Source organism: Alteromonas sp. ABE4_545, assembly GCF_056161325.1.
On record NZ_JBSWYY010000007.1, the window covers coordinates 57,463 to 115,133 of the forward strand.

The window sequence follows — 57,671 nt, forward strand, 5'->3', positions numbered from 1 at the left end:
GTTACCTCGAAATTTAATATAGAGCTGTGGCGCAGAGGATGGACGCCCTTTATAAGAATAAGCACCTCGGGTACCGGAAAAATCACTCAACACAAACCCCATGTTGTTACCCGACACCCAATCACCTCGGTCAACTATTGTTTGCACTATGGTGCTGAGGTCGGGGGTTGTGTATTCTCTGTTGCGGCGGAAATCCGGCATTGACCAATACACTGTACCAGTCTTTGCGATGTCTCGAAGCATATTACGGCTATGAGGATCAAAGTCAGGCGCATCAGCCATGTTAATGGCCGCAATATTCATCGACGCTGAATCCCAGCGGTCGGTATCGTAGGCCTTAAACGTAAGATAAGCAGACTCTATCACCGCCCCTTGTGGCACATTCACCGTTTTGAACTGCAAACCAATATAGTTATTAGAACTACTGAGAAATGTTAACTCGTTGCCTGTAGAATCGTACCCATTGCGGGTTTCCTCCACATTTGCGTTGTTCGCATCCACTTGATAATAAAGTTCATCGGCAACACACCCCGTGGCCGTAGACGCATCGTAAGCAATCACTAATTCGGGAGAATTTCCGGTCCCGTCGTCATAAGACTTAGCAATACGACTGCTGGCAGTACTGGTACTGACCCCTTCGATCAGCAAGCTCATGGCGTTACCACCGCACCAATCAGTGTGATCAATAACCTCTTGTACAACACTGCTGATATCGGGTGATGTCACCTTTTCACCATCCACGGGAAACTCGTTATCCGTGCTCCACTCGACAAATTCAGCTGTGGTTACTCGTGCGCTGAGGTCACTACTTGAGGAAGAAAACGCCGGTGAGTGCCCAATACTCTCTGCCCGGATGGTGAGCGTGGTGTCTGCCACATTGTATTGAGAAGAAACCAAGCGCAAATATGCTCCAGTGATCACAGCACCATTGGGGATCATAATATTGCTGAAGCGCAGCCCCGACGTCACCGTATTAGTCGATTGACTTAATACCAAGTAGCTACTCGAGGTGTTAACACTGCCGCTTACCTCGTAGGCGTCACTGGCACTGCCTGACGTGGAGGTGACAAGCTCGGCACCAATGGTGGTATCAATATTGGTAATGGGATAAAGCACTGGCCCACCATAGTCGGAAAATCGCATTAACCCCGCGTTGATGTTGGTGGCGTCGGATAAGGCGTCTTTTAGCGCATTCTGTACTCGCAGCATTCTCGACTCAGTCCCTGAATCTTTGTTGGTCATACTGCCAGAAGTATCCATGATAAAAAGTACATTGGGGTTATAGGTTTTCTGAGAGGTCGATGTACCTAAATAGATATCGAGGTCATCTGCAACGGCAGACACCCCAATAAGAAAACTCAATAAACACGACACAGAACCGATAACAACACGCTTCATCATGCGCTCCTAATTTGACGACGGCCCAAAAACAGACACTGACAACGTATTGGCCGTCACCGTTGACTTGCCAACAACCTGACCACACCCTCTGATAACAAATACGTGACAACTGAGATTGCTCCCCCCAACCACATTACTCGACCCTCTACACGCTTGTTCTCTTAAAAAAGCCGTACGTGACCAACTATTAACCGCAGGCTTTGCCTGATAATTCCCGTTTAGAGTTTGCTGTGCCCCTCGAGTTAACCCCGAAGAGGTAACTTGTCGGTTGGTCCAATTGTCGGCATCGGCGCACACGAGGCTATTAACCGTTGGGTCATACTGCAAGCCTTGCCGCGCCTCTGATAACGGGTCGTCAATATCATCATCAGACAACACCACTTCATCCTCTGATTCAAAAACAACGCCCGCAATAGCGGCTTCTGCCGCATCAAAAGACAAACCGTTTTGCTGCAGCGCAACGGCCATTTTGTTTTGAAGTAAACTCGAAGACACCGCAGTAACACCTAACAAGGTAACGCAAAGCAATATCAGTAACGCAAACACAAGCACAGCACCCTGTTGCTTCCCGCTCATCAGAAAAGTGGAGTGTGGCATTACTTGGTACTCCCCACTAGATTGATCCCATTTCGCAGCGCTATGGCATGAGAAAACACCTGATAATAGTGATTGTCGTTAACGTCGATTGGCGCTTCACCTAATAAAGCGCGTTGAGTGATCGCGGTCTCAATGACTAACTCCTGCCGGCTCTTCAGCAACAAGGCAAACTTCACCGACACCACTATCTGCCCATTTGCTCTTGCATTAGCTAGTTGATCTGCGGTGATATATTGAATCACGCTGCCATCACTTTGTTGAATTTCGTCACTCACACCGTATTCGAGTTGAAAACGCTCTACATTGTCGAGCAAAGTGATAGCACTACCGCTGGAGATTTGATTTTTTAAACCGCGAAGCACACGGCCATCATAGCCACTGCACTTGAGTGCATTGTCAGTCACGTAGTAATAATTCACAGTGTGAAAAAGCGCACCGTTAACATAATCAAAAGTGTTGCCAGTGCAGTCTTTGGCAGCCAATAAATTAAGTACAATTGCATCATTAGCGCCGCTACTGCCTTCGCGACTCCCTAAGGTGCCCTGAGTATCAAAATCGCCGACAATAGCAACGGCCTTACTTTCGATATACGCCGCTTCAGTCACTAAATCGACAGAACTATCAATGTTGGTGGTCACCACGTCGTACCGGCCGGCTTCTTGAAATTCTTTTTGTAATCTAGCTGAGATAAATCGGCCAGCGTCCTGCACTTCGCTCACCGTTTGATTGAATTGATTCGTCACATTCGTGCTTACAAAAACCTGGATTACTGCACCTGTTACAATCAACCCTAAAACCAAAGAAATCATCAATTCAACCAAACTAAAGCCGCGCTGTGAGATCATAAGGTGATATCCTTCAACACGCAGGCCTTGGCCTCGCCGTTCACGGCACAATCGGTATTGACACTGTCAGCACCGGCACTTTTTTTCGAGATGGGCCAGCTCAATTTCACTTCGATTGCAGAGCCAGCACTACAGGCGGCATTGTCGGCCAATAAATTGTCATCACAACTGACTTGAATCGACATATTTGGGTTAACCTGAACGGCTGAGCAAGAGGCAGCCCAACCATCGAATTGTGCAATTTCAGAAGCAGTACACACTCCATCACGACAATTAGGTACATCGGCAGGTAGCGTTAAACAGTAACAAGAATAGGGATGACGGCCAGTGCAACTCAAACCGGTAAAATTATAATTGTCAGCATCAAAATACTGGTCATCTGCCACTAGCCCATTACTTTGCGTGTTTGATACCGCAGCGGCCCGTATTTGCTCTACTACCTGTCTGGCAACCAGTTCGGCTTGAGTACGGGTAATGGATTGCGCATTGTTGAAAGAACCAATAAATTGCAACGACGCAACGCCCAGAAGCCCCACGGCGAGGATAACAACGCTGATCAATACTTCGATCAGTCCCGCACCGGTTTGCTTTGAGAATAATAACTGTGTTTGTCGCATCATATTGTCGCTGTCGCCACTAACCCGATTGCTAGCACTATCCTGTTATTGCTGTGTATAACCCAATGATAGTTATGCCGCAGGAATGGCGTTTGTTCAAAATCTGCAATCAACAGTGGGTATCAAAAGCCATAACTTTGCGTTACGCACTTATCTCGTCATAAGTGTAGTTGAGATAGTCAAAATCACTTAACAACAAACCAGAGTTGTATCCGGTGATGAAGTCACTGCGACTAAGATAAATTCAGCGAGATGGTGATTGTTGAGGAAGTAACAAAACCCGATAGGAAGCATCGAATTGATGTTTATCTTGATAGGAGTCTTGCCAACTTATGGTTATCACTAATTGTCGACTAATGTTAACTAGCTCTGGAAGGTTAGTGGCCGCAGGCACTGCCGCTTGCAGACGCCATTGTTCCTTAAACACCACACCATTGACTCTGTGCTGCACAGAGTCAGACAAAGACGTCACTTTTGTAGTACGTAAAAAAGGTAAACTGAGCGCGGTAGGTAAACTCAACTGTGATTGAATGCGATCGTGCCGTGTTGCGGCCAGTTCTGCGGCGGTTTGATAATAAAAACTAAGGCGCTGAACCTCGCGACTTTGTTGAATTATTGCCGCAGCTCCCGACAACCCAATACTAAAAATAAGCATCACAATACACAGTTCAATATAGCTAAAACCCCGTGTAATCGTGTGACTAAACCTCACGTTCAGAAATCCCGCCACGAACCATTCACACGTTGAACAAGGTATAACGACGGCAGCGTAGACAAGGTGGTGAGCACAGATTTGGAATGCCGCACCGCGTGTGAAGGCAAGTTAACTAGCGGCGGGATCACCACTGCACCTTCAATATAACTTCCTGCGGCGAACTTCGCTTGCTCAAGTGCTGGCGCATAAACCCAAGCAAACATGTGTGCACCGAGAGACAATGATAATGCCTCGCCGGTATACAATAGAAAAACCGGTGCGTCTCGCTGCCCAATAGTGTGCCCCGAAGGTATTTCACATTGCTGGGTAACCCAGATCACCCCCGTCGTCGCGGCCGACAGCGTATCGCAGGTGTCGTGTATCTCTTGTGCCAGAGCATTAATCAATGCCATCTGGTTGATTTCTGTTATGAGGAACGGCAAAACCACAGCGGGCGATGAGCTTGCTAAATACGTAACACCACGCTCTGGAAGCGTCTGAAATAAAGAGGTAATTTTGAAGCGTGAAGACCTAACAACTTGGGCCTTATCGTCTTTTATCGCCAGTTCAATATCTATTATTCCTTGATGCAAAGTATGTGAACCCTGTTGCCAGTTTTGTGCGACCGAAATATTGCCTGTGCTTTCTCCAACCTTGGCCTGATATTGTGCGTGACCATCGGTTTTTTCGTTTTGTTGTTGCAGTACTCGACCAATGGCTTGTGCTAGATAGATCGGCGCTGTTCCTGCTAAGCGCTGTTTTTGTAACGCATTGGTATCAGCTTGCCCCAATAGTAATGCTTGTCGAGCCCAAAATAGTGCTGCCGATGTAAATAGCAATAACACGCACACACTAAATGACAACAACACCGCGCCTGCGGCGCTGCGACAGCGAATACTATTCAATGACTTCTCCCGCTATGTAGTTTGGGATGTACACGACTTTAGTACGCTTGAGCTGTACCTTGTTTGGCAATAACAATTCACCCGTCACTGATATCGCCAGCGTGTTAGCAGAGTTAAAACGCGCACTAAACTCAGTCATTTTTATCAAGGATTTCACGGTAACATCCTGCCAGCCAGCAGCCTTACAATGCTTTTGGGCGACACGCATTTCTATCGCGTTATCCCGTAGCCTGAAGCCGCGATACTCAGCGGGGTTTTGTGGGTCAAGTTGTCCATTCTTGTTGCTGTCGTAAGCAAACAATACACAACTTGCCTCAGCTTCATCCCCGTGCTGAGAAATGACAATGGGGAGAATATGTTGCTCGTGGTCGTTTCCAGCAATAAAACCATGTCGTGCGATCTCCGTTGTCATTAACAGCAGTACGCGATCAATCATGGCGACAGCTTCTTGATGCTGTCGATAGTGCACAAGGACAGCTGTTGTATTCCCCACCAACGCCAACGCACCAGCAAAAAAGCTAGTACCAATTGCCGTTACAATCATCATTTCAATGAGGCTATACCCACCGACAGCCCCTCTCCTAAACCAAGTCACTATTTGTCACTATCTGTAATAAAAAGCTAACGCTACCTTATCTGTCTTTCCGCCATGAAAAGACTGAACTCTGGACGCGTTTCGCTCATAACCGAACACAGGTTCAGCTTAAGACGTTTAGATTGTCGTTTATGCTGTGGGTGTTCACGCAATAACGGAGAGAGATATGAAGGAACAGGGAGGCTGGAGTTTAGTTGAAATATGCATGGCCGTGGCCGTTTGCGGTCTGTTATTGTCTCTCGCTTGGCCAAATTATCAAACTTTGATTGTGAAAGCACGCCGTGCCGAGGCCCAACAGCAATTGGTGCAACTGCACCTCGCCCAACAACGCTATCGATTGGTCCACCACAAATACGCCGATAATACCTCGTTGAGCCTACCCGTATCGCCGTATTACAAATTTAGTATCAACACAAAAACCGGTAACCCCTTTCAGCTTCAAGCGACAGCCATTGGTGCGCAAAAACGCAACAGTAAGTGCGATGCTATTTATTTAGATGCAGAGATGAAAAAGCTACCAAGAGGGTGTTGGTAGCTTTTAATGAAATACGTTGTTCTTAACTGGGTTACAGCGCTAACTGACTTGCTTGACCCGCAACTCTTTGGGCACGGCAAACTCGATGTTTTCTTCACGCCCCGGGCGCTCGGAGGCTTTAACCGCTCCCCAATCGAGTAAACGCTGAATGACACGCTTTACCAAAACTTCGGGCGCTGATGCGCCTGCGGTAACTCCAATGTGCTCAACGCCTTCAAGCCAAGCTTGCTGAATGCAATTTTCATCAGCAATAAGGTAAGCACGCGCACCGATTTTTTCAGCTAGTTCACGTAAACGATTTGAGTTTGAGCTGTTCGTAGCACCTACAACCAGAAGAACTTCACAATCCTGTGATAGTTCTCGCACTGCGTCTTGACGATTTTGCGTAGCGTAGCAAATATCGTCTTTGCGAGGCCCGTCAATTTGTGGAAACTTCTGCCGTAAAGCATCAATCACATCAGCGGTATCATCTACCGACAACGTGGTTTGGCTACAATAATACAAATTAGCCGGGTCTTTTACTTCAAGTGTTGCTACATCATCACTTGATTCAACAAGATAGATACCGCCATTCGCGTTATCGTATTGCCCCATTGTTCCTTCTACTTCAGGGTGACCCGCATGACCAATCAAAATACACTCTGTGCCACGGCGACTGGCTCGCGTCACTTCTAAATGCACTTTGGTCACAAGTGGACAAGTGGCATCGAATACTTTCAAGCCGCGATCTTCGGCTTCCTTTCTTACCGCTTGTGACACCCCGTGGGCAGAAAATATCACAATGTTATCATCAGGCACTTCATGAAGTTCATCAACAAACACCGCGCCGCGTTCTTTCAAGCCATCAACAACAAACTTATTGTGTACCACTTCGTGGCGCACATAGATAGGAGGCTGAAACAACTCCAGTGCACGTTCAACAATGGTAATTGCACGGTCTACACCGGCACAAAAGCCTCGTGGATTTGCGAGATGAATTTGCATCGTATTACCTTTAAGCTTGAGTACTTGGTGCGATAACATCGATAATTTCCACATCGAAAATTACCGTTTGTCCCGCAAGAGGATGGTTAAAGTCAACGGTGACAGAATCACCGGCAAGACTGCGTACAATGCCCGGCACTTCTGAACCATCCGGTTGCGCAAAGGCGATAATCATTCCCTCTTCCAACGTCATATCGGCACCAAACCGAGTACGGTCCATATGATGGATATTATCAGGGTTAGGCTGCCCAAATGCGTCATCTGCTGCAAGGGTAAAAGACTTTTTATCACCTTGCTTAAGGCCAATTAAACAGGCTTCAAAGTTAGGCGTTAAGCTTCCATCACCCATGACTAATTTCGCTGGCTTTTTATTTACACGGGTACTGTCTGCCGCAGAGCCGTCTTCCAGTTTTAAATCGAAGTGCATAATCACTTCACTGTTGTCGCCAATCAAAATCGTTTCGTTTGACATAATTACCTCATTGCTCACTGGTCGATGACTCTTGGGCTTTGTCTGTGGCGTCGTTTTCGCGGTTGCGTAACATATCTAAAATCAACAACACGGCACCGATAAAGATGCCGCTGTCTGCAATATTAAACGCCGGCCAATGTGCATCATTAACGTAAAAATCGAGGAAGTCGATCACATAGCCGTGCGCAAGACGGTCGTACAAATTCCCAAGTGCGCCCCCAAGAATACAGGCGAACGCAGCGGGTAGCATCACAGCCTTTTTCGGAGTTTGCTTTAACCACCACAAAATCAAAGCACTAACCGATATTGCGATAAGCGCAAAAAACCAACGTTGCCAACCGCCTGCACCGTGTAAAAAGCTAAACGCCGCACCGTAGTTATGTACGTAAGTTAAATTAAAAAAGGGCAATACTTGAATAGACTGATACAGTTTCATATCAGCCACGACAGCATACTTGCTCCATTGGTCGAGTACGAATACAAGCGCACTCAACCATAGGAAACGCAACCCACTATTTTTAATGGGATTAAGCATAATGGCGTACTTCCCCTTCGCCGTCTACGTTGGTCACACAACGACCGCAAAGCTCTGGGTGAGTCTCGTTGCTGCCCACATCTTCTCTGTGATGCCAACAACGCGCACACTTCTCACCTTCGCTTTTATCAATAGCAACAAATAATCCATCAACGTCGGTGGCTTCAGCGTTATCAGCTTTATCTGTTACTGGCTTCAAGTTCACAGCCGATGTAATCAAGACAAAACGCAACTCGTTTTCTAATTTGCTCAAACTTTCGAGAAGTTCAGGCTCAGCGTATAGCGTAACCTCTGCTTCAAGAGAACCGCCTAAACGTTGCTCTTTACGCGCTTTTTCCATCGCTTGGTTGGCTGCATCTTTCACCGCCATCACTTGATGCCAGAAGTCGCTGTTAAAGTCTGCGTTTTCAGCAATACCAGCAAAACCTTCGTACCACGTTTGAGTAAATACAAACTCTTCGCGCTCACCTGGCATTTCTTGCCAAATTTCCTGTGCAGTAAAGCTGGTAATGGGTGCCATCCAACGCACTAGCGCTTCCATGATGTGGAACAATGCTGTTTGACATGAACGACGAGCAACACTGTCTGTCTTGGCTGTGTATTGACGGTCTTTAATGATGTCGAGGTAGAAACTACCCAACTCAATTGAACAGAAGTGCATGAGTTTTTGCGTGACTACGAGCATGTCGTAGTTTTCGTATGCCGCCACTAACTCTTCTTGTAATGCAGCAGTACGCGCCACAATCCAGCGGTCTAACGCCACCATGTCGTCAGCAGCAACCGCGTGTTGTTCTGGCTCAAAGCCATTCAGGTTAGCTAACAAGAAACGGGCTGTGTTACGCAAACGACGGTAGGCATCAGCAGCGCGTTTTAAGATTTCGTCTGATACAGCGATTTCACCGCGATAATCCGTCGACGCCACCCATAAACGCAGAATATCTGCACCTAATTTGTTGGTGACTTGCTGAGGTGCAACCACGTTGCCCACAGACTTAGACATTTTCTTACCTTGCGCATCTACGGTAAAACCGTGGGTCAATACTTGACGGTATGGCGCATGGCCGTGCATCGCAGTAGATGTCATCAATGACGACATAAACCAACCACGGTGCTGATCCGAACCTTCTAAGTACAAATCTGCTTTTGCAGGAATATCATCACGACAATCCACTACGAAGTAGTGAGTCACGCCTGAATCGAACCATACATCCAAGGTATCAGTGACCTTATCGTACTGGTCAACATCTGTACCCAATAGTGCTGAGTCATCAATATCCCACCACGCTTGAATACCTGATTTTTCAACTTCAACCGCGACTTTTTCAATAATCTCAACGCTTGCAGGGTGTAGCTCACCGGTAACTTTGTGAACGTAAAGCGTAATCGGTACGCCCCACGTGCGCTGACGGGAGATACACCAATCAGGACGACCTTCGACCATCTTCTCGATGCGGTTTTCACCCCATTCAGGGATCCACTCAGTCTTTTTAATCTGTTCGATTGATTGAGCTCGCAAGCCTTGCTTATCCATGCTGACAAACCACTGCGGTGTCGCACGGAAGATAATTGGCGTTTTGTGACGCCAGCAATGGGGGTAGCTATGCTCGTATGCGATGTTCAATAACAGGTTGCCTTTTTCTGCAACCGTTTCGATGATAGCTTCATTCGATTTGAACACGTGTTGACCTGCAAACATCGGTGTATTTTCAAGATACACACCATTCGCGCCAACTGGGTTATACACTTCAATGTCGTATTGTTTGCCGACGTTAAAGTCGTCTACACCATGTGCCGGCGCCGTATGTACACAGCCCGTACCAGAATCAGTCGTGACGTGCTCGCCAAGAATCAATGGCACGGTGTGCTCAAGGAACGGGTGATTTACCGCTAACTTCTCAAGCGCTTGTCCTTTGCAGCTCGCAATGATTTTGTGTGACTCTTGTCCGTAGCGCTGCATACAGCTCTCTACGAGGTCGGCTGCCAATACAACCCAAGAGTTATCTGAACCCAACTCAACCAAGCTGTATTCAAGTTCTGGGTGCAGACTGATCGCGCGGTTAGCAGGCAATGTCCATGGCGTTGTGGTCCAAATAACCACTGAGGCATTGTGTTCTGTCAATGCAGAGGCTTCAACGCCAAAGGCTGCTGCAATAGCATCGGTGTCGGCCACTGGGAATTTAACATCAATGGCTGGAGAAACTTTGTCTTTGTATTCCACTTCAGCTTCAGCGAGGGCTGAACCACAGTCTGTACACCAATGAACAGGCTTAAAACCTTTTTCCAAGTGACCAGACTCAACGATTTTACCCAGCGCACGAATGATATTCGCTTCAGAGTCAAAATCCATGGTTTTATAAGGCTTGTCCCACTCGCCAAATACGCCCAAGCGCTTAAAGTCAGCCATTTGACCATCAATTTGCTTCTGCGCATATTCACGGCATTTTTGGCGGAATTCACCGGCGGTCACCTTCTTACCTGGCTTACCCACTTTCTTTTCTACCATCAATTCAATAGGTAGACCGTGGCAATCCCAACCGGGCACATAGGGCGCGTCGAAATCAGACAATGTCTTTGCTTTAACAATAATGTCTTTCAGAATTTTGTTAACGGCGTGGCCGATGTGAATATCACCGTTCGCATAGGGAGGGCCATCGTGCAAAATAAACGGCTTTTTGCCCGCTTTTGCTGCGCGAATTGTTTTATAAATCGCTTTTTCTTGCCACTCTTTCAGCATTGCAGGTTCCCGTTGAGCCAAGTTCCCACGCATTGGGAATGGCGTTTCAGGAAGATTCAGGGTGCTTTTATATTCACTCATAGCCTTTGTTTAATCCGTCCACTTATTATTGCGTTAAGCGACCGTTCGGCGTCTCACCAAACAGTGTACTACTTCTGTTTATTCAAAATTTCACGTGCACTGAGCACGTCTTTTTCAATCTGTTTTTTTAAATCATCAAAAGAGGCAAACTTCACCTCATTGCGGATTTTCTCTACCGGCATCACCTCGATGGGCTGCCCGTAAACGTACCCAGAAAACTCAAAGATATGCACTTCAAGTTGCGTACGTACGCCATTAAGCGTGGGGCGAGAGCCAATATTAGCTACACCACCATACTCTATGCCATCAATCAACACTGTCACGGCGAACACGCCCAAAATGGGGGTTTGACACCGGTTTAACAACACGTTTGCGGTGGGAAAACCTATGGTTCGCCCTTTTTTCTCGCCGTGCACCACTTTGCCTGAAATCGAAAAGCGGCGACCCAGCATTTTTTCAGCTTGGGTAAAACTACCATCCGCTAATGCTTCGCGAATCGCGGTAGAGCTAATTCGACAATCAGCCATACGAAAACTCTGTGTACTCGCAACCTCAAAGCCGTATTCTTCGCCTGCCGATTGCAATAAAGCAAAATCGCCGCTGCGACCTTTGCCAAAGCGAAAGTCATCGCCTACCACTAAAAACTTCACACCGAGACGTTCAACCAATAAATCATTAACAAACGTTTGCGGTGATTGGCTGGCGAATTCTCGGCTAAAACGCACACAAAGCAAGCGATCAACGCCTAGCTTTTTCAGCGCTTTATACTTTTCCGACAAGGTACTGATACGAGCAGGCGCTGTATCTGGAGTAAAAAGCTCTTCGGGCTGAGGTTCAAATACCATCACGGTTGCAGGTAACCCCAATGACCGCGCTTTATCTAAAACATTGCTGAGAACTGCTTGATGACCTAAATGTACACCATCGAACTTACCGATAGTAAGTACACACTCTTTATGCTCATCTCTCAGGTTGTGTAGGCCTCTAATTAGCTCCACTTTGGTACAACTGCCTTAATCAAGTCTGGTCACAAAGCTCGCGATTATAAACGACACGGCACGTAATACCAACGCCTTCGCCCGCATTTCATGAGACTTATTATCCCCCAGCAGACTTGAAGTGATGCAAGCGTATTCCCAAACTGAACATCAGGCTGGCAAATACCGCCGCAGCAGCAGCGATGTATAAAATGAGCTCAGCGACTTGCTGAGCGAATGACAAGGCAAAAAAATCAACGTCATAACGCAGGTAATACACAACAGCAACCATCACAACGGTCGATGCCACGACTCGCCACAAAAAGCCCATCGAAGGACGCGTTAACGCAAACACTCCCTGTTTGTGTAACGCCGCATAGAGTAACCCTGCGTTTAGCGTCGCCGACAACGTGGTCGCAATTGCCAAGCCTATATAGCCAAAAGGTATGGCGAATATAAGATTAAACACCATGTTGGCAGCCATACACCAGATACCAAACTTCACCGGTGTCTTGGTATCCTGACGAGAGTAAAACCCTGGCGCCAACACCTTAACCAGCATAAAACTCAATAGACCCGCAGAGTAAGCGATGAGGCTATAGGAGGCCATGCGTGCGGTGTCTTCGGTAAAAGCTCCGCGCTGAAAAATCACGGTTAAGATTGGTTCAGCCAATACCGCCAACCCTGCCGCAGCAGGGATCCCCAGTGCGCACACCATTCTAAACGCCCATTCCATGTTCAACGCAAAGGCTTTCGGGTCTTTGCTCACGTGGTTGCGCGACAACGTAGGTAAAATCACGGTGGCGATGGCAATACCGAATAACCCCAGAGGAAACTCAAGTAAACGGTCTGAGTAATACAGCCAACTAATTGAACCTGTTACCAAAAAGCTTGCGATGAGGGTATCGAGTAATAAATTTATTTGGCTTACTGACACGCCAAATAACGCGGGAATCATCAACGTGCGGACTTTAACCACCCGAGGGTCGGACCAGCCCCAACGAGGGCGGGCTAACACACCCGCTCTAACTAGAAACGGCAATTGAAACAATAATTGCACCACGCCCCCAACAAACACTCCCCACGCCAACGCAAAAGCAGGTTGAGCCAAGTAAGGCGTAAGTAACACGGCGCATCCAATGATACATACGTTCAATATAACGGGGGTAAAAGAAGATACCGCGAATTTATTCAGCGTATTTAACACTGCACCAGCTAAACCTGTTAGGGATATAAACGCAATATAAGGAAAGGTAATTTTTAGCATAGTGGAAGCCAGTTCAAACTTGCCACTCGTATCCTCTCCACGCCAGTAATCGAGAAACCACCCTGCTCCGAAGAGTGCGGTGATTACGGGAGAAGCAATTACACCAAGTAATGCAACAACAAACACAATCGCGCCCAACGTGCCCGACACCCTGGCGATAAAAGCGCGCAGCGCTTGTTTGTCTTCATTTTCGTTGACTTCAGTCAGTACCGGAATGAATGCCTGGGCAAACGCACCTTCAGCAAACAAGCGGCGTAGGAAATTAGGTATTTTATTTGCGAAGAAAAAGACATCGGCCGCAGCTCCATCCCCCATCAATCGCGCAACGACAACATCTCGAACCAGCCCTAACACACGTGAGAGTAAGGTCATTGCACTGACAATGATCCCAGACTTTAATAACTTCCCTGACACAGGACCTCGATGAAAACTCAGTAATAAAAGCGGTTAGTGCTAGTTTTCCATGTTTTCGAGCAAAGATATAGTCAGCTTTACAAAATCAGAGGAAGTTAAAATCCCCACCAATTCACCTTGGTTATCGACAACCGGTAAACAGCCGTGTTTGTTCTTCAGAAAAAACGGCGCAACTTCACTGACTTTCTGGTCGGCCGTAACGGTATCAAAATCTGTCACCGCGACTTCCATAATATTAGTCACCCCTTCATTTTTGGCTAATTCTTCTTGGCCGTATAATGTCATTAAGCTAATTACCTTACTAATCATACGCTTTTGGGTGACAATTCCGACTAATGCCTGCTTGGCGACAATGGGCAAATGTCGAATTCCCTGCTGGCGCGTAATATCATGAGCATCACGAAGGCTCATTTCTGGTGTTAATGTGGTTACAGGATGTGTCATAATATCGGCAACGGTCAGCACGGGTTTTTTCTCCTCAGGAATACCTTTGATTTTTGCTTAAGTATTGACCTCTACAAGTGTGGGGTAAAGGAGAATTCGGCCTCAAATCGCTAGTCATTGCGTTAAAGCAAAGCAAAATAGCTATAACCAGCGAAATTGTTTGACAAATGGGCGATACATAGGCACAATCCGCACCCTCGTTTTTGACATGAATTTATTTTGGGAGTTACACCTTGGCTAACATTAAGTCTGCTAAGAAACGTGCAATCCAAGCCGAAAAGCGTCGTCAGCATAATGCAAGCCGTCGCTCCATGACTCGTACAAGCATCAAAAAAGTAGTTGCGGCTATCGCAAATGGCGATAAAGAAGGTGCTCAAGCTGCACTTACAGCTGCTACTCCGATTCTTGACAGAATGGCAACCAAAGGTTTGATTCACAAGAACAAAGCTGCTCGTCATAAGAGCCGTCTAGCTGCGCAAATTAAAGCGCTATAAGCTAAACATCTCGCTATAACAGCAGTATGTAAAAGCGTCGTTAGTTTACTATCGGCGCTTTTTTGTGTCTGCTATTCCCTAAGGTGTCACAAAACCTTGTTTGTTTTGTCATCGATTGTTCAAATCGTCGTCACCTAACTGTCAAAACCAAACCATAAAGTGGTGGCCCAAGCGCTAATCTTGGGAGAACCACAATGAAACCAATACACTATAAAGCACTCTTTTTGTCCGACCTCCATCTTGGCAACAAAGATTGTAAAGCTGCCTTCCTGCTCGAATTTCTTAATACGATTAAAGTAGACACCCTATATTTGGTTGGTGATATCGTGGATATGTGGCAGATGAGCAAACAATTTCGCTGGCCGGAAGCCCATAACCAAGTAATGCACAGAATCATGCAAATGAGCAAAGACGGTACCCGTGTGATTTATCTACCGGGTAACCACGATGCGCCAATTCAGAAATATTCCGGCATGGCTTTTGGCGATATTGAGATTGAACGCGAGATGGTACACACCACAACTCTAGGCCAACGCTACTTAGTCTTACACGGCGATCAGTTTGATGCCGAAGTCACGCTTGGTAAGTTTCACGCTTGGCTTGGCGACAAAGGCTACGATCTATTGCTGTTTGTTAATCGTTGGTACAACCGTTTCCGCGCATGGCGTAAAACTCATTATTGGTCACTCGCCGGCTATATAAAACGTCATATCAAAGGGGCTAACCAAGCCATCGCTCGCTATCGCGAAGCCTGTTGCTCTAGAGCAAACGAATTGGGGTTGGACGGTGTAATATGTGGCCATATTCATCACCCAGAATCCATGATGATTAATGGTATCCATTATGTGAATGACGGCGACTGGATAGAAAATTGCTCGGCGCTGATCGAAAACGAAAAGGGTGAACTTGAACTTATTCACTTTAATCACATGATGAGCCAAACCAATAATGTCACCGTGATACCCACCGTTACTACGGCGAATAAAGCCGCCTAACTCTGCGCAGTTAAGTGGATTCTCGGCTCGCACGGAGCAAGTCTTTGGCTTGCTCCGTGAAAATCAAACCAACCAGAATTCGCCATATCACCTGTAAGATAAATGACACAAATGTGTGCGAAAAGCGTCACATTGAGTTGCTATTGTGCGCTAAAAAACGGGAATAGCCATGTTTACAGTCGAAGATGTTCTCAACCAACATTACCCACAAGTTGCCAAACACCCACTGTTGAGTAAATCACTGCAGTTCGTTCTGCGACACTTACTTCACGAACGAGAAATCATGGAGTTTGGTGAGACCTATCCACACTACCACGATATTGATTTTGTCGAACAAGTCCTCGAGTACTTTAACGTGAGTTACTCGATTAGAGACATTGAACGTGAACGCATTCCTTCAGAAGGACCAGTGGTCATCATTGCTAATCACCCCATTGGTTCGCTAGATGCATTAGCCCTGATCAAGCTAGTCAGTGAAATTCGACACGACTTAAAAGTGGTCGCCAATCAAATGCTGATGGCAATCAAGCCACTCAACGACATGTTATTGCCCGTCAACAATATGCAGGGAGGCACACCTAAACAGCATTTGGCCAACATACAAAAACACCTTCACGCCGAAGGTGCAGTGTTGATTTTTCCGGCAGGAGAAGTGTCGCGATTACGTCCAGAAGGGGTGCGCGATACACGCTGGCACAGTGGCTTTCTGCGTATTGCAAGACAAGCCAAAGCCCCTATTCTCCCCGTGTTTATTGATGCCAAAAATTCGCCGTTGTTTTATGGCGTATCTATGGTTTACAAGCCTTTAGCAACGGCATTGCTAGTAAAAGAAATGTTTAAACAGCGCCGTAAACACCTTCCCATGCGTATTGGCGAGCTAATTCCCTATTCGGCTTATCAAGCGATGTCTATTCCCTTACCTGATCAAGTTAAGCTATTCAAACGCCACCTGTATCGCATTGGTCACAACAAAAAAGGCATTTTTTCAACCCAGTCTCCCGTTGCATTGCCCGAAGATAGAAAAGAGCTGTGCCGCGCTATCAAACATCAATGCGAACTATTGGGCGAAACCTCAGACGGCAAGCAAATTTACCTATACCAGCACAAAGGCAGCTCTACCATCATGCGTGAAATTGGCCGCCTTAGAGAAATCGCCTTTCGCGCTGTGGGCGAAGGAACCCTGCGCCGCCGAGATATCGATCAGTACGATAGCCATTATTACCACCTAGTGTTGTGGGACGAAAACGACTTAGAAATTGTCGGTGCATACCGATTTGGCGACGCGGAGATATTAACACAAGCAAATCATCCTACGGGTTTGTATTCCGCCACCCTGTTTGACTATGACAAAGAGGCCAATGCCGCGCTATTTGCTGAGGGACTTGAACTAGGAAGAAGTTTCGTTCAACCACGCTATTGGGGAAAGCGCAGCTTAGACTACCTTTGGTTTGGTATTGGCGCCTTTCTGACCCGCTACCCAAAGTACCGCTACTTATTTGGTGCTGTTAGCATCAGTAACAGCTACCCCCAGCGCGCAAAGCACTTATTGGTAAACTTTTATAAAACCCACTTCCCACAAAAATTTGGCGCCGCGTCAGCTAAGTTACCTTTCGTATGTGACGAGACGCCACTCGCTGATTTTAAAGGTGAGGATTACAAAAAAGAGTTCACTCAACTCAAGCATTTAATGGCGAATATGGGAGTGAATGTTCCCACGCTTTACAAACAGTATTGCGAAGTATGTGAACTCGACGGTGTGTCTTTCTTAGACTTTAATGTCGACCCTGATTTTGCAGACTGCATTGACGGTTTGGTAGTTGTGGATACCGAAAAGCTCTTGCCGAAAAAACGTAAACGCTACATGCAAACGCCATTAAAAGCTTCGGCGTAATCCACTTTACACGCGTATATATTGGCCCCGACTCATCTTGAGCCGGGGCCTTTTTATACTCAGTATTTAATGGCTATTTAACCGTTGATGCAGAATATCGGTATAAATGTCTTCTAGTGTGAACAAATCAGAAAGATAAATAGCTTCGTTCGCTTGGTGAATATGCGTATTAGGTACACCAAGCTCAATCACTTGGGTTTGCGCACTGGCGAGGAATCGACCATCTGATGTCCCACCCGACGTACTCAGTACAGGGTATCGTCCAGTTGCGCGATGAATTGCTTGTTCTGCAGTATGGATCAGGCAATGGTTGTCTCTAGGACGACTGACATAGGCCTCACAAGGCCGTAACCACTCGACTACAGCGGTTGATACTTCACCTTCAATACGCGCTTTGAGCAACGCTTTCAACGACATTTCATCAAAGGCATGAGAGTAACGCACGTTAAATTGGATCACGGCTTTACCTGGCACCAGATTGTCAGTAAAACGGCCACTATCCACATGGGTGACTTGTAAACTCGTACCGGGAAAATCCTCGCTGCCGGCATCAAACTTGGTAGTCGTCAGTACTTGGATAATGCGGCCCACTTGATGCAGCGCGTTGTCGCAACTGTGTGGGTAAGCCACATGCCCTTGCTTTCCGGTTACCAGAATACTGCCCGACAATGAACCTCTTCGACCAACTTTAATCGTATCGCCCGTATAATGAGAAGCCGTTGGCTCACCCACTAAGCACATATCGAGTTGTACCAACTGCGCATCAAGACGCTGTTTTATCGCCTTGGTGCCGTATTCAGCCTCTCCCTCTTCATCGCTGGTAATCAACCACCATATTGTGTGTTTATCTGCTCGATACAAGGGTAAGACACGTTCGCAAGCTGCAAGCATCGCGGCAATGCCCGTTTTCATATCTGCCGCTCCCCGACCAATGAGCCGATTACTGTCGACTAACGGACAAAACGGGTCTGAATGCCAGTATTCAAGAGGGCCTGGTGGCACTACATCGGTGTGTCCAGCAAAGGCAAAATGGCGATTGCCTCGCCCCCATTTCGCGATCAGGTTAGTTACCCCAGAAAGACGAAATTGCTCACATTCAAAACCCAGTTTATTTAGGCGATGAATGAGATAAGCCTGACAACCTGCGTCATGAGGCGTTATAGATGCGCGTGCCATAAGTACTTGCGCATGAGCGAGGCTACGACCCGGTGTCTGGCGTAAGAAAGGTTGTCGCTGTAGCATTTTTGTATCTCATAGAAGCTCACAATCACGGGGTATTGCATCAAGTATGAGTGACAAATAGATAACAGCTTTACGACAAATTGGTGACAGTACTGTTGATCAAAGGAGGAAACAATTTAGTATAGGATCTAACAATAAATCAAAGAATAACCGTTATGTTAAGAGTCATTGTTTTTCTCCCATTGATCCTGTTTTTAGTGTGGTTAATTTACTTAAAAGTAAACAACTACTCGTTAGCACAAGGCAAACAAGGTTTTTTATATATCTTAATTTTCTCTGTTGTCTTAGGCGGCTTTTTCACTGTAATGATGGCATTGACTCACTGACAAACGAAAAAAAACCCTGAACAAAGTTCAGGGTTTTAGCAAAGAATATCAGAGATTAACTATCACAAACCGTTAATCTTTACCTCTGCATCAGCACGCAATGCTGCAACGTATGCTTCATAAGTCGTCTGACTATTCATAGATGTCAGCTGTTGACGCAACATCGCCAGCGTAGACTCATCTAGCGCTTCAGCTTGATTAACCTTAACTAGCTTAACAATACCCACATCGCCAGTTGAAAGCGTGCTCACTTCCATATTGTTACCTGTATCTGTACCTAAACGGAACAAGCTAGTAACCAAGCTACGTGGCAATGTGCTACCAGAGCGGCCAACCGCTTCTGCTTTTTCCCACGCTAGTTGCTTTTCAGCAAGAATAGCAGTGACATCTTCGCCAGACTCAATCTTCGCAATTAAGCTCTGTGCCCAAGCGTCAGCAGCGTCTTGTGCCTTTTCAGCACGCAATCTTGCGGTGATACTTTCACGCACTTCATCTAACGCTTTAGTGCGCTGAGGCTCATGGTCAATAACACGAGCAACAATCACACGCTCGTTACCATCTTCAATTAATTCGCTATTTAAGCCTTCTTCGATTAGCTCAGGCGAAAATACCGCATTTACTAAATCTGGCACATCGACATTCGCAGGAACATCGTTGCGAGAGAACATGGTGGTTTCTTTTACTTCACCGTCGATTGCTCCGGCTACATCTTGCAATGTATCAGGCACTTCAAAGGCAATTTGCGCCATTGTGTTTTGTTGCTCGAAGAACAAGTCGGTGGCTTTCTCAGTGATCAACTGTGCTTTAATCTCAGCAGCCACTTCGGCAAGCGGTGTTTGAGACTCAGGCTTAATATCTGTCATTTTGATGATATGGAAACCAAAATCAGAACGAACAACCTCTGACACATCACCAACCGACGCCAATGCAAACGCCGCTTCATCAAATGCGGGGTCCATCATGTCATGAGAAATAAATTCTAAGTCACCGCCATTTTCCGCAGAAAAAGTATCTGCAGATTCGGCTTTAGCTAGCTCGGCGAAATCAGCACCGTCTTTAATTTGCGCAAGTAACGCTTCGGCTTTCGCTTTTGCGGCAGCTTCGTCATCACCAAATTCAACAAGAATGTGAGAAACACGACGCTCTTCTTGAGTGGTGTAAATCGCTTTATTGTCTTCATAGAAGGCGGCTACGTCTTTGTCGGTTACCGTTACGTCATCTTTTAACGAGTCTACGGTTAACTCAACATAAGCCACTTTAACCAACTCTTGCGTGTCGAACATAGACAAGTTTGATTGGTAGTAACTTTCGATGTCAGCGTCGGTCACTTCAACTTCGCTGTTGAAAGGCGCTGAATCGATAATCAAATATTCCGCGTCACGTGTTTGCTGTTGTAAATCACTCGCCAGTTGAATTTCGCTATCTAGCGTGAAATCACTTGCTGTTAGTGCGCGTGACAACTGTTCTTTTGTCATTTGTACACGAAGGTATTGACTGAAATCAGCAGGCTGAAAACCATTTTGACGCAACAACATCTTGTAACGGTCATTATCAAATTGACCATCGGTTTGAAACTCTGGCATTTGTACGATGGTGTCACGCACTTGCTTGTCGCTTACACGTAAACCCAGTTCACGGGCTTTTTGCTCGATAAGCGTGTCGCCGATGAGACGATCGAGTACGCTTCGACGGAAATCGCGTAGGTAGTTTTCATCAGAAAACAAAGCAGATATGCCTTCACCGTACTGAGATTCCATACGAGCACGCTGACTTTGATAAGCGCGATCTAAATCTTGTTGACTCACTTCTTCGCCATTGACTACCGCTGCAGCCGTGGCACCCGACCCTGAGATATAACTGTTAACACCTGCAAATACAAAGCTCAGTACGATCAGGGCGATGATAACCATTGCCCAAGGGCCTTGAGAACCCTCTCTGATTCTTTCTAGCATGATTAAATTTCAACTCCGTTGCTAAACAACTTTGCCCACCGTTACAGCTTTTATCGTTGTACCTTGAAGGTGTTTTTTGATGACCGCATGAGGCTGGCAAAAATAAGGCGTGATTATAGCGTAATCATTCAAGAGATAGAATGCTCTTGCGCCGTCTTTGATAGGTAATTCGCTTGTAGCAATAAAAAAGGCGATGGATAACCATCGCCTTTTTCTAAATCAAACGCAATCTTAGTTGCAAGCGTCTTTCAGTGCTTTACCAGCTTTGAAAGAAGGTACTTTTGCAGCTGCGATTTCAATAGTCTCACCAGTTTGTGGGTTACGACCACTACGAGCTGAACGCTCTCTTACAGAAAAAGTACCGAAACCAACTAGTGCAACTTGATCGCCGTCTTTCAACGCTTCAGTTACTGCGTCTGTGAAAGAATCCAATGCACGGCCAGCGGCAGCTTTAGAAATGTCTGCACCAGCAGCGATTTTGTCGATAAGTTGAGACTTGTTCACAATTATGATCCCCTTCGGTTGTTATTATATTGTCTTGTCCGCAAAACAATAATTCATTGCTTAGACGTTTATAACAAGCTTGATTCTTAACATCAAGCAAAGCTTTACAATTAATTAACTTGTTATTGAATCGCTGCATCCCTTTAGTGACAAGGCTTCACGCGAATACCTCGTAAAGGTAACATAACTTTTTCGTCTTGAAAGCCCTAAAATCAAAAAAAATGAGATTTAAGCGCAAGGTTGAACAGTTTTTAAACAAAAGCCAACCAAAATGCCATAATTAGTTCTCTGAACCGCTTATGGCACAAGGCTTTGGCGAAGTTTTATTAATCAGGTTTTACTACTTGGAATGATTCAACAGGCTCTTGAAGTGCAATATCGAGCACTTCATCTATCCACTGCACTGGATGAATCGCTAAATCCTGCTTCACGTTATCGGGAATTTCTTCCAAATCTCGCTCGTTATCTTTAGGGATAACTACAGTTTTAATTCCACCGCGATGGGCCGCGAGTAACTTTTCTTTTAAGCCACCAATTGCTAACACTTCACCGCGCAGCGTAATTTCGCCGGTCATCGCCACGTCACACTTCACTGGGTTACCAGTCAAACAAGACACTAGCGCGGTGCACATACCAATACCCGCACTTGGGCCATCTTTTGGCGTTGCACCTTCAGGTACGTGCACGTGAATGTCACGCTTCTCGTAAAAATCTGCATTAATGCGCAGTTTTTCGGCACGGCTTCTCACAACGGTCATCGCGGCGTGAATTGACTCTTGCATCACATCACCTAACGAACCGGTTGAGGTCATCTTACCTTTACCAGGTACAGAGGTGGTTTCTATTGTGAGTAAATCACCGCCAACTTGAGTCCAAGCCAAACCTGTTACTTGACCAATTTGATTGTTCTTGTCTGCTTTACCGTAGTCGAAACGCTGCACGCCAAGATAGTCTTTCAGGTTGTTTTCATCAACAACCACTTTCTTCACGTCTTTGTTGAGCAAAATTTCTTTTACCGCTTTACGGCATACTTTTGAAATTTCACGCTCTAGACTACGCACACCAGCTTCGCGGGTGTAATAACGAATCATGCCAATAATGGCGGACTCTTTTAGCTCTAACTCTTTCTCTTTTAGACCATTGCGCTCCATTTGTTTACTCAACAAATGCTGCACAGCAATATTCAGTTTTTCGTCTTCGGTGTAACCCGACAAGCGAATCACTTCCATACGGTCTAACAAAGGTCCGGGAATATTCATGCTATTTGATGTAGCAACAAACATCACATCAGATAGGTCGTAATCCACTTCTAGATAGTGGTCACTGAAACTGTTATTTTGTTCTGGGTCGAGCACTTCAAGTAAAGCCGACGCTGGGTCTCCACGCATATCCGAAGACATCTTGTCGATCTCATCAAGCAAGAACAATGGGTTCTTCACTTTTACTTTCGACATTTGCTGGATAAGCTTACCCGGCATAGAACCAATATAGGTACGGCGGTGGCCTCGAATTTCAGCTTCGTCTCTTACACCACCAAGAGCCATACGCACGTATTTCCGCCCTGTTGCTTTGGCAATTGAGCGCCCTAACGACGTTTTACCCACACCGGGAGGACCAACTAAGCACAGGATAGGCCCTTTTAGCTTGCGTACACGCTGCTGAACGGCAAGGTATTCAAGAATACGTTCTTTTACTTTATCCAAACCATAGTGGTCAGCATCAAGAATTTCTTCTGCAAGCGCCAAGTTCTTCTTCACTGCCGAGCGCTTGTGCCAAGGCACGCTAGTCAACCAATCGATGTAGCTACGCACTACCGTGGCTTCTGCCGACATCGGTGACATCATTTTCAGCTTTTGTAGTTCTGCCTTGGCTTTTTCTTCAGCCTCGGCAGGCATTTTAGCTTCTTCGATTTTTTTGGTTAACGCTTCAAATTCGTCGGGGGCTTCGTCTAACTCACCCAGCTCTTTTTGAATGGCTTTCATTTGCTCATTCAAATAGTATTCGCGCTGACTTTTCTCCATCTGCTTTTTCACACGGGTGCGAATTTTCTTCTCCACCTGTAGCAAATCGATTTCGCCTTCCATCAGAGCCATCAGATATTCAAGACGCTCGTTAATGCCCTTCATCTCAAGGACTTTTTGCTTTTCAGCCAGCTTTAACGGCATGTGTGCCGCCATAGTGTCGGCCAAACGCGCAGCATCTTCGATACCGTTTAACGAAGTGAGCACCTCTGGAGGGATCTTTTTGTTGAGTTTGACATAGCCTTCAAACTGCGACACGGCTGAACGGATCAAAACTTCGTGTTCAGATTCTGGCAGTTCGTCATCTTCAATACGGTCGACGTGAGCCGTAAAATAAGGCTCGACTTGAGAGTAGTCGGCCACTTGTGCACGCACATTACCTTCCACCAACACTTTAACGGTGCCATCAGGTAATTTGAGCAATTGCAGAATAGTCGCAATGGTGCCTACACTGTAAATTTCATCGGTTGCTGGTTCATCTACACCCGCGTCTTTCTGCGCCGCTAGAAAAATCTGCTTGTCATTCTCCATCGCCGCTTCTAAACAGCGAATAGATTTTTCGCGACCCACAAATAAGGGTATGACCATATGTGGATATACCACCACATCTCTCAGTGCCAATACGGGCAATTCAATGCGATCTTCTCGCTCTGTTGTCATACTGCTTCTCTAATTTTTATCATCAATGTGAGTTTATATGGGGATGGGCTTACAAAGTTCAATTCCCTGAATTATCAATCATGCAAGATTGTATGATTTACATAAAAACAGGTAGAGCATAGTGTTGTAAAGCAAAAATCGCTACCGCTGTGCAACTGTCCCGTTTTCTCTGGGATTGTTCTGACCAACCAGTAAATAAAAGAGCAAAAAAAACCCTGAAACAAGTTCAGGGTTTTTCGTATTATTCCGCAGCGGCTTTTTTCTCGCTACTGCCGTAAATCAAAATGGGCTTGGACTCACCTTTTATCACGGTTTCGTCAATCACCACTTTGTTTACGTCATCCATTGACGGTAGTTCGTACATGGTATCGAGCAGTACGGCTTCTACGATTGAACGCAAACCACGCGCGCCGGTTTTCCGTTGCATCGCTTTGCGCGCAATAGCGTGCAATGCGTCATCACGGAACTCAAGCTCTGTCTCTTCCATCTCAAACAAGGCTGCATATTGTTTTGTGATTGCGTTCTTCGGTTCTTTTAAGATCTGAATTAACGCATCTTCACTTAACTCTTCCAAGCTCGTCACAACCGGCAAACGGCCGATGAACTCGGGAATTAGTCCATACTTCACTAAGTCTTCAGGTTCTACCTGACGGAACAATTCGCTAATCGCTTGCTTATTGTTGTTCGACTTCACTTCCGCGCCAAAGCCCATGCCGGTGCCAGTGTTAGCGCGTTGTTCGATAACTTTATCCAAGCCGGCAAAAGCACCGCCACAGATAAACAAGATCTTTGACGTGTCCACTTGCAAGAATTCTTGCTGCGGATGCTTACGACCACCTTGTGGAGGCACGGAAGCAACAGTGCCCTCAATCAATTTCAACAACGCTTGCTGTACACCTTCACCAGACACGTCACGCGTGATGGAAGGGTTATCAGATTTACGTGAAATCTTATCGATTTCATCGATGTAGACAATACCGCGCTGGGCTTTTTCCACATCGTAATCGCACTTCTGCAACAGTTTTTGAATAATGTTTTCTACGTCTTCACCCACGTAACCCGCTTCGGTCAGTGTGGTGGCATCAGCCATTGTGAAAGGCACATCCAATAAACGTGCTAGCGTTTCTGCTAACAACGTCTTACCGCTACCCGTTGGGCCGATTAACAAGATGTTACTCTTGCCTAATTCAACGCCATCGTGAACGTCACCATTGCGCAAGCGCTTATAATGGTTATACACGGCTACAGACAACACCTTTTTCGCATGTTCTTGGCCAATCACATAGTCATCCAAATGAGAATGGATTTCTTGCGGTTTTGGCAAAGCGTCTTGCTTTTGCTTTGGTGCAATCTCTTTAATTTCTTCGCGGATGATGTCATTACAAAGCTCCACGCATTCATCACAGATGAATACAGAAGGCCCTGCAATTAACTTGCGCACTTCATGTTGGCTTTTGCCACAAAACGAGCAGTACAGTAATTTATTGTCACCGTCGCTGTTCTGTTTATCGCTCATAGCTATCTGCCTCTACCTAGCCCGAATATTATTATACACATAATTACCACATTCGGGATTTGATCTAACTCTACTACTTATTTTGCAGTGACGTCAGTTCGATTTGTCAGTACCTGGTCAATAAGACCATAATCCTTGGCTTCAGTTGCACTCAGGAAGTTGTCGCGATCAGTATCACGGGCAACTTTTTCGTAGTCCTGGCCTGTATGATCTGCCATTAAACGGTTTAGCTTCTCTTTAATAGACAGAATTTCTTTCGCGTGAATTTCAAAATCAGAAGCCTGACCTTGGAAACCACCGAGAGGTTGGTGAATCATGACGCGAGAGTTTGGTAAGCAATAACGCTTGCCCTTCGCGCCGGCTGATAGCAAAAATGCCCCCATGCTCGCCGCTTGACCAATACACACTGTGCTTACGTCTGGCTTGATGAAGTTCATGGTGTCGTAAATTGCCATACCAGCAGTCACAGAACCGCCTGGAGAGTTGATATACAAAAAGATATCTTTCTCTGGGTTTTCTGCTTCTAGGAATAACATCTGCGCAACGATGAGGTTTGCCATGTGGTCTTCTACCTGACCAACAAGAAAAATCACGTTTTCTTTTAACAGGCGAGAGTAGATATCGAAAGAACGTTCACCTTTGGCGGTTTGTTCAACAACCATAGGGACGAGTGCATTTTGAGGATCGAATGGGTTATTCATCATAGCTCGTTATTATGCCTACTTTAAAAACAAAAATGCTCGGAGTCTTCCGAGCATTTAAGCAGTTGCTGACAGGTTAAGTCAATCAGAGCCGTAAAAATTAGGCCTGTTTGTTCATAACCTCATCAAATTTCTTGCTCACTTCTTGAGTTTTGGCTTTTTCAAGCACCCACTCAATGGCTTGCTCTTCAAGTGCAACATTGTTCATTTGTTGCATAAGTTCTTGGTTACCTTTGTAGTACTCAACAACTTCACTTGGATCTTCATACGCTGAAGCCATTGATTCGATCAATGCATCAACTTTTGCTTCGTCAACTTTCAGTTCGTTAACTTTGATGATTTCACCAAGTAGTAAACCAATAGTAACACGACGCTTCGCATTGTCAGTGAACAATTCAGCTGGAAGTTCAGGAAGGTTATCACCACCGCCCTGTTGGCTGAAACGCTGTTTAGCTTGTTCACGTAGTGCGTTAACTTCTTGGTCGATCAACGCTTGAGGTAGATCGATTTCGTTTTTCTCAAGAAGTGCAGCAATCACGTTCTCTTTAGTTTGCGCTTTCAACGTTTGGTCTAGCTCGCGCTGCATGTTCTTTTGAACTTCAGCTTTAAGTGCGTCAACACCACCTTCTTCTACACCGAACAGTTTAGCAAACTCTTCGTCAACTTCTGGTAGTTTTTGACCTTCAACTTTGTTCACAGTAACTGCGAACTGCGCGGCTTTACCTTTCAACGCTTCTGCGTGGTAATCTTCTGGGAAAGTCACATCAACTGTTACTTCATCGCCTTTCTTCGCGCCAACTAGCGGCTCTTCGAAGCCAGGGATCATGCGGCCTTTACCAAGCTCAAGTGTGAAGTCTTCAGCTTTGCCACCTTCAAACTCTTCACCGTCAACAGTACCAACAAAGTTGATCACTACACGGTCGTCTTTGCGAGCTTTACGACGTACTTCTTTCCACTCAGCGTGTTGCTTCTGAAGTGTTTCCATCATTTCAGCTAGGTCTTCGTCAGTGATTTCTACCACTGGCTTTTCAACTTCTAGCTCGTCAACGCCTTTCACTTCTACTTCTGGGTAAACCTCGAATGAAGCAACGAATACCAAATCTTGGCCTTCTTTGTCTTCAGTTAGTTCAAAAGAAGGCATGCCAGCAGGTGTAATCTTTTCCTGCATGATGGCTTGATAGAAGTTTTGCTGCATTACATCGCCAGCAACTTCTTGACGAACAGCTTGACCATAACGCTTTTGGATAACCTTAACCGGAACTTTGCCTGGACGGAAACCATTAATACGTTGTGTTTTTGACAACTGTTGTAGACGTGATTTAACAACTGCATCTACTGAATCAGCAGGAACAGTGATAGTAAGACGGCGTTCTAAACCCTGGGTCGTCTCGACTGAAACTTGCATTGTATTACCTCAACTTTACGCTATTTGTGCGTATTATTCTCAGGCCTCTCCCGTCGTACCACTGATTGGCAATGCCCCCGGGCAGAGGTCGTGTGTCAACGCGCTTACATTGCGCCGGTTAAAAAAAGACGCGGTAGTATACAGTCTGAGATATAGAGAGTCGAGAGAAAATCGGGCCGACAAGGCATAATTACGACATAAAATTGCACGAACGGCGAATTTATGGCCATAGCTTGAATTTTTACAGCAAGAATGAACTAATTTGGATAACAAACAGAGCGATATGCTCTTAAAAGATGGTGCGGAAGGAGAGACTTGAACTCTCACGCCGTGAAGCACTGGAACCTAAATCCAGCGTGTCTACCAATTCCACCACTTCCGCTTAAAGTGGGGTGGACGATGGGATTTGAACCCACGACAACCGGAATCACAATCCGGGGCTCTACCAACTGAGCTACGCCCACCATTGTAGAGAGATAATCTCTCTGGCTCGTTGGAGCCTTTTATGACTTCGACTACTTCTCAGTCAGAAAAGTGGTCGGTGAGACAGGATTTGAACCTGCGACCCCTTGGACCCAAACCAAGTGCGCTACCAAGCTGCGCCACTCACCGATCTAATAACAGTGTTACACACTGAAAATATGGTGCGGAAGGAGAGACTTGAACTCTCACGCCGTGAAGCACTGGAACCTAAATCCAGCGTGTCTACCAATTCCACCACTTCCGCAAGTGGGGTGGACGATGGGATTTGAACCCACGACAACCGGAATCACAATCCGGGGCTCTACCAACTGAGCTACGCCCACCACTGAGGTTTTATTTGCTAAGCGAGTATATCACAATTTCGCCTTTTACCATCCTGAGCAGTTAACATCACTGCCGTACACCACTCAAATGGCGCGCCCGGCAGGATTCGAACCTGCGACCCACGGCTTAGAAGGCCGTTGCTCTATCCAGCTGAGCTACGGGCGCTCGACGAATCTGCATTAGCAAATAAGTGGTCGGTGAGACAGGATTTGAACCTGCGACCCCTTGGACCCAAACCAAGTGCGCTACCAAGCTGCGCCACTCACCGACTGTGTAGAGGTTGTGAACTTCACTACCGCTACGGGGGGCGCATATTACCCACCTTCCCCACCCCCGTCAAATACTTTTTCAAGCATTTTTTCCGACCGCGCATAAAGCGCACAATCTGCTGTTTTTTTGACAAAGGTGTATACTTTTCGACGCCTGTTACTTTGGTTTATATGAGAACTTATGGGACAATATGACTTTCAACAATCTGGTACAGAATCAAACTCCGATATGACAGCTCATCTAATCGACGGCAAATTAATTGCCAAGCAAGTTCGCCAACACGTCGCCTCTTATGTAGATTCTTTGGTTGAAGCGGGAAAAAGAAAGCCCGGCCTCGCCGTAGTATTAGTTGGCAGTGATCCCGCATCTGAAGTCTACGTGGCTAACAAACGCAAAGCCTGTGATGAAGTTGGTTTTGTTTCCAGCTCTTTTGACATGCCCGCAACAACGTCACAGCAAGAGTTGCTAGATTTGATTGACCAGCTTAACGCCGATGCCACAGTAGACGGCATTTTGGTACAACTGCCTTTACCAGCCGGACTTAACGCAGAAGAAATTCTCGAACGAATTCACCCGCACAAAGATGTGGATGGCTTTCACCCTTATAACATTGGTCGCTTAGCTCAGCGTATTCCAGCGCTACGCCCTTGTACGCCTAAAGGCATTATGACCATGATTGAAGCAACTAAGCGCCCGGTTAAAGGCTTAGACGCTGTGATTGTGGGTGCTTCAAATATTGTTGGCCGTCCAATGTCTTTGGAATTATTGTTGGCGGGCTGCACCACAACAACCTGTCACAAATTCACTCAAGATTTAAAAGCACACGTGAGCCGCGCAGATTTATTGGTCGTTGCGGTAGGTAAACCTAACTTTATTCCTGGCGACTGGATAAAAAAAGGAGCCATAGTTATTGATGTGGGTATTAACAGAATGTCTGACGGTAGCTTATGTGGCGACGTTGACTACGAAGCTGCAAAAGACAGAGCGGGTTGGATCACGCCTGTTCCGGGTGGTGTTGGCCCAATGACGGTTGCCAGCCTGATTGAAAATACCCTTGAAGCTTACGTTAAGTATCATTCGTAAGTATTTTGGTAATGCAAACTTCCCCATCGGCGGCACACTCAGGCAATCAATGCCCACACAGTGCCGCTATGATCGAAAAACACATGTTCGCGTGGGTAGACCAAGTGGTTATCCATTACGACTTTTGCCCCTTTGCTAAATTTGTACGAAACGATGGTATTCGTGTAGAAGTCTCGCCTGCAAACGCGCTTGATGATGTAGTGCTTGCCGTGAAGCACGCGTGCGAACATCTCGACACTCACAGCAAAACGGCCACCACCTTACTCACTTTCAGCGATGGTCTTAAAGACTTTCACGACTACTTACTTGCTTTAGATTTAGCGCAGCAGATGATGGCAAGTTGGGGATATGACGGCGTGTATCAACTGGCCAGCTTCCACCCTGATTACACCTTTGGTGGAGAAGACGAAAGTGCTCCAAGTAACTTCACTAACCGGGCCCCTTACCCTGTTTTTCACCTTATCCGAGAAGCAGATATTACCCGCGCTTTGGAAGATTACCCCGACCCCGAATCTATCCCGCAGCGCAATATCGACCTCGCCAATGAAGTAGGGTGTGAACACTTTAAGCGCATTCTTGCGCAAATTAGTACTCTACCCAACGCGTAACTTCGCCAACGTAATGACAGCAGCCTACTGCCTTCATCTGCTTTGCCAGGAAGGCAAAACATCTAGTCAGTGGGCTCGCGATCATCAAACATAAATAAATCGTTCAGCATTTGAGATATAAAATAATCAATCTCCTGCGCATAAGTTGCTAAGCTAGCAAAAACTTTAACCTTGCAAAGGTCTGATTATGTCTATGAACCGCCGACAATTTATCGCTGCCACAGGGGCTGCTTGTGCCGCCACTACCCTACCAGTATCAGCATCTAGTGCCGAAAAAGCGCTGGCGCCTGTTATTCACAATGTCTATTTTTGGCTGAAAAACCCCGACTCAGCGTCAGACAAAGCTAAGTTAATCGCAGGGCTACAATCACTGGCTGTCATTCCACAAATTAAAGCTCTACACGTGGGTGTGCCAGCTTCGACAGAGCAAAGAGATGTCATCGACAGCTCTTACCAAGTATCTGAACTCATGCTGTTTGATACCGTAGAAGATCAAGACAACTATCAAACTCATCCTGTACATCAAAAGTTTGTCGAGGAATGCGCTCACCTTTGGCGAAAAGTGGTGGTATACGACTCAGTAAAAGCCTAAACATCAACATTCGACCCAGCTACTGGGCAAGTATGACCGGAGGATTGACTCAACTGCTGGTTATCGTTAATCTCCGGTCATACTTGTCAGATTCTGGTTTTCACTTTGCAGTGTAGGTTTAAAACAACGCGTCAAATTAAAACCGTGTAAGGTATGCCGTTGTGGAAGGGGCTATTGCCCGCTTGCGGCCGGTTATGATGACTGCACTGGTAGCCAGTTTAGGTTTTATTCCTATGGCACTGAATACAGGTACAGGGGCTGAAGTTCAGAGGCCGCTTGCTACAGTCGTGATTGGCGGCATTATTACGTCAACATTGCTGACGTTATTTGTCTTACCCACGCTATTTGAAATTACCCACAAACATCGCCGTAAAAACTCAACCGGCTAACGCGTTAATCACCTATGTAGGTAAGCCTCTACAACTCGAGGCTTACCTCTTTTAGGCAGCTAATCCAGCGACTTGGTAAAGCGTTTAGCGGCAACCAGAATACCCAATACAGTAAAACCCAATAGCCAGAGCGTGTCTTGCCACATCGCCAATAGGTCGGAGCTACGAAGTACCAAACCTCGAATTAAACGCATAAAATGCGTAGCGGGAAAAGCTTCTGAAATATACTGCGCGACCACTGGCATGCCGTCGTAAGGAAACATAAACCCAGACAGCAAAATAGACGGCAACAAAACAAACATTGTCATCTGCATCGCTTGTAATTGGGTTTGTGCCACCGTTGAAATCAGCAATCCCAAGGTTAAACTCGCCGAAATAAAAAGCAGTGATCCCATAAAAATATCGAGATAGCTGCCTTGAATAGGAACGTGAAATAACAGATGACCTAACCCCAATACAATCACCACTTGGAGCAAGCCGACAAAAATATAGGGGATGATTTTGGCAATCATCAGCTCTAAGGGTTTGACGGGTGTATTGATCAACAATTCTAAATTACCGCGCTCTCGCTCGCGCACAATCGCAATACTGGTAAATAGCACCATTGTCATGGTCAGAATAACCCCTAATAAACCCGGCACAATATTCAACGCGGTTCGTCCGCTCGGGTTATAGTAAAGGGCCACATCAAAGGTCTGCGTATCACTTGAGCTTTGCACACCATTGTTCAACTTGTTGTTAAGCGTAAACGGCAAGCCTTGTAGCCCTTTAATCGCATTGCCAATCACGCTGTCTGTACCATCGACCATCCACTGCCCTAAGGTTTTCCCTTGCAATAAACGCTGATTCACATCGGCCGGAATAAATAAGGCGGCCCTGACTTCGCCTGCTTGTATGGCAGATTTCGCCTCATCTGGAGTGGCGAAGCGTTGCGTAAAGGTGATCACCTGTGTGGCTTTCACTGCCTCAATAATAAATCGCCCAGTTTGGTCATGGCTTTGATCAACCACTGCCACAGGTATGTGTCTCACGTTGGTATTAATAGCAAACCCGAACAGCAGCAACTGAATCAGCGGGATCATAACAATCATGCCAAACGTCAGCCTATCTCTCGACAATTGCCTGATTTCTTTAAAGGTCATTGCTTGAATTCGCACTAGGGTTTTCATTGCCTCCCCTCTCCGGTCACACTTACAAACACGTCTTCTAAAGTTGGACGCGCTCGGGTGATTTCGACCTCTTTCAGCTCTCGGCAAGCATGTTGAATAAACGCTTCTGGATCGGTAACTGAGTTATACACCAAGACCCTGAGGCGCACGCCTAATTGCGCGGCGGAACGCACTTCTGGCAAAGCGGTTAGCTTGTGTTTCAGCTCGCGTAAGCCAGGCGCTTTTATTTCAATGATATGCACACCCATATCGGCCATTAACTGTTCTGGCGCGCCATCTGCGCGTATTTGTCCGGCTTCCATAATTGCGAGCTTGTGACAACGTTCAGCTTCGTCCATGTAATGGGTTGTTACGAGGATCGTCGTGCCTTGCTCAGACAAATCAAATAGCTTTTCCCAAAAATCTCGTCGATTTTCAGGGTCTACTGCTGAGGTAGGTTCATCCAAAAACAGTAATTCGGGTTTATTCATCGTCGCGGCTGCCAGAGACAATCGCTGCTTTTGTCCACCACTCATCCCACCGACGCGCTGACGCTTGAGGCTATCTAAACCATACGTGCTGAGTTGTTCTTGAATACGCTGACGTAATACAGGGCGCTCCATTCCGTATATTTGCCCCATAAAATGCAGGTTTTCTTCCACGGTTAAGTCTTCATAGAGCGAAAACTTTTGCGTCATATAACCAATATTCAAGCGTAGTTTTTCTGCATCGCGGGGCATTTGGTAGCCCAGCACCTTAATTTCCCCTTCTGTTGGTGTTAATAAACCCGTTAACACGCGAATGGTAGTCGATTTACCGCAGCCGTTTGGCCCCAAAAAGCCGTAAATATGGCCTTTGGGTACGTGCAGAGAAATATCGTCAATGGCACAAAAATCACCAAATTTCTTGGTAATGTGTGACGCACTTATCGCTAATGCCGTCATAGCTGATCCAAATTCATTTGCACAGGAATACCTATTGCCAGATTGTCCGCCTGCTCTGGTAAATCAATTTCAGCCAAGTACACTAATCGAGAGCGATCAGCTTCGTTCATTGTGCGATAGGGGGTAAAAGCAGGATCATGGGAAACCCAACGCACCCGACCTGTTAAAGAATGCGTCACGCCATCAATTGCCACTTCGACTTCACGCCCTTGCGTCATTTTTGCTTTGTACAGCTCGGGTACATAAATACGCGCAAAGGAAGGAGACTGGGTCAGAATAATTGCAACCGTGGTATTCGCCACCACACGCTCACCCACTTCAAATGGCAGTGCGTCTAGTCGGCCTGTGCGGGTCGCTTTTATGGTCAATTCATCTAACTCTGTTTGCGCTAATGCTAAATCGGCTTCGCTGGCCGAATAGGCAAATTGCGCTTGTGCCACCAGTTCTGACCGTGTGCCTTGCTGCAATTTAAGTAAAGACTGAGCGGCCGCTTCCACATTAGCTTGTGCTACCTCACTGTCGCGAATAGCGCTATCGAGATCAGCCTGAGTGGCCATTGTTTGTTTAACCAAATCCCGTAGTCGATTAACCCGTTTGTTTGCCTCAGCCAAGGTCGCTTTTACTTGGGCTAATTGCGCCTTCGCTGCCAGAACGTCTTCTTGTCTTTCACCATTTTGCAATTGTTCAAGATACGCTTTTGCTTGCGCTTTAACCGCTTCGGCTTTTTGTAACGCAGCCCGCTTTTTACTGGGGTCGAGTTGGGCAATCACCTCGCCTTTTTCTACAACACTTCCCTCTGCGACGAAAATATCTGTGATTACTTCACTCACTGGCGCTGTAAGTGACACCCGCTCGTGCTCTAGTGTGCCCGAGGCATTATTTGTTGTCGCTCCACCACACGCTGTCAGTATCGAACAACAGACCACAGCGGCAAAGAATTGAGCTTTCATATTCAAACCTATTGAGTCGAGGTGGGTATATCGTTTGATACACCGACCTAGTTTAAATTTAATTTAAACTAAATTTAATTTAATATAGTGCCCAAAGTCAAACACGATAATTAAGATTGAGATGAATCAACGGGATACAGTGTTGCGTAAAGATGGGGCTGTAACGTATCGACGCATTTTAGAAGCTGCCGGTAAACTCTACGCTGAAAAAGGCATGGCAGAGACCAAGAACAAAGCAATTGCGGCATTAGCAGAAGTAGACCTCGCCTCCATTAATTATCACTTTGGTAGTCGAGCTGGCTTGTATCAACAAACACTCATCGCCGCCCACGCTCACTTTATCGACCAAGCCACTTTGGCCGAACTCTACCACCGAGATATACCAACAAAAGCAAAGTTCGAACAGTTTATTGCACTGCTAACAGACGCCGTATTATCGCCATCGAGCTGGCATGCTAAATTGATTGCTAGGGAATTATTGTCGCCTTCAAGTAGCTTGTCGGTTTTAATGAGTGACGAAGTGATGCCCAAATTTACGTGGGTAAGAAAAATAATTGGAGAAGTGAGTGGTATTCCCGCCGACAGCGATGCCATTTTACCTTGCGTAATCAGCATCGTTGCACCCTGCTTAATGATGCTCGTAGTCAGTGAAGAAGTACCTGGGCCGATGAAGTTTGTGCGCGCGATGGACAAGCAAACCCTACAAGACTACCTCAATACGTTTGCCTACGCGGGGCTACAAGCAACAGGCGCCCAATATCAAAATCGGGCGCCTAAAAGTTAGTCAGCGCTTAGTTTTGTTCGTCTGACGAGGTATTTGCTTCGGCCACCGGCACAGGCGTCGCGAGCAGAGATTGTCGTAAACCAATTAAGGCTCTGGCCTGAAACGCACTTAATTCAAGTACCCAATTTTTCGACCACGCTGGCGCTGCTGCGCCAGACAAGGTTAACCAATACACACCAGCCTCGACATTTTCAGGTGGAAAATAAAGGCGATATATTAACTGTTGCTCATCGCCTTTAAAGAAATGCCATGTACGAAACGGCGGTAAACCCGTCTCTACGACTTCGCTGGCAGGTTTTACCCGTTCAAACTCTACGTGTAACACGTCTGAAACGGTTTGATTCACAATACTGGGGTATTTTAAGGTTTCATTTTCCGACATATTCGCCAATGACCAAGTGCCATCTTGTTCAAGACGCCAACTTTCATCCCCTGCCACTTGCACAGCTGTAAGCTTTTGCTCATTCATGCCCAGCCAATTAGGATCTAACCAATCTGTCTCAGAGAGGGGCAAGTTTATAACCTGATCAATGAGGTAACTCGTTTTTTCATCAGGCTTGCGCACATATTGCCCTTGGCTATTAGACGCTTGATTGCCAATTAACGTTTGCCAGGTTTTATCTTTTGTCTGTGCTATCACTTGAATAGATTGGGCGTCTGGGCTCGTTATCGCCTCGACACCTAAACGACTGTAATTTTCCGCTTTTGCCGTTTTCGTTTCGACCACTTGCGCAGCAGCCAGTGCTGTCACTAACGCAGACAATTCTCCTTTATCAAGGGGGAAGGCTTGCTCTCCCGAGGAGTGAAACGCATACCAACGATCCCCTACGCGCTTAGCGTCTAGCAAGGATTGTTGAGCAGAGCGGATCGAAATAGCATCCAAGTTTGCCGCTTGCTCAAACAAAGCCGGTAAAAAGCGCTCTTGGTCTGAAGACGGCTCAGTGTCTTGTAAACTATGAATCACTACACCCAGTAAGCTCAAAGTAGCCAACACTAGAAATAAACGAATCAGTCTTCGGCTCATTTTCATGCCTCGCCTTTGTATTGAAGCGTAAACCGACCATGGCTTCGCAATTGCCGTTTTCTCGCTACCATCCAAAGCAGTAAAACTAAACACAAAGGCATAACGGCGATATTGATAAACTTCAGCCAATTACCGAGGGCGTCAATGTCGTGTTTAAGTTGGTACTGCACTTCTCGCAGTTGCTTGCGTATGGTCAACCTCTGTTCAACAAAGGAGTCAATCGCGGCTTGCTGTTCAGGAGTAAGGGCTAACGCGCCCCCTTGACCTTGCTGGCCTTGTAATTGAGCCAGTTGCTGTTCAGTATCGTTGAGTTGTTGCTGTAGCATTTCCTCATGTTGTCTAAATTTAGCCTCGGCTTTTACCTCTAATGCTTTTACTCGGTCGAACGGCCGCGCGAATTTGCCTCGACTACGTACACTGATCAATGCACTACTACCAGCGAGGTTGTCGGTAGCATTCACAATAAGATCACCATTATTCGCAAAGGGGGTAGAAATTGTTTCACCAAAGAAGTTAGACATTTGCACCCAGAACCGGTTAGCCAATAAGTCAGCATCAGCCACCACTATCACGTTAAGTGCGTCGGTAGCCGTTTTATGCTGTGTGTTAGCCACACCCTCCGGCACGGTGTCGAAGGCCGAACTTGCGGCGCCAGAAAATCGTGCTGCGAGCGTATATTGCTGGGCTTGATTATCTAAATACCCACGCAAGTCTTGCGGATCTTGTACTGCTTGATATTCAGTGCTGTCTATCAGTACGGCCTGCTCACTGGATTGAATCAGCGGCGTCATTGCCAATTGGCTGTCGGCTGTCTGCGCTACTTCACCAAACGACGCACCGTTAATAATATCTAAGTTAGCGGTAACAATGTCATCTCTGTCTATTTCGCTATCGGTCAAACCTAAAATAGCACTGTGGCGCACAACCGCCCCTTCGGGTGAACGAATCTCCAACCCAAGATTAGGGTCGAGTACAACGTGGTCTAGGTCTACGTGAATGCCCCATTTTTCAAGGAGGGGGAAATCTGTGGTAGAGCCACCACCAGCAAGCGCTGCTGGGTCAGATTCAAACACGGGGTCTGCCAACACCAATACGTTACCTTGGGTCATCGCAAATTGATCGATATCGTAAAGTAACGACTTAGACAAGTTTTTGGGGTTAGCCAGCATCAGTATGTCGGTATCTTCCGGTAGTTGCGATGCACTGCTATCGACAAGAGATACACGATAGAGTTGAGAAAGTTGCGTGTAGAACGCCATGGGTTCAGTGAACTGCCCCGTCATCGGGTTTTGCCCACCCGCCACTTGCATATCGGTTACCAATGCCAAGTGAATCGGATCTGGATCGCTCAGTTGGTAAATTAGCTTGCTAATTTCGTATTCTAAAAATTGTTCTTTTTGTGGGTCAAAAAAGCCAATCACAAACTGGTCATCTAAGGCATTGGTACCGGCTAACCCAAGGTATATAGTGTCGCCCATACTTCCCACACTCGCCCCCGTCAAACCAAACTCCGCGGCTCTGTCTTCGGCTTCTGAAAAGGGCTCTGGGTCAATCACCTGTAGCGTGATTTTCCCGTCAGATTCACTGACATATTCTTCTAATAAACTCTGGACGCGATTGGCATAGTTGCGCAGCGCCGTCATGCCTTTTGTCGCGTCGTCCGAGAAAAAGAAATACAGTGTAATTGGCTCTTCAATATCTTGGATAACCGCTTTACTCCCCGCAGAGAGAGAATAAACGTTGTTTTGCGTAAGGTCGAAACGAAGGTGGCTCAGCAATTGGTTATTCACCACAACCAGTGACACAAAAATGCCTACCAGCACCACCAAACTCATCAAGGCAGAATATTTTCTTTTCATCGTTAGTCAGCCTTTTTCTGTTCAATAATAATGAAACCCGCGTAAAGCCAAATCAGCGTTGTAATGACAAAATAACCTATGTCATTAAAAGCCAGCACGCCCTTTGCCATGGCTTCAAAGTGGGTCAAAAAACTAAAACTCGCAACCGTATCGATCACGCTATTGCTAGCCCAGGCTTGAAAAGCGTCCAACACGATACTGCTACCACTGACGACAAACAAAAAGCACGCAACGATAGCTAGAATAAATGCGATGACCTGATTTTTAGTCAATGCCGACATGCACATTCCAATGGCAAGATAAGCGCCTGCCATCAACCAACTGCCAATATAAGCAGAGACAATAATACCGTTGTCAGGCTCGCCTAAATAATTCACCGTGATCCACAACGGAAAGGTTAATAGCAGGCTCAAGCCGAGTACTGCCCACGCAGCGAGAAACTTACCCGCTACAATTTGTCCGATAGACACAGGCAACGTCATGATTAATTCGATAGTGCCTGATTTTCTTTCCTCGGCCCATGCTCGCATGGCGATAGCGGGTACCAAGAACAAGTACAACCAAGGGTGAAAATTAAAAAATGCCAACAAGTCGGCTTGTCCGCGCTCGAAAAAGCCGCCCATAAAAAACGTAGCAACACCGCTTAAAATAAGAAAAATAGCAATAAACACATAGGCTACGGGGGTTGCAAAAAAGCTGTTGAATTCTCGCTTTGCGAGAGTCAGCACCGAGTTCATGCTGCCACCTCTTCATTACTGGTGATACGACGAAATACGTCATCAAGCCTTCCGGCCTCTACGTGCAACTGATTCACCGACCATTGATTCGCTCTTATTGCCTCCGTCACCGCTGGCAAAATAGTGTGGCCGCGTTCAGGAAACAAGGTGATCAGCCCTGTTAAACGGTCTTTTTCCACTGCCTTTACGCCAGTAATGGCACCCAACAAGGCCAGATCAACATTGTCGTCAAGCTGTATCGTTACCGCATTAAAATATCGAGATGTCGCCTGTAAAGCGGAGGGGGTGTCATCAAATTTCAATTGCCCATTCGCAATGATCATCACTCGACTACACACCGCCGTGACTTCTTCAAGAATATGGGTAGACACAATAACAATTTTGTCTCGTGATAAGTTTTGAATCAGCGCCCTAACTTGATGTTTTTGGTTTGGGTCGAGCCCGTCTGTGGGTTCGTCGAGAATGAGAATTTGTGGGTCATGAATTATTGCTTGCGCCAGACCAACGCGGCGTTTAAACCCTTTCGACAAAGTATCTATCGGCTTGTCTAGCACATCGTATAAAGCCACTTGTTCAACAACAGTTTGTAAACGCTCACTTTTATATTGACCGTTCAAGCCTCTTACATCTGCAATAAAATCCAGAAATTGTAATACCGTCATATCGCCATACGCAGGTGCACCTTCGGGCAAATATCCCATTAGAGATTGAACCTGTTTGGCATGTCGACGAATATCAAGATCGTCAATATGTATACTGCCTGAAGACGGAGTAAGAAAGCCCGTCAGCATCTTCATTGTGGTTGATTTTCCCGCGCCATTAGGACCAAGAAACCCCACCACATCGCCAGGGCGAATAGAAAACGAAAGATTGTCGACAGCGGTAAACGCATTAAAAGTTTTGGTAAGTTGCTTAACTGTGATCATCACATTCCTATCTATGACCAAAAAAACAAATGACAGACGTATTGATTAATACCAACACATGTTTTAACAGCTATTGCTAGCTACATACAGCAGCATTAGATGAGTCGGCACTCATCTTCGACCAATATATGCAATTCAAAAGGCACATTTTCAATAGTGTAAAAAGAAAAATGGCCCGCCAGAATGACGAGCCGAAAGGTTGGGATCCAGGGTAAAATGCTTAGCGTCCCATGCTAAGCAAGTAATTCGACTAATAACGTATCAAGAAAGTGTGAGACAATTATTACATTCAAACACTGAAGTGTTGCCAAATATTACAGAAGCCCATTATGCGTCATGTCATCGAAAGTATTGCCACGATCAAAACACCGTTTAAGCAAAAGTTTGCCATTCCTCGCCAAGCAGTACTGACCAACGCGAAAGGGGTTATTGAGTTTGAACCAGACTACACAGACGCCAATATTCTGCGAGGAATTGAAGAATATTCTCACTTATGGCTGTGTTTTTTATTCCATGAAAACCTTGATGCCGGATGGAAGCCAACAGTAAAAGCCCCTCGGCTGGGCGGCAATCAAAAAATGGGAGTACTCGCCACCCGCTCAACGTTTCGTCCCAATGGCATGGGTATGTCTGTGGTGAAAAACAAAGGGGTGGAATTCAATAGAGGCACGCTAAAACTGCACGTAGAAGGCGTTGACTTGCTCGATGGCACACCTATTGTTGATATAAAACCCTACCTTCCCTACGCCGACTCCCTACCGACCGCAGAGGCAAAGTGGCTCAACACAACATCGGTTCCCCAACGCTCGGTTTCTTTGTCTTCAAAAGCCACACAGCAACTCAAGAGTTTGCGCGGAGCGCCATCGGATCTAGTGCCACTGCTCGAGGGAATTTTGGCTCAAGACCCTCGCCCTGCCTACAAACAAAGCGTTGAAAATGATGACAAAATCTATGCCGTACAGGTGTACGAATATGATGTGCACTGGCAAGTCATTAACGGTGACGTGTTGGTAAGCTCGATTGAAGTCACTGGCTGATCGTGCTGCCAAATCACTTTAGGCAGCACGGTACTCACTTAAAAATACGCCTCGTTAATGGCGTTGTGAATAGCCATTAACCCCATTTGAATTTCGTCGATCCGTTCGTGTAACAAATCTTGGGTTAACGTGTAAGTGTCGGTGCTTTGAATATCATCGAGTACAGCGTTTGTCTGCGCGACTACAGGGGCATTGTTCGGCAACTCATTCAGGCACTTTTTTAACTGTTCCATAGAATGACTCAATGAGCGCGGAAACGTTTTTTTCTGCATCAAAAACTGCAACACATCTGAACGCCCGATCTTTAAACGCATTTCTTGTCGATACATCTGATAAGCGGTTAGCGATTTAAGTACACTCATCCACTGAATATTTTCGAATGCAGACAATTCTTCGGTCATATATGGGAGCAGTGAAGCTGAGCGCACATCAATAATACGCGTTGTCATATCTGCCCGTTCAAGGTGACGACCAAGGCGCAAGAACGCATACGCTTTGTCGCGGTTCATTGTCCCCCCAAGCAAACCGGTTATCAGTTGGTTACCGGTGATAATGCGATCGAGGCACGCAAAACGATGACGACGAGTCAGTACACTTTGCCCGTCTTCTTTGGCTGTCAAATGCAAATTGTTTATTTGCTCCCAACTCTCAGCGGGAATGATATCGCGAATAATTCGGGCGTTTTCTCGCGCATGGGCCAATGAGTTAATAATCGACCCAGGATTTTGGGTATCGGTGACCATAAATTTGATCACGCTTTTTTCATCGGCTTCTTTGTATTGGGCGTAAAAGTTATCGCGAAAAGATAACATGTCAATAATGGGCTCCCAGCCCAAGGTTACACTTTTAGGTAAATCTAACAACAAATGTGTATTCACCTGAATGAGCCGAGCGGTATTTTCTGCACGCTCTAAGTAACGCGCCATCCAATAAATATGATTCGCAACTCTAGACAACATACTTATTCGGCCTCCATATCAACTATCCATGTATCTTTACTTCCCCCACCTTGTGACGAATTCACTACGGTCGAGCCTTTTCGCATTGCCACGCGAGTTAAACCACCAGTGGTCACTTTGATATCTTTGCCGCTCAAAATAAAGGGGCGTAAATCCAAATGACGAGGCTCAGCTTTCGTATCAATGAGTGTTGGTGCTGTGGAGAGCAAAAGCATAGGTTGCGCCACATAGTTACGAGGGTCACGACGAATCAAACGCACGAATTTTTCGCGTTCAGCTTTGGTCGCATGTGGGCCAATCAGCATGCCGTAGCCCCCTGATTCGTTGGCCGGTTTTACTACCATTTCATCTATGTGTTCAATAACGTAATCACGCTCATCTTTATTCACACATTTATAGGTTGGCACATTCGGTAACAATGGCTCCTCGTCGAGGTAATAACGAATGAGATCGGGTACATAGGCATACACAACTTTATCGTCGGCCACCCCCGCGCCCGGCGCATTGACCAGTGCGACATTCCCCGCCTTCCACGCGCGCATTAAACCCGCGACGCCTAACATCGAATCTTCTCTAAACGCTTCGGGGTCGAGAAACGCATCGTCTATTCGACGATAAATCACATCCACTTGCGCTAAACCTTCCACGGTACGCATGTACACTTTATCGTCATCTTCGACAACTAAATCACTCCCCACGACCAACTCAGCCCCCATTTGCTGCGCCAAATACGCATGTTCAAAATACGCTGAGTTATAAATCCCTGGGGTCAGTACGACAATTTCGGGCTGGTCAATTTCTCTCGGCGACATTTGTGCCAGTAAGTCGTATAGCTGCGAGGGGTAATCGTCTACTGGCAGAATGTTGTACTTTTCAAACATGTCAGGAAATACGCGTTTCATCACATGGCGGTTTTCTAACATATAAGACACGCCAGACGGCACTCTTAAGTTGTCTTCCAATACATACACAGTACCGTGATGATCACGGACTAAATCCGACCCACAAATATGGGCCCACACACCGTGTTTAGGTTTAACACCTCGGCATTCTGGCAAGTAATTTTTAGATTGTTCGAGCAGGCTTGCGGGAATAATGTTGTCTTTCAAACAATGCTGATCGTTGTAGATGTCGTCAATGAACATATTCAACGCCTTCACGCGTTGTTTTAGCCCTTTTTCAACTTCCAACCATTCTTTTTTATCAATAATGCGAGGAATAATATCGAAGGGCCACGCTCTGTCGATAGAACCTTCTTCTTCGGTGTACACGGTAAACGTGATCCCCATTACATGAATGGCTGTGGCCGCGGCCGTTTTATAATCTTCGAGATCTTTGTCGCTCAATTCACGCAGATAACTGCAAATTTGTTGTGCCGCAGGACGTGGTCGGTTTGTGGCTCTGACAAGCTCATCAAAAAAACGCCCTGGATTATAGTTACCCCATCGAATTGCCATTCGTCTATTCCCTGAATTTTTGTGTGCTTTTTTTAATCATCTAATCGTGTTTATGACTAAAATGCAATCAGAAATATGGCTGTTTTATGACAAAAAATATAGATTTATGCGGTGAATCAATTCATGCTAACCTCGATTAACAGCGATCCCTGTCAATGGCGGTGCATCGTGAACACACGGCGTGATTTTTAAGTGACATCAAGTCACTCTGCGGAGCAAATTTGTGACGTACTGTTTAGCAATAAAAGTAAATAAAGGCCTAGTCTTAGCTTCTGATTCTCGCACTAATGCAGGCGTTGACTATGTAGCAACATACAGCAAAATGCGGCGTTTCTCCTGGCCTGGAGAAAGAACACTTGTTTTACTCACGTCGGGCAGTCTCGCGACCTCCCAAGCGGTTGTCAATGCCATAAATCGAGACCTCAACGACCCTGATGCTGAATTTTCATTGCGTTCGGGAAAGCACTTACATGAAGTAGCGCAATATATTGGCAAGCTCAGTCAACAAGAACAGCAGCTCCACGCTAAAGCTATGGAAAAAAGCGGTATTAGCGCTGAGTCGAGTTTTATACTGGGCGGGCAGATTGAGGGCCAAGAGCCTGAAATTTACAATATCTACCCTCAGGGTAATTACATCAGTGCGTCTAACGACACGCCCTATTTGCAAATTGGCGAAAACAAATACGGTAAACCAATCTTAGACCGCATTATCACTAATACCACCAGCCTGGAAGACGCTGCGCGTTGCGCGTTGGTTTCACTCGACTCCACAATTCGCTCTAATTTATCAGTAGGGCCTCCGGTAGAGCTGTGTATCTACACGGCCAATACATTGGCTGAGCCGTACCATCAAACCTTAACGCTCAATAGCCCAATGTATAAATCCATACAAAAACAATGGACCCAAGGGCTTAAACGTACGTTTAGTCGCTTGCCGCGTTTTGAGTGGGAGAAAGACAGTTAATCTGAGTACTCTTACGTACGAGGTTATGAATAAAATGAAGCTTATCCATGGCATTTTCAGGAATGACAAACGGATAAGCATCATCCATTCCCATACTCCGATTCAATGCATTCAAGGTGGTGGTTAGGTTATACCAATCAGCTAATAGCACTCGGAAACTGCGTTCAGCGTGATCGCTATCAACCGGCGAGTCATCGGTTAAGGGGTTAGTTAAGCTGTCGCCTCTTACACTAACGTTATATTCGTTGGCCGTTTCTAACGTATCGACAATGTGCAGATAGTGGGCCCATGTCTCGGCCCAATCTTCCCAAGGGTGCATACTCGCATAAGCACTGATACAGTGCGTATACCAATCGGGTTGAGGGCCGTTTGCATAATAGTGCTGTAACGCTTGCGTGTAGTCTTGTCGTTCATCGCCAAATAGTCGCCTGAAGTCTTCCAGTAACTGCTTGCTGTTGATCAACAAATCCCAATAGTAATGGCCAGATTCATGCCGAAAATGCCCAACTAACGTGCGGTAGTTTTCATTCAACTGTTGGCGAATAGCAATACGAGAAGCATCTTCGGCTTCCTCTAAGTTCAGCGTGATCACGCCCTCACTATGGCCTGTAATCACTCGGGATTTTACCGTGAGTTCCTGCCCAAATTCGTCTTCTTTGATGTCTTCTAAAAACCGAAATGCCAAACCAGCAGAACTTTGCGATTTCCCCATAATCGGCAAATTGAGTTTTTTAAGAGTATACAACAAGTGTCGTTTGGCCTGCTCCATACGAAACCACAACGGCAAATTGCGTTTATTAGAAAGGTTGGGAATAGCGTCGGTTAACCGGCATGACTCACATAACGCTTGCGTGTCTTCGACTGGCACCATCCAGTTGCAAACATTGTGATGCTCGTGGTTATAACAACGCTTGTACACGCGTTTATTCGCCAACGCTAACCACGTGTTTTCCCCTTCGGGAATAAGAGCACTAACCACTTCTTCGTCGGGTAAAAAGCCTACATACCGTTGGCACGATAAACATTGGCTATTGGCGAAGTAAAGCGTATTGCCACATTCACAAGTAAAATTTTTCAACGGAAAATCGACGCCTTGAGATCAGAAAACGCGTTATTCAAAGTTAAATGGTAAACCAGCAAATAAACGGGCGCAAATAACACGATAGTGAAATGCGTATAAGCGCTTTTGCCACCGCGTGAACACTGCTAGAATACGCGGGTTTTATTATCAGGCAAAGGATACCCATTCCCAATGCGCACTAGCCAATATTTGTTGTCTACGCAGAAAGAGACGCCCGCTGATGCGGAAGTAATTAGCCATCAGTTGATGTTACGTGCGGGCATGATCCGCAAACTCGCATCAGGTTTGTACACCTGGTTACCGAGCGGACTTCGCGTGCTCAATAAGGTTGCCAACATTGTTCGTGAAGAAATGAACAAAGCCGGCGCCATTGAAGTCTTGATGCCAGTTGTACAACCCGCTGACCTATGGGAAGAATCTGGCCGTTGGGAAGAATATGGCCCAGAATTATTGCGCATCAAAGATCGCCATCAACGGGATTTCGTGCTGGGTCCAACACACGAAGAAGTCATCACTGCACTTGTGCGTAATGAAGTCAGCAGTTACAAGCAGTTGCCATTGAATTTGTACCAAATTCAAACCAAGTTCCGTGACGAAGTTCGCCCTCGCTTCGGTATTATGCGCGGCCGCGAATTTACCATGAAAGATGCGTACAGCTTCCACCTGACCGACGATTGCTTGTCAAACACATACCAAAAGATGTACCAAGCCTACTGCAATATATTCGAGCGTATGGGTTTGGATTTCCGTGCGGTTATCGCAGACTCAGGCGCCATTGGCGGTAGTACATCTCACGAATTCCACGTATTGGCTGACTCAGGTGAAGATGCCATTGCCTTTTCAAATACCTCTGAGTATGCAGCCAACGTTGAAATGGCACCGACCCAAGCTCCTGTTGAAAAGCAAACCGCAAGCGGTGCTGAGATTACCAAAGTAACAGGTGAAAGCTTGAATGACGTGCTGGCTGCGTTGGCATTGCCAACTGCTCAGGCTATCAAAGCAGTCTTGGTGAAAGCCGAAACATCTGAAGAAGAAAATAACGATGACAAGTGGGCCTTGCTAGTATTACGTGCAGACCACGAACTCAATGACATCAAAGCCGAGAAAATCGCCGGTATTGAAAGCCCTCTTGTGATTGCCTCTGCAGAAAAAGCGCAGTCTGTGTTGGGCTCATCTGTAGATGTGGTAGATGCGACCAACGTATCTGTGCCTGTTTACGTCGATTTTGCTGCCGCATCCCTTGCTGATTTTGTTTGTGGTGCGGGCGTTGCAAACACCTTCTGGCAAAACGCGAATTGGATGGAAGAGTTCGAAGAAGTCGATATCCGTAATATCGAAGCTGGCGATATCTCTCCTGATGGCCAAGGTGAAATTGAAATTAAACGCGGTATCGAAGTGGGCCACATTTTCCAACTGGGTGACAAGTACTCGTCGGCAATGAATTGTGGTGTACTAAGCGAAACCGGTAAACACCAAACATTGACCATGGGTTGTTATGGTATTGGTGTATCGCGCATCGTAGCGGCGGCTATTGAACAAAATCACGATAAGTACGGGATTAAGTGGCCGGAACCCATTGCACCATTTACACTTGCATTAATACCCATGAACATGCACAAATCTGCGCGCATCAAAGAAGTGGCCGAAGCCCTTTATGAAAGCTTGGTTGCCGCGGGCGTAGAGGTGTTGTTTGACGATCGTAAAGAGCGTCCAGGTGTTATGTTTAATGACATGGAATTAATTGGTATACCTCACAGCATTGTTATTGGTGAGAGAAATCTGGACAATCGCCAAGTCGAGTACAAAAACCGTCGCAATGGTGAAAAGCAATTGCTTAACATTGACGATGTAGAAGCATTTGTACAATCTTTGGCACTATAAACGTTCTTACCTGAGGGGGTTTTAAGATCGTTTAAAACCACCTTGGGAGAAATCATGCAAGTTACTTTTTATGGGGTAAGAGGTTCTATCCCCACACCAGGACCGGATTATGTCCGCTATGGTGGTAACACGGCATGTGTACACGTTGAATTGAGTGACGGTACCGACATCATACTTGACGCAGGTACCGGCATTCGCCAGTTAGGCGATACGCTCGCCAACAAAACCACACCTATTTACTTACTGCTCACCCACAACCATTGGGACCATATCCAAGGCTTTCCTTTTTTTACTCCTATCTACCAAAAAGATAGAGAGATCAATATTGTGCCAGGACAAACTAATTTGCCCGAGCACGATGCTATTATCAAACAAATGCAAGGGTCTTTCTTTCCGGTTCCGTCTTCAGCGCTGACCTCGTCGATTAACATTGACGTGAAACCAGAAGCCATGACGTCATGGCAAATTGGCAGTGCAACCATCACGCGTTTGCCCATGAACCACCCCGGAAAAGGCAGTGCTTACACCATTGAAGAAAACGGCTGCAAATTAGCCTATATCACCGACAATGAACTGTACCCGCCATATAAGAAAGAAACCGATTTCCTCAGCTTTGTTGATTTTGCCGCGAATGCCGACTTACTGATTCACGACGCCCAATACATGCTGTCTGACATGCCCAGTAAATCAGGCTGGGGGCATTCTATTGCAGAAGAAGCCGTGAAGCTCGCCATGGCGTCAAAAGCGAAGCAACTCGCTTTATACAGCCATGATCCTTCGCGTACCGACGATGATATAGACAAGATTGTTGACCATTGTCAGGAATATATTAGGATTGTCGAATCGCCTGTAGAGTTGATGGCCTCACACGAGGGGCTGCGCATCCAACTCTGCCCCTAACCAATCGCTTTTAAAGGGTTAACTTGTGTTTCGAATTGGGTTGCTTGCTTGTCTTTTCACGTTCTCCTATGGGTCTTTTGCTCAGCATATGGAAGAAATGCCACCGCCCCCGCAAAAAATAAAAAGTCGCTTAGAAAAAAGGATAGAATCAGACCGCAACCTCCTGACCAATATTTTCGCTATTACTCAACATCGCCCTAATTACATTCTTCCCGTGTCTTATGTTTCTAACCCTAACAGCGCGGGAAATGAAGGGCTAACGGCTGACAATGTTGATAACTTAGAAGCCAAGTACCAAATCAGTGTTAAGTTACCTCTGTATGTGAAAGACAATTCACTGGAAGGCTTGTATTTAGGCTTTACGTTGAATTCATTTTGGCAACTGTACAACAGCGAGGTTTCTAAACCTTTCCGCGAAACAAACTACGAGCCAGAAATTTACTATCAGTGGATGACCGATTACTCAGCGTTAGGCCTCAAATTTAACGGCGTACAACTAGGCTTCAACCATATGTCTAACGGCCAGAGCGGCACCCGCTCTAGAAGCTGGAATCGCATTTATGCGTCTGCGGTATTCAGTGATGAAAATGATATTTACTATGTCAAAACCTGGTATCGCCTTCCCGAAGACCCCAAGACTGATCCCAATGACGTGAACGGCGACGACAACCCCCATATTCAAGACTACTATGGTCGAATTGAATTGGGTTACGGCACCGGATACAAAGATTGGAAGTTACTGGCATTGCTGCGCAATAACCTCAAATTATCAGACAACAGGGGCAGTATAGAGCTCAACGTAACGTACAGCTTGAGTGAACGCTATGAATTATTATTCCAGTATTTTAATGGTTATGGTGATTCACTCATTGATTATAACCGCTCGCAACAACGTTACGGCATTGGAGTTCAACTGTCATTTTTCTAAATCAAAGATAAAGCAGGCTCTCATGCAACAACGCCAGCGGCCCTAAATAGCTGCATGTGTACGTCTACCAGCGCGTCAATATTGCGCTGGTACCCTCCGCCAATCACACAGGCTACAGGCAGCCCTTTTCGACGACACCACTCCAGCACCATGCTATCGCGCTGATAAACACCTAGGGTTGAAATATTCAGCAAACCTAAATCATCATTTTTATGCACATCTACACCAGCATCATAAATAATTGCGTCGGGTGAATAGCATCGTTCTGCTACCGTTAATGCGTGTTCCAGTGTTTCTAAATACGCCGCGTCTTCCATTGCTTTAGGCAGAGCAAAATCCAAATCAGAATGCTGTTTATGATATGGGAAGTTTTTCTCGCCATGCAGTGACAGGGTGACGATATTCGCGTCATTTTCGGCTAACTTCGCTGTACCATCGCCCTGATGAACATCCAGATCGATGATCATCACTTGTTCAATGTGCGGTGTCGACAACATTTGCTGAGCGGCGAGATATAAATCATTGAACAAACAAAAGCCTGAACCAAAATCGTGAAATGCATGATGATAGCCCCCAGTTAAATTAAGTGCCAAACCCGTTTCTAACGCTTTTTCAGCCGTCAGTAATGTACCGCCGATGGCTGTTTTAGTGCGTAAAATCAATTGTTCAGACCAGGGGAAGCCAATTCTTCGCATTGCTTTTTTGTCGAGTGCACCCGATGTTAACGCCTGCACATAATCGGCTTGATAATATCGGCTTAACGTTGCCGAAGGTACTGGCGTTGGTGTTAAAAACCTATCCTGCTCCACTCCTTGCCGACACAATGCGTCATAGATTCCCACGTATTTTTCTATCGGGAAGCGATGACGTACAGGAAGAGACAACTGGCTATAAATAGGGTGGAATACAAGTGCTGGTGTCACAAAAAAACCTCCATTTTCAGGAGGCTTATCATAACCACTCATACTTGAATAAGAAAGGCGGTATCGGGTTTAACGAGTATGGGTGAGCGCGTCTACAACTTGCCCCAAGTTAGTTGCCATGCGCTGCATTGAATTAGAAATATCATCGCGTTCCGACAACGCTTGATAGCGATTCGACGATGCAATCACATCTTGAATTATCTTTTCCACACTCGACAACACCGCTTCTTGTTCATCTGCCGCATCATTCAGTACCCCAACAACGCCCGCAGTTTCTTGAATAAGTGTCACAACTTCATTGAGACGAGACAAAGCATGCCCCGCTTCTATTGCATTGGTATCGGCTAAACTCTTACCACTTTGCATCGCGGTTACTGCGCTATTCGCTTCTTGTTCAAATGCGCCCAGAATATCGTTTATCTCTCGTGTAGACTGCTGTGTTTTTGCCGCCAGTGCTCTAACTTCATCAGCGACTACAGCAAAACCTCGCCCGTGTTCTCCAGCACGAGCGGCTTCAATCGCGGCGTTTAACGCCAACAAATTAGTTTGATCAGCAATTTCATTGATGACGTTCACCACTTTAAGAATATTGGCACTACGCGACTGCAACGCATCAACAATATCACTAGAAGAAGACACAGTGCGCGCAAGCTCGCTGAATCCTTGGTTGGCTTTTTCAAACGTGACATGGCACGACGCAATGTTTTCTTCTGACTGAGAAGTAGCCACGGCCACTTGATCGGTGATCGCCACTAGATTCTGCACAATCCCCTTTAACTGATCAGTGCTCTTATCTAGTGAATGAGAAGTGCGTTGCTGGTCGGTCGCACCCGACTGAATTTCATTACTCACCTCAGACAGTGTTGATGTAGCCGTATTCATTTCTACTTCCGCTTGTCGCAGGATAGTCACGGTACTTTTGAGTTTGGTTTGAAGCTCTCGCGCAGCCTCGGCTAACGTGCCAAGCTCATGAAGACTACGGTAGGTTAAGGCATAATCATAATCATTGTGAGACAAGCCTTTAATACAAGCAGCAATGCGTTTAATTGGGCTAATCACCTGACTTTGTAGTCGAGCAACCACGTACACCACACAAATAATACTGAGCACAATAGTCGCCACTAAAATTACCCACATTTCACTTTGTGTCGTTGCGGTCAAATCTTCTTGGGCATTACGTGTATTTTGAGCCAATTTATCCGCAATTTGTGCAAGTAACTTGGCTGGCTCACGATCAATACCACGAACAAAATCATCCGCTACTTTGTGATCAAAATTCGAATTGACGAACGCCTCATACCCTTCTCTGTACTTAGTCGCCATGTGGGCATGAGCTTTTGTGAAATCGGTAATATCTTGTTTGATATCTGGGGAAAAGTCATAGCGCGAGTTCAATATTTTGAACGCATCGGTAATGGCTAATTCACGCGCTTGGAACCGCTTCCAATACTTGTCGCGATCGGCGGTATTATGCCCACGTAACAGGACGTTTTTCCATTCTTGCACTTGGGTTTTAAAGTCAGAGAGAACTGCATTGACCTGACGTTCTGGTTGGCGGTACTGTGTTTCGAGTGCTTCAAATTCATCTAACACTGAAAACGACGTGTAAATTGAACTGGCATTCAACAATACCAAAACCAACAAACTCATGAGTACTGGCATCATCACCAGCTTGCTAATACTAGAATATTGCAATGCGATAGCCTCATTAACATCTAGGCGAGATTACCGCACATTACATACTCACTTTGTGACACCTTTGTGACAGCTCACGTAAAAGTCAAAAGGTGCACAAAATAGATACGATTTGAACCTAAAACCCTGCCAGCACCAATTTTCCCGTGGCCGACTGAGACTCTAAAATCTCATGGGCTTTCATCAGATTTTCGGCATTTATCGTCCCCAAATGCTGGCCTAATGTGGTTTTCAATAGCCCTTTATCAATAAGTGACGCAACCTGTGACAATAACTTGTGTTGCTCAATCATGTCTTCGGTTTCAAACACGGGGCGCGTGAACATAAGTTCCCAATGCAATGACAAACTCTTGCGCTTCATTTTTTTCACGTCGAGTTCGTCGGGGTCATCAATTAACGCCAACTTTCCCTGTGGTTTGAGCATCTCAATCAGCGCATCAAAGTGATCATCCGTGTTGGTTAGACTGATTACGCAGTCGACATGAGGGATACCCAAGGCACTCAGTTGGGCTGGCATATCGCCGTGGTGATCGATCACATGATGCGCTCCCATCGACTTCGCCCAAGCTTGTGTAGATTCTCGTGACGCTGTTGCGATAATCGTTACGTTGGTCAACAACGCAGCTAATTGTAATAAAATGGAGCCAACACCACCGGCACCACCCACCACGAGTAAATGATAAGGCGTAGATTGCTTAGATAACGGCAAAGCAACACGCTCGAACAACAACTCCCATGCCGTGATAGCCGTCAAAGGAATAGCAGCGGCTTCAGCATCATTTAAACTACTAGGGGCATGTGCAACAATGCGTTCATCAACCAATTGATATTCGGCATTACTGCCCGAACGGGTAATATCCCCTGCGTAATAAACGCGGTCGCCAGGCGCAAACAAAGAAACATCACTGCCCACCGCCTTAACAACACCTACTGCATCCCAGCCGAGTATTTTGTAACTTCCGTCTTCGGCAGACATACCACGTCTAACTTTAGTATCCACTGGGTTGGCCGAAATTGCCTTTACTTCCACCAATAAATCCCGTCCTGTCGGCGTGGGTGTTGGTAGTTCGATATCAATAAGTGACGATGCGTTAAGTTCTGGTGTTGCGGTTTGATAGCCGATTGCTTTCACGTTTATGTCTCACATATTCAGATGCAGAACAATCGATTTTGGGGCGAAGCTGTGTAACTTCAAGGCGTAAACGATAAGGCTTTTGTCATTAGCGTTGAAATACGCATTTCATTACCCAATGGCGAAATAAAATGTGTAGTGACTAAAAACAATAAAGCCTTGCAATGCAAGGCTTTATAAAGGAGTAAAATTCAATGCTAGCGCAGTGGTATTATTCCCACTCAATCGTCGCTGGTGGCTTACCAGAAATGTCGTAAACCACGCGAGAGATACCATCGATTTCGTTGATAATGCGGTTAGATACTTTACCTAGGAAGTCATACGGCAAGTGTGCCCAGTGCGCGGTCATAAAGTCGATAGTTTCAACTGCACGCAATGACACTACCCAATCGTATTTACGTGCATCACCCATCACGCCGACAGAGCGAACTGGCAAGAACACGGTAAACGCTTGGCTCACTTTGTGATACAAGTCTGCTGCATGTAACTCTTCAATAAAGATGGCATCGGCACGGCGTAAAAGATCACAATATTCTTTTTTGATCTCACCCAATACACGCACACCTAAGCCCGGTCCAGGGAATGGGTGACGGTATAGCATGTCGTAAGGCAAACCGAGTTCTAAGCCAATCTTGCGCACTTCGTCTTTAAACAACTCACGCAATGGCTCTACCAAGCCCATTTTCATGTCTTCAGGTAAGCCGCCTACGTTATGGTGAGACTTAATCACGTGCGCTTTGCCCGTTGCAGAACCCGCAGACTCGATAACATCTGGGTAGATTGTGCCTTGAGCCAGCCATTTAGCATTTGATAGTTTGGTCGCTTCTTCGTCGAACACGGCAACGAATTCATTCCCAATAATCTTACGCTTCTTCTCTGGATCGGCTTCGCCTTCTAAACGCGCTAAGAAACGCTCTTCGGCATCCACTTTGATAATATTCAAACCAAAGTGATCACCGAACATATCCATTACTTGCTGGCCTTCGTTCAAACGCAACAAGCCGTTATCAACGAATACACACGTGAGTTTTTCGCCGATGGCACGGTGAATCAACATGGCCACCACTGATGAATCTACACCACCAGACAAGCCTAAGATCACTTCGTCGTCGCCCACTTTCTCTTTTATGCGAGCAATGGCATCTTCAATGATCGCGTCAGGTGTCCAGAGTTTTTCACAACCACAGATATCCATCACGAATTGCGTCAACAAACGTTGACCTTGACGAGTATGGGTCACTTCAGGGTGGAACTGTACGCCGTAGAATTGCTTCTCTTCGTTGTACATTGCTGCGTGTGGGCAAGAAGGCGTAAGTGCAGTTGTCACAAAGCCAGCAGGAATTTCAGCCACTTTATCACCATGGCTCATCCATACGTCTAGTAACGCGTTGCCGTCGGCTGACAAGTGGTCTTCAATTTTAGCCAGTAACGGGCTAGGTTTAACCACTTCAACTTGGGCATAGCCAAACTCGCGCTTATCAGAACCTTGAACACTGCCACCTAGCTGCTGAGCCATGGTTTGCATGCCATAGCAAATGCCCAACACGGGTACGCCAGCATTGAACACATATTCAGGAGCGCGTGGTGAGTTTTCTTCTGTCACAGACTCTGGGCCGCCCGACAAAATAATGCCTTGTGGGTTGAACTCGCGAATTTGTTCTTCGGTGACATCCCACGCCCAAAGCTCACAATAAACACCAATCTCACGCACACGACGTGCGATTAACTGCGTGTACTGAGAACCAAAATCGAGGATCAAAATACGTTGGTCATGAATATTTTTGGTCATCTTTCTCGCCTGTAATAAAAGAAAGAAGGCTGATTGTTAAATCAGCCTGCTGTATCAAATTTAGTCGATGTGGGCAATTAGCCCAAGCGGTAGTTTGGCGCTTCTTTGGTAATGCTTACGTCGTGAACGTGTGATTCACCCATACCTGCCGATGTTACACGTACAAATTGCGGCTTGGTATTGAGTTCGTGAATGGTTGCACAACCCGTTAAGCCCATTGCCGAACGCAAGCCACCCATTTGTTGGTGAATGATGTTGGCAATTGGCCCTTTATAAGCAACGCGACCTTCAATACCTTCTGGTACGAGTTTCTCTGCGTTCTTTGAATCTTGGAAGTAACGATCAGAAGAGCCATTGCTCTGGTTCATCGCTCCTAAAGACCCCATACCACGATATGATTTGTAGTAACGGCCTTGATAAAGCTCAACGTCACCCGGTGCTTCTTCGGTACCGGCTAACATGCTACCAACCATTACACAGCTTGCGCCTGCAACCAACGCCTTAGCGATATCACCAGAGAAGCGAATACCGCCGTCGGCAATCACTGGAATGTCGGTATCTTTTAATGCTTCTACAGCATCAGAGATAGCCGTAATTTGCGGTACACCACAACCAGTAACAATACGCGTAGTACAAATAGAACCTGGGCCGATACCCACTTTAACCGCGTCAACACCAGCATCAGCTAGGGCTTTTGCACCTTCGCCTGTTGCTACGTTGCCAGCAATAATTTGTAATTCAGGGTAAGCTTCGCGAACGGTACGAACGCGGTCGATTACGCCTTGAGAATGACCGTGAGATGTATCGATAAGCAACACGTCAACACCAGCTTCAACAAGCAATTTAATACGCTCATCAGTGCCCGCGCCAACACTCACTGCAGCGCCAACGCGAAGACGACCCAACGAGTCTTTACACGCATTTGGCTTACTTTCAGCTTTTTGGAAGTCTTTAACTGTGATCAAACCACTAAGTTTGAACGCATCGTCAACCACGAGAATTTTCTCAATGCGGTTTTCGTGCATTAACTCAAGTACGTTTTCTGAACTTGCGCCTTCTTTAACAGTAATGAGTCGCTCTTTTGGCGTCATCACTTTATCAACCGTAAGGTCTAAGCGGTTTTCGAAACGCAAATCACGTCCGGTGACAATACCGACAAGGTTATTGTCTTTGTCGGTCACAGGGAAACCTGAGTAACCGAGCTTTTTGCTCATTGCAATTACTTCGCCGATGGTTGATGATGCGGTCACAGTAACTGGGTCTGAAACAACACCACTTTCGTATTTTTTCACTTCGCGTACATGGTTCGCTTGTTCTTCAGCGGTCATGTTCTTGTGAATAAAGCCAATACCACCTTCCTGCGCAAGTGCAATTGCCAGACGGGCTTCAGATACCGTATCCATAGCGGCTGAAATCATTGGGATATTCAAGGTAACACCGCGCGTCAGGCGCGTCTGCAAGTTTGCAGTATGGGGAAGCACAGTGGAGTGCCCTGGTACCAACAACACATCGTCGAAGGTTAAGGCTTCTTTGGAGATTCTGAGCATGCAATTACACCTAATCAAGTAATGGGTTAATTGCGGCGCAATTGTAGTGTTTTTTGATATTCAGGTAAACTCTAATCTGACTAAAGGAGAGGTTTTTTATCCTATGATGACACCTGTTGTCTCACAAGCCCCCGAAGATGGGCGAAAAATATTGACAGTGAGTAAACTGAATCAACTCGCGCGTAACATTTTAACTACAGAAATTGGGTTAATTTGGATAACTGCTGAAATTTCCAATTTTGTCGCGGCATCATCCGGACACTGGTACTTCACGTTAAAAGACAGCCGCGCACAAGTGCGGGCAGCAATGTTTCGCAATGCCAACCGCGTGGTAAGGCAACGCCCAAAAGAAGGTGACAAAGTGCTCGTACGTGCCAGTGTGAGTTTGTATGAGCCCAGAGGCGATTACCAACTGATTATTGAGCACATGCAAGCAGACGGTGAAGGCCTACTAAAGCTTGAATATGAGCAACGCAAACAAAAACTACAAGCAGAAGGCTTGTTTGATGCTGGTTTAAAACAGCCTTTGCCCGAGCATATTCGACGTATTGGTATTATTACTTCGCCTCATGGTGCCGCTTTGCATGATGTACTTACGGTACTTAAGCGACGAAACCCGTCTGCCGAAGTCGTCATCTACCCCACCCTAGTACAAGGTGAACAAGCCGCCGGGCAAATTATTCACGCTATCGACACTGCCAATGCGCGCCAAGAAGTGGATGTGCTATTAATGACCCGAGGCGGCGGTGCTATTGAAGACTTATGGTGCTTTAACGACGAAGCGCTTGCTCGTACCATCGCGGCATCACAGTTACCAATTGTGAGTGCCGTAGGACATGAAATCGATTTTACTATTGGTGACTTTGTTGCCGATTTGCGTGCGCCGACGCCCTCAGCAGGAGCAGAACTACTGAGCCGAGATACCCGAGAGCTTCAAGATAAGGTTTCTCAGCTTTTTCAACGCTTACATCAAAGTTGGCAGCGCCACACCACTCATGCGCAACACGCGCTCACAGTGGCACAACACAAGCTCAACCGACATCACCCACTCACAACCTTGCACAACCAAGTACAAACCATAGACAGGTTGTCACTGTCATTACGCCACGCGATGACGTCGAGGTTGAACGCAGCATCTCAACGCCTAACTCGCCAACAGAATGCATTACAACATCAGCATCCTGAACGAACCATCGCGGCACTGAAAACACGACTCTCCACACAAGAGGCAAGATTAATTGCATCAATAGAGCGCAGTATCGAGCGCAAGAGTCACGCCCTTGCCCGAGAAGCGCATTTGCTTCAGTCTGTCAGCCCACTCGCAACGTTAACTCGCGGCTACAGTATTACTTTTGATGAAGACAAATCAAAAGCCATTACTCGAGTGGAACAAATCGCACAAGATCAGACTCTAATCACACGTATCACTGACGGTGAAATTGTGAGTAAAGTC

The 57,671-nt window shown here is 46.2% G+C and carries 50 protein-coding genes, 7 tRNA genes and 1 pseudogene (2 of these 58 only partly in view); 15 read left to right on the forward strand and 43 right to left on the reverse strand.

Annotated elements, in window-relative coordinates:
• From ACXAH6_RS08825 to ACXAH6_RS08855, 7 genes are all read right to left on the reverse strand, one after another.
• A protein-coding gene (locus ACXAH6_RS08825) for a PilC/PilY family type IV pilus protein (protein ID WP_474876425.1) crosses the window boundary here: on the reverse strand, positions 1–1,398 show its 5' portion. It extends 2,676 nt beyond the left edge of the window; only the first 1,398 of its 4,074 coding nucleotides appear in the window; the start codon lies at positions 1,396–1,398; its stop codon lies beyond the left edge, outside the window.
• Between the two features lie 9 nt (positions 1,399–1,407).
• On the reverse strand, positions 1,408–1,998 hold the full coding sequence (locus ACXAH6_RS08830) for a PilX N-terminal domain-containing pilus assembly protein (RefSeq protein WP_474876298.1): 591 nt from the start codon (positions 1,996–1,998) through the stop codon (positions 1,408–1,410).
• Positions 1,998–2,843 carry a PilW family protein gene (locus ACXAH6_RS08835; protein ID WP_474876299.1) on the reverse strand — a complete coding sequence of 282 codons (846 nt, stop codon included), beginning with the start codon at positions 2,841–2,843 and terminating at the stop codon, positions 1,998–2,000. The genes ACXAH6_RS08830 and ACXAH6_RS08835 overlap by 1 nt, the downstream gene beginning before the upstream one ends.
• Positions 2,840–3,463, reverse strand: coding sequence for a type IV pilus modification PilV family protein (locus ACXAH6_RS08840; protein ID WP_474876300.1), 624 nt, complete (start codon positions 3,461–3,463; stop codon positions 2,840–2,842). Before ACXAH6_RS08840 ends, ACXAH6_RS08835 begins: the two co-directional genes overlap by 4 nt.
• A 241-nt stretch (positions 3,464–3,704) precedes the next feature.
• Positions 3,705–4,172, reverse strand: coding sequence for a type IV pilus modification PilV family protein (locus ACXAH6_RS08845; RefSeq protein ID WP_474876301.1), 468 nt, complete (start codon positions 4,170–4,172; stop codon positions 3,705–3,707).
• 2 nt (positions 4,173–4,174) lie between these two features.
• Positions 4,175–5,059 (reverse strand): hypothetical protein, encoded by an 885-nt coding sequence (locus ACXAH6_RS08850; RefSeq protein ID WP_474876302.1) that lies wholly within the window; start codon positions 5,057–5,059, stop codon positions 4,175–4,177.
• Positions 5,052–5,606 (reverse strand): hypothetical protein, encoded by a 555-nt coding sequence (locus ACXAH6_RS08855; protein ID WP_474876303.1) that lies wholly within the window; start codon positions 5,604–5,606, stop codon positions 5,052–5,054. Before ACXAH6_RS08855 ends, ACXAH6_RS08850 begins: the two co-directional genes overlap by 8 nt.
• A 214-nt stretch (positions 5,607–5,820) precedes the next feature.
• Between ACXAH6_RS08855 and ACXAH6_RS08860 the strand changes: the two genes are divergently transcribed.
• Entirely contained in the window at positions 5,821–6,189 is a 369-nt protein-coding gene (locus tag ACXAH6_RS08860) for a type IV pilin protein (protein ID WP_474876304.1), read from the forward strand.
• A gap of 39 nt (positions 6,190–6,228) precedes the next feature.
• Here the strand turns inward: ACXAH6_RS08860 and ispH are convergent, their stop codons facing one another.
• The 7 genes from ispH to ACXAH6_RS08895 form a co-directional block, all read right to left on the reverse strand.
• The gene (ispH, locus tag ACXAH6_RS08865; RefSeq protein WP_474876305.1) at positions 6,229–7,173 is read right to left on the reverse strand and encodes a 4-hydroxy-3-methylbut-2-enyl diphosphate reductase; all 945 of its coding nucleotides are present in this window, start codon (positions 7,171–7,173) and stop codon (positions 6,229–6,231) included.
• A gap of 10 nt (positions 7,174–7,183) precedes the next feature.
• Positions 7,184–7,645: an FKBP-type peptidyl-prolyl cis-trans isomerase gene (gene fkpB, locus ACXAH6_RS08870; protein WP_474876306.1), complete on the reverse strand. Its 462-nt coding sequence runs from the start codon at positions 7,643–7,645 to the stop codon at positions 7,184–7,186.
• Between the two features lie 7 nt (positions 7,646–7,652).
• Complete coding sequence (gene lspA / locus ACXAH6_RS08875) at positions 7,653–8,180, reverse strand: signal peptidase II (protein WP_474876307.1); 528 nt, start codon at positions 8,178–8,180, stop codon at positions 7,653–7,655.
• The gene (ileS, locus tag ACXAH6_RS08880; protein WP_474876308.1) at positions 8,173–10,995 is read right to left on the reverse strand and encodes an isoleucine--tRNA ligase; all 2,823 of its coding nucleotides are present in this window, start codon (positions 10,993–10,995) and stop codon (positions 8,173–8,175) included. Before ileS ends, lspA begins: the two co-directional genes overlap by 8 nt.
• A gap of 68 nt (positions 10,996–11,063) precedes the next feature.
• Positions 11,064–11,993 carry a bifunctional riboflavin kinase/FAD synthetase gene (gene ribF, locus ACXAH6_RS08885; RefSeq protein WP_474876309.1) on the reverse strand — a complete coding sequence of 310 codons (930 nt, stop codon included), beginning with the start codon at positions 11,991–11,993 and terminating at the stop codon, positions 11,064–11,066.
• Positions 11,994–12,093: 100 nt separating this feature from the next.
• The gene (gene murJ, locus ACXAH6_RS08890; protein WP_474876310.1) at positions 12,094–13,653 is read right to left on the reverse strand and encodes a murein biosynthesis integral membrane protein MurJ; all 1,560 of its coding nucleotides are present in this window, start codon (positions 13,651–13,653) and stop codon (positions 12,094–12,096) included.
• Between the two features lie 39 nt (positions 13,654–13,692).
• On the reverse strand, positions 13,693–14,118 hold the full coding sequence (locus ACXAH6_RS08895) for a CBS domain-containing protein (RefSeq protein WP_474876311.1): 426 nt from the start codon (positions 14,116–14,118) through the stop codon (positions 13,693–13,695).
• Between the two features lie 212 nt (positions 14,119–14,330).
• On the opposite strand from ACXAH6_RS08895, the gene rpsT reads away from it, so the two are divergent.
• From rpsT to olsF, 3 genes are all read left to right on the forward strand, one after another.
• The gene (gene rpsT, locus ACXAH6_RS08900; RefSeq protein ID WP_474876312.1) at positions 14,331–14,591 is read left to right on the forward strand and encodes a 30S ribosomal protein S20; all 261 of its coding nucleotides are present in this window, start codon (positions 14,331–14,333) and stop codon (positions 14,589–14,591) included.
• A gap of 194 nt (positions 14,592–14,785) precedes the next feature.
• A complete protein-coding gene (locus tag ACXAH6_RS08905) occupies positions 14,786–15,586 on the forward strand; it encodes a UDP-2,3-diacylglucosamine diphosphatase (protein WP_474876313.1) in 801 nt (266 codons plus the stop codon).
• A gap of 169 nt (positions 15,587–15,755) precedes the next feature.
• Positions 15,756–17,477: a bifunctional ornithine lipid synthase OlsF gene (olsF, locus tag ACXAH6_RS08910; RefSeq protein WP_474876314.1), complete on the forward strand. Its 1,722-nt coding sequence runs from the start codon at positions 15,756–15,758 to the stop codon at positions 17,475–17,477.
• Between the two features lie 66 nt (positions 17,478–17,543).
• Here the strand turns inward: olsF and dapE are convergent, their stop codons facing one another.
• From dapE to ACXAH6_RS08980, 14 genes are all read right to left on the reverse strand, one after another.
• Positions 17,544–18,719, reverse strand: a complete 1,176-nt coding sequence (dapE, locus tag ACXAH6_RS08915; protein WP_474876315.1) for a succinyl-diaminopimelate desuccinylase — start codon at positions 18,717–18,719, stop codon at positions 17,544–17,546.
• A 388-nt stretch (positions 18,720–19,107) separates the two neighbouring features.
• On the reverse strand, positions 19,108–20,997 hold the full coding sequence (locus ACXAH6_RS08920) for a SurA N-terminal domain-containing protein (protein WP_474876316.1): 1,890 nt from the start codon (positions 20,995–20,997) through the stop codon (positions 19,108–19,110).
• A 231-nt stretch (positions 20,998–21,228) separates the two neighbouring features.
• Complete coding sequence (hupB, locus tag ACXAH6_RS08925; RefSeq protein WP_474876317.1) at positions 21,229–21,501, reverse strand: nucleoid-associated protein HU-beta; 273 nt, start codon at positions 21,499–21,501, stop codon at positions 21,229–21,231.
• Positions 21,502–21,827: 326 nt separating this feature from the next.
• Complete coding sequence (lon, locus tag ACXAH6_RS08930) at positions 21,828–24,182, reverse strand: endopeptidase La (protein WP_474876318.1); 2,355 nt, start codon at positions 24,180–24,182, stop codon at positions 21,828–21,830.
• A 241-nt stretch (positions 24,183–24,423) separates the two neighbouring features.
• Positions 24,424–25,698 carry an ATP-dependent protease ATP-binding subunit ClpX gene (gene clpX / locus ACXAH6_RS08935; protein ID WP_474876319.1) on the reverse strand — a complete coding sequence of 425 codons (1,275 nt, stop codon included), beginning with the start codon at positions 25,696–25,698 and terminating at the stop codon, positions 24,424–24,426.
• A 77-nt stretch (positions 25,699–25,775) separates the two neighbouring features.
• Positions 25,776–26,402, reverse strand: a complete 627-nt coding sequence (gene clpP, locus ACXAH6_RS08940; RefSeq protein ID WP_474876320.1) for an ATP-dependent Clp endopeptidase proteolytic subunit ClpP — start codon at positions 26,400–26,402, stop codon at positions 25,776–25,778.
• A gap of 97 nt (positions 26,403–26,499) precedes the next feature.
• Entirely contained in the window at positions 26,500–27,804 is a 1,305-nt protein-coding gene (gene tig / locus ACXAH6_RS08945; protein ID WP_474876321.1) for a trigger factor, read from the reverse strand.
• Between the two features lie 297 nt (positions 27,805–28,101).
• A tRNA-Leu gene (locus ACXAH6_RS08950) sits at positions 28,102–28,186 on the reverse strand.
• 6 nt (positions 28,187–28,192) lie between these two features.
• Positions 28,193–28,268, reverse strand: a tRNA-His gene (locus ACXAH6_RS08955).
• A 71-nt stretch (positions 28,269–28,339) separates the two neighbouring features.
• Positions 28,340–28,416, reverse strand: a tRNA-Pro gene (locus tag ACXAH6_RS08960).
• A 30-nt stretch (positions 28,417–28,446) separates the two neighbouring features.
• Positions 28,447–28,531: transfer RNA gene (locus tag ACXAH6_RS08965), tRNA-Leu, on the reverse strand.
• Between the two features lie 3 nt (positions 28,532–28,534).
• Positions 28,535–28,610: transfer RNA gene (locus ACXAH6_RS08970), tRNA-His, on the reverse strand.
• Between the two features lie 89 nt (positions 28,611–28,699).
• Positions 28,700–28,776: transfer RNA gene (locus ACXAH6_RS08975), tRNA-Arg, on the reverse strand.
• Between the two features lie 26 nt (positions 28,777–28,802).
• Positions 28,803–28,879, reverse strand: a tRNA-Pro gene (locus ACXAH6_RS08980).
• 230 nt (positions 28,880–29,109) lie between these two features.
• On the opposite strand from ACXAH6_RS08980, the gene folD reads away from it, so the two are divergent.
• From folD to ACXAH6_RS09000, 4 genes and pseudogenes are all read left to right on the forward strand, one after another.
• Positions 29,110–29,964 (forward strand): bifunctional methylenetetrahydrofolate dehydrogenase/methenyltetrahydrofolate cyclohydrolase FolD, encoded by an 855-nt coding sequence (gene folD, locus ACXAH6_RS08985; protein ID WP_474876426.1) that lies wholly within the window; start codon positions 29,110–29,112, stop codon positions 29,962–29,964.
• Positions 29,965–29,975: 11 nt separating this feature from the next.
• A complete protein-coding gene (locus ACXAH6_RS08990) occupies positions 29,976–30,572 on the forward strand; it encodes a DUF1415 domain-containing protein (protein WP_474876322.1) in 597 nt (198 codons plus the stop codon).
• 187 nt (positions 30,573–30,759) lie between these two features.
• Positions 30,760–31,164: a Dabb family protein gene (locus ACXAH6_RS08995; protein ID WP_474876323.1), complete on the forward strand. Its 405-nt coding sequence runs from the start codon at positions 30,760–30,762 to the stop codon at positions 31,162–31,164.
• 155 nt (positions 31,165–31,319) lie between these two features.
• A pseudogene (locus ACXAH6_RS09000) lies at positions 31,320–31,553 on the forward strand (efflux RND transporter permease subunit); the annotation flags it as partial.
• 59 nt (positions 31,554–31,612) lie between these two features.
• Here the strand turns inward: ACXAH6_RS09000 and ACXAH6_RS09005 are convergent.
• Genes ACXAH6_RS09005 through ACXAH6_RS09015 form a run of 3 tightly spaced genes read right to left on the reverse strand, consistent with a single transcriptional unit; the run spans position 31,613 to position 34,595 of the window.
• On the reverse strand, positions 31,613–32,722 hold the full coding sequence (locus ACXAH6_RS09005) for an ABC transporter permease (RefSeq protein ID WP_474876324.1): 1,110 nt from the start codon (positions 32,720–32,722) through the stop codon (positions 31,613–31,615).
• Entirely contained in the window at positions 32,719–33,645 is a 927-nt protein-coding gene (locus ACXAH6_RS09010; protein ID WP_474876325.1) for an ABC transporter ATP-binding protein, read from the reverse strand. Before ACXAH6_RS09010 ends, ACXAH6_RS09005 begins: the two co-directional genes overlap by 4 nt.
• Positions 33,642–34,595, reverse strand: coding sequence for an HlyD family secretion protein (locus ACXAH6_RS09015; RefSeq protein ID WP_474876326.1), 954 nt, complete (start codon positions 34,593–34,595; stop codon positions 33,642–33,644). The genes ACXAH6_RS09010 and ACXAH6_RS09015 overlap by 4 nt, the downstream gene beginning before the upstream one ends.
• Before the next feature lie 121 nt (positions 34,596–34,716).
• Between ACXAH6_RS09015 and ACXAH6_RS09020 the strand changes: the two genes are divergently transcribed.
• Positions 34,717–35,379, forward strand: coding sequence for a TetR/AcrR family transcriptional regulator (locus ACXAH6_RS09020; RefSeq protein WP_474876327.1), 663 nt, complete (start codon positions 34,717–34,719; stop codon positions 35,377–35,379).
• A gap of 7 nt (positions 35,380–35,386) precedes the next feature.
• Here the strand turns inward: ACXAH6_RS09020 and ACXAH6_RS09025 are convergent, their stop codons facing one another.
• Genes ACXAH6_RS09025 through ACXAH6_RS09040 form a run of 4 tightly spaced genes read right to left on the reverse strand, consistent with a single transcriptional unit; the run spans position 35,387 to position 39,925 of the window.
• Complete coding sequence (locus ACXAH6_RS09025; RefSeq protein ID WP_474876328.1) at positions 35,387–36,403, reverse strand: DUF4340 domain-containing protein; 1,017 nt, start codon at positions 36,401–36,403, stop codon at positions 35,387–35,389.
• Positions 36,404–36,405: 2 nt separating this feature from the next.
• On the reverse strand, positions 36,406–38,262 hold the full coding sequence (locus tag ACXAH6_RS09030; RefSeq protein WP_474876329.1) for a GldG family protein: 1,857 nt from the start codon (positions 38,260–38,262) through the stop codon (positions 36,406–36,408).
• Between the two features lie 2 nt (positions 38,263–38,264).
• A complete protein-coding gene (locus ACXAH6_RS09035) occupies positions 38,265–38,999 on the reverse strand; it encodes an ABC transporter permease subunit (RefSeq protein WP_474876330.1) in 735 nt (244 codons plus the stop codon).
• Complete coding sequence (locus ACXAH6_RS09040) at positions 38,996–39,925, reverse strand: ABC transporter ATP-binding protein (protein ID WP_474876331.1); 930 nt, start codon at positions 39,923–39,925, stop codon at positions 38,996–38,998. Before ACXAH6_RS09040 ends, ACXAH6_RS09035 begins: the two co-directional genes overlap by 4 nt.
• Before the next feature lie 329 nt (positions 39,926–40,254).
• On the opposite strand from ACXAH6_RS09040, the gene tsaA reads away from it, so the two are divergent.
• Entirely contained in the window at positions 40,255–40,962 is a 708-nt protein-coding gene (gene tsaA, locus ACXAH6_RS09045; protein WP_474876332.1) for a tRNA (N6-threonylcarbamoyladenosine(37)-N6)-methyltransferase TrmO, read from the forward strand.
• 38 nt (positions 40,963–41,000) lie between these two features.
• On the opposite strand, the gene ACXAH6_RS09050 is transcribed toward tsaA, so the two are convergent.
• Together ACXAH6_RS09050 and ACXAH6_RS09055 are read right to left on the reverse strand one after the other, a co-directional pair.
• Positions 41,001–41,921: an alpha-E domain-containing protein gene (locus tag ACXAH6_RS09050; RefSeq protein ID WP_474876333.1), complete on the reverse strand. Its 921-nt coding sequence runs from the start codon at positions 41,919–41,921 to the stop codon at positions 41,001–41,003.
• A gap of 2 nt (positions 41,922–41,923) precedes the next feature.
• Positions 41,924–43,378, reverse strand: a complete 1,455-nt coding sequence (locus ACXAH6_RS09055; protein WP_474876334.1) for a circularly permuted type 2 ATP-grasp protein — start codon at positions 43,376–43,378, stop codon at positions 41,924–41,926.
• 223 nt (positions 43,379–43,601) lie between these two features.
• Here ACXAH6_RS09055 and ACXAH6_RS09060 point away from each other — a divergent pair, with 223 nt between their 5' ends.
• Positions 43,602–44,342 (forward strand): proteasome-type protease, encoded by a 741-nt coding sequence (locus tag ACXAH6_RS09060; protein ID WP_474876335.1) that lies wholly within the window; start codon positions 43,602–43,604, stop codon positions 44,340–44,342.
• On the opposite strand, the gene ACXAH6_RS09065 is transcribed toward ACXAH6_RS09060, so the two are convergent.
• Entirely contained in the window at positions 44,302–45,420 is a 1,119-nt protein-coding gene (locus ACXAH6_RS09065) for a zinc-binding metallopeptidase family protein (RefSeq protein ID WP_474876336.1), read from the reverse strand. The two genes, ACXAH6_RS09060 and ACXAH6_RS09065, sit on opposite strands and share 41 nt — an antisense overlap.
• Before the next feature lie 174 nt (positions 45,421–45,594).
• Here ACXAH6_RS09065 and ACXAH6_RS09070 point away from each other — a divergent pair, with 174 nt between their 5' ends.
• Genes ACXAH6_RS09070 through ACXAH6_RS09080 form a run of 3 tightly spaced genes read left to right on the forward strand, consistent with a single transcriptional unit; the run spans position 45,595 to position 49,132 of the window.
• Positions 45,595–47,304 carry a proline--tRNA ligase gene (locus ACXAH6_RS09070; RefSeq protein ID WP_474876337.1) on the forward strand — a complete coding sequence of 570 codons (1,710 nt, stop codon included), beginning with the start codon at positions 45,595–45,597 and terminating at the stop codon, positions 47,302–47,304.
• Between the two features lie 54 nt (positions 47,305–47,358).
• Positions 47,359–48,204 carry an MBL fold metallo-hydrolase gene (locus tag ACXAH6_RS09075; RefSeq protein ID WP_474876338.1) on the forward strand — a complete coding sequence of 282 codons (846 nt, stop codon included), beginning with the start codon at positions 47,359–47,361 and terminating at the stop codon, positions 48,202–48,204.
• Between the two features lie 25 nt (positions 48,205–48,229).
• Positions 48,230–49,132, forward strand: coding sequence for a phospholipase A (locus ACXAH6_RS09080; protein WP_474876339.1), 903 nt, complete (start codon positions 48,230–48,232; stop codon positions 49,130–49,132).
• Between the two features lie 20 nt (positions 49,133–49,152).
• Here the strand turns inward: ACXAH6_RS09080 and ACXAH6_RS09085 are convergent, their stop codons facing one another.
• The 5 genes from ACXAH6_RS09085 to guaB all read right to left on the reverse strand — a co-directional run bounded on the left by ACXAH6_RS09085 (position 49,153) and on the right by guaB (position 56,218).
• On the reverse strand, positions 49,153–50,055 hold the full coding sequence (locus tag ACXAH6_RS09085; protein ID WP_474876340.1) for a histone deacetylase family protein: 903 nt from the start codon (positions 50,053–50,055) through the stop codon (positions 49,153–49,155).
• A gap of 69 nt (positions 50,056–50,124) precedes the next feature.
• Entirely contained in the window at positions 50,125–51,750 is a 1,626-nt protein-coding gene (locus ACXAH6_RS09090) for a methyl-accepting chemotaxis protein (protein WP_474876341.1), read from the reverse strand.
• A 118-nt stretch (positions 51,751–51,868) separates the two neighbouring features.
• A complete protein-coding gene (locus tag ACXAH6_RS09095; RefSeq protein WP_474876342.1) occupies positions 51,869–52,882 on the reverse strand; it encodes a zinc-binding alcohol dehydrogenase family protein in 1,014 nt (337 codons plus the stop codon).
• A gap of 211 nt (positions 52,883–53,093) precedes the next feature.
• The gene (gene guaA, locus ACXAH6_RS09100) at positions 53,094–54,671 is read right to left on the reverse strand and encodes a glutamine-hydrolyzing GMP synthase (protein WP_474876343.1); all 1,578 of its coding nucleotides are present in this window, start codon (positions 54,669–54,671) and stop codon (positions 53,094–53,096) included.
• 77 nt (positions 54,672–54,748) lie between these two features.
• The gene (gene guaB / locus ACXAH6_RS09105; RefSeq protein WP_474876344.1) at positions 54,749–56,218 is read right to left on the reverse strand and encodes an IMP dehydrogenase; all 1,470 of its coding nucleotides are present in this window, start codon (positions 56,216–56,218) and stop codon (positions 54,749–54,751) included.
• Between the two features lie 103 nt (positions 56,219–56,321).
• Between guaB and xseA the strand changes: the two genes are divergently transcribed.
• On the forward strand, positions 56,322–57,671 hold the 5' portion of the coding sequence (gene xseA / locus ACXAH6_RS09110; RefSeq protein WP_474876345.1) for an exodeoxyribonuclease VII large subunit. The gene runs 24 nt beyond the window's last position; 1,350 of the gene's 1,374 nt are visible here — the first part of the coding sequence; the start codon lies at positions 56,322–56,324; its stop codon lies off the right edge, out of view.

What these genes read in the sequence shown, in the direction of transcription:
- ACXAH6_RS08830 (WP_474876298.1), bottom strand. Translation starts at nt 1,998, where the DNA reads ATGCCACACTCCACTTTTCTGATGAGCGGGAAGCAACAGGGTGCTGTG.
- ACXAH6_RS08835 (WP_474876299.1), bottom strand. Translation starts at nt 2,843, where the DNA reads ATGATCTCACAGCGCGGCTTTAGTTTGGTTGAATTGATGATTTCTTTG.
- ACXAH6_RS08840 (WP_474876300.1), bottom strand. Translation starts at nt 3,463, where the DNA reads ATGATGCGACAAACACAGTTATTATTCTCAAAGCAAACCGGTGCGGGA.
- ACXAH6_RS08855 (WP_474876303.1), bottom strand. Translation starts at nt 5,606, where the DNA reads ATGATGATTGTAACGGCAATTGGTACTAGCTTTTTTGCTGGTGCGTTG.
- ACXAH6_RS08860 (WP_474876304.1), top strand. Translation starts at nt 5,821, where the DNA reads ATGAAGGAACAGGGAGGCTGGAGTTTAGTTGAAATATGCATGGCCGTG.
- ispH (WP_474876305.1), bottom strand. Translation starts at nt 7,173, where the DNA reads ATGCAAATTCATCTCGCAAATCCACGAGGCTTTTGTGCCGGTGTAGAC.
- fkpB (WP_474876306.1), bottom strand. Translation starts at nt 7,645, where the DNA reads ATGTCAAACGAAACGATTTTGATTGGCGACAACAGTGAAGTGATTATG.
- lspA (WP_474876307.1), bottom strand. Translation starts at nt 8,180, where the DNA reads ATGCTTAATCCCATTAAAAATAGTGGGTTGCGTTTCCTATGGTTGAGT.
- ileS (WP_474876308.1), bottom strand. Translation starts at nt 10,995, where the DNA reads ATGAGTGAATATAAAAGCACCCTGAATCTTCCTGAAACGCCATTCCCA.
- ACXAH6_RS08905 (WP_474876313.1), top strand. Translation starts at nt 14,786, where the DNA reads ATGAAACCAATACACTATAAAGCACTCTTTTTGTCCGACCTCCATCTT.
- olsF (WP_474876314.1), top strand. Translation starts at nt 15,756, where the DNA reads ATGTTTACAGTCGAAGATGTTCTCAACCAACATTACCCACAAGTTGCC.
- dapE (WP_474876315.1), bottom strand. Translation starts at nt 18,719, where the DNA reads ATGCTACAGCGACAACCTTTCTTACGCCAGACACCGGGTCGTAGCCTC.
- ACXAH6_RS08920 (WP_474876316.1), bottom strand. Translation starts at nt 20,997, where the DNA reads ATGCTAGAAAGAATCAGAGAGGGTTCTCAAGGCCCTTGGGCAATGGTT.
- lon (WP_474876318.1), bottom strand. Translation starts at nt 24,182, where the DNA reads ATGACAACAGAGCGAGAAGATCGCATTGAATTGCCCGTATTGGCACTG.
- clpX (WP_474876319.1), bottom strand. Translation starts at nt 25,698, where the DNA reads ATGAGCGATAAACAGAACAGCGACGGTGACAATAAATTACTGTACTGC.
- clpP (WP_474876320.1), bottom strand. Translation starts at nt 26,402, where the DNA reads ATGATGAATAACCCATTCGATCCTCAAAATGCACTCGTCCCTATGGTT.
- tig (WP_474876321.1), bottom strand. Translation starts at nt 27,804, where the DNA reads ATGCAAGTTTCAGTCGAGACGACCCAGGGTTTAGAACGCCGTCTTACT.
- folD (WP_474876426.1), top strand. Translation starts at nt 29,110, where the DNA reads ATGACAGCTCATCTAATCGACGGCAAATTAATTGCCAAGCAAGTTCGC.
- ACXAH6_RS08990 (WP_474876322.1), top strand. Translation starts at nt 29,976, where the DNA reads ATGCAAACTTCCCCATCGGCGGCACACTCAGGCAATCAATGCCCACAC.
- ACXAH6_RS08995 (WP_474876323.1), top strand. Translation starts at nt 30,760, where the DNA reads ATGTCTATGAACCGCCGACAATTTATCGCTGCCACAGGGGCTGCTTGT.
- ACXAH6_RS09005 (WP_474876324.1), bottom strand. Translation starts at nt 32,722, where the DNA reads ATGAAAACCCTAGTGCGAATTCAAGCAATGACCTTTAAAGAAATCAGG.
- ACXAH6_RS09010 (WP_474876325.1), bottom strand. Translation starts at nt 33,645, where the DNA reads ATGACGGCATTAGCGATAAGTGCGTCACACATTACCAAGAAATTTGGT.
- ACXAH6_RS09015 (WP_474876326.1), bottom strand. Translation starts at nt 34,595, where the DNA reads ATGAAAGCTCAATTCTTTGCCGCTGTGGTCTGTTGTTCGATACTGACA.
- ACXAH6_RS09020 (WP_474876327.1), top strand. Translation starts at nt 34,717, where the DNA reads ATGAATCAACGGGATACAGTGTTGCGTAAAGATGGGGCTGTAACGTAT.
- ACXAH6_RS09025 (WP_474876328.1), bottom strand. Translation starts at nt 36,403, where the DNA reads ATGAGCCGAAGACTGATTCGTTTATTTCTAGTGTTGGCTACTTTGAGC.
- ACXAH6_RS09030 (WP_474876329.1), bottom strand. Translation starts at nt 38,262, where the DNA reads ATGAAAAGAAAATATTCTGCCTTGATGAGTTTGGTGGTGCTGGTAGGC.
- ACXAH6_RS09035 (WP_474876330.1), bottom strand. Translation starts at nt 38,999, where the DNA reads ATGAACTCGGTGCTGACTCTCGCAAAGCGAGAATTCAACAGCTTTTTT.
- ACXAH6_RS09040 (WP_474876331.1), bottom strand. Translation starts at nt 39,925, where the DNA reads ATGATCACAGTTAAGCAACTTACCAAAACTTTTAATGCGTTTACCGCT.
- tsaA (WP_474876332.1), top strand. Translation starts at nt 40,255, where the DNA reads ATGCGTCATGTCATCGAAAGTATTGCCACGATCAAAACACCGTTTAAG.
- ACXAH6_RS09050 (WP_474876333.1), bottom strand. Translation starts at nt 41,921, where the DNA reads ATGTTGTCTAGAGTTGCGAATCATATTTATTGGATGGCGCGTTACTTA.
- ACXAH6_RS09055 (WP_474876334.1), bottom strand. Translation starts at nt 43,378, where the DNA reads ATGGCAATTCGATGGGGTAACTATAATCCAGGGCGTTTTTTTGATGAG.
- ACXAH6_RS09070 (WP_474876337.1), top strand. Translation starts at nt 45,595, where the DNA reads ATGCGCACTAGCCAATATTTGTTGTCTACGCAGAAAGAGACGCCCGCT.
- ACXAH6_RS09075 (WP_474876338.1), top strand. Translation starts at nt 47,359, where the DNA reads ATGCAAGTTACTTTTTATGGGGTAAGAGGTTCTATCCCCACACCAGGA.
- guaA (WP_474876343.1), bottom strand. Translation starts at nt 54,671, where the DNA reads ATGACCAAAAATATTCATGACCAACGTATTTTGATCCTCGATTTTGGT.
- guaB (WP_474876344.1), bottom strand. Translation starts at nt 56,218, where the DNA reads ATGCTCAGAATCTCCAAAGAAGCCTTAACCTTCGACGATGTGTTGTTG.